The sequence below is a fragment of the Frigoribacterium salinisoli genome (assembly GCF_054781095.1).
In genome coordinates this window covers 1-43487 of record NZ_BAAGVB010000003.1, presented here as the reverse complement: position 1 = coordinate 43487, position 43487 = coordinate 1, and the positions used below count along the sequence as shown (strand labels likewise).

Annotated in this window: 38 protein-coding genes and 1 pseudogene; 24 read left to right on the top strand and 15 right to left on the bottom strand. The window is 74.7% G+C overall.

Annotated elements, in window-relative coordinates; all coding sequences use genetic code 11:
- Nucleotides 1–55: 55 nt before the first annotated feature.
- The 3 genes from ACYVHQ_RS08245 to ACYVHQ_RS08235 all read right to left on the bottom strand — a co-directional run bounded on the left by ACYVHQ_RS08245 (nucleotide 56) and on the right by ACYVHQ_RS08235 (nucleotide 3586).
- The gene (locus ACYVHQ_RS08245) at nucleotides 56–751 is read right to left on the bottom strand and encodes a hypothetical protein (protein WP_460511962.1); all 696 of its coding nucleotides are present in this window, start codon (nucleotides 749–751) and stop codon (nucleotides 56–58) included.
- Between the two features lie 228 nt (nucleotides 752–979).
- Nucleotides 980–2356: a cytochrome P450 gene (locus tag ACYVHQ_RS08240; protein ID WP_460511960.1), complete on the bottom strand. Its 1377-nt coding sequence runs from the start codon at nucleotides 2354–2356 to the stop codon at nucleotides 980–982.
- Nucleotides 2357–2989: 633 nt separating this feature from the next.
- Nucleotides 2990–3586, bottom strand: coding sequence for a TetR/AcrR family transcriptional regulator (locus ACYVHQ_RS08235; RefSeq protein WP_460511959.1), 597 nt, complete (start codon nucleotides 3584–3586; stop codon nucleotides 2990–2992).
- Between the two features lie 17 nt (nucleotides 3587–3603).
- Here ACYVHQ_RS08235 and ACYVHQ_RS08230 point away from each other — a divergent pair, with 17 nt between their 5' ends.
- On the top strand, nucleotides 3604–4797 hold the full coding sequence (locus tag ACYVHQ_RS08230; protein ID WP_460511958.1) for an MFS transporter: 1194 nt from the start codon (nucleotides 3604–3606) through the stop codon (nucleotides 4795–4797).
- Nucleotides 4798–4842: 45 nt separating this feature from the next.
- Here the strand turns inward: ACYVHQ_RS08230 and ACYVHQ_RS08225 are convergent, their stop codons facing one another.
- A complete protein-coding gene (locus tag ACYVHQ_RS08225; RefSeq protein WP_460511956.1) occupies nucleotides 4843–5643 on the bottom strand; it encodes a hypothetical protein in 801 nt (266 codons plus the stop codon).
- Nucleotides 5624–6223 (bottom strand): sigma-70 family RNA polymerase sigma factor, encoded by a 600-nt coding sequence (locus tag ACYVHQ_RS08220; protein ID WP_460511954.1) that lies wholly within the window; start codon nucleotides 6221–6223, stop codon nucleotides 5624–5626. Before ACYVHQ_RS08220 ends, ACYVHQ_RS08225 begins: the two co-directional genes overlap by 20 nt.
- Nucleotides 6224–6403: 180 nt before the next feature.
- Here ACYVHQ_RS08220 and ACYVHQ_RS08215 point away from each other — a divergent pair, with 180 nt between their 5' ends.
- The 4 genes from ACYVHQ_RS08215 (at nucleotide 6404) to ACYVHQ_RS08200 (ending at nucleotide 11890) form a co-directional block, all read left to right on the top strand.
- Nucleotides 6404–7123 carry a CHRD domain-containing protein gene (locus ACYVHQ_RS08215; RefSeq protein WP_460511952.1) on the top strand — a complete coding sequence of 240 codons (720 nt, stop codon included), beginning with the start codon at nucleotides 6404–6406 and terminating at the stop codon, nucleotides 7121–7123.
- A gap of 65 nt (nucleotides 7124–7188) precedes the next feature.
- Nucleotides 7189–7815, top strand: coding sequence for a class F sortase (locus tag ACYVHQ_RS08210; protein ID WP_460511950.1), 627 nt, complete (start codon nucleotides 7189–7191; stop codon nucleotides 7813–7815).
- A gap of 52 nt (nucleotides 7816–7867) precedes the next feature.
- Entirely contained in the window at nucleotides 7868–9346 is a 1479-nt protein-coding gene (locus ACYVHQ_RS08205; RefSeq protein WP_460511948.1) for a D-alanyl-D-alanine carboxypeptidase, read from the top strand.
- A gap of 333 nt (nucleotides 9347–9679) precedes the next feature.
- A complete protein-coding gene (locus tag ACYVHQ_RS08200; RefSeq protein WP_460511946.1) occupies nucleotides 9680–11890 on the top strand; it encodes an NADP-dependent isocitrate dehydrogenase in 2211 nt (736 codons plus the stop codon).
- Between the two features lie 72 nt (nucleotides 11891–11962).
- Here ACYVHQ_RS08200 and ACYVHQ_RS08195 read toward each other — a convergent pair whose 3' ends face one another.
- Nucleotides 11963–13213, bottom strand: a complete 1251-nt coding sequence (locus tag ACYVHQ_RS08195; RefSeq protein ID WP_460511944.1) for a DUF418 domain-containing protein — start codon at nucleotides 13211–13213, stop codon at nucleotides 11963–11965.
- 401 nt (nucleotides 13214–13614) lie between these two features.
- On the opposite strand from ACYVHQ_RS08195, the gene ACYVHQ_RS08190 reads away from it, so the two are divergent.
- Nucleotides 13615–14106 (top strand): FBP domain-containing protein, encoded by a 492-nt coding sequence (locus tag ACYVHQ_RS08190; RefSeq protein WP_460511942.1) that lies wholly within the window; start codon nucleotides 13615–13617, stop codon nucleotides 14104–14106.
- A gap of 52 nt (nucleotides 14107–14158) precedes the next feature.
- Nucleotides 14159–15178, top strand: a complete 1020-nt coding sequence (locus tag ACYVHQ_RS08185) for a Gfo/Idh/MocA family protein (protein ID WP_460511940.1) — start codon at nucleotides 14159–14161, stop codon at nucleotides 15176–15178.
- A 125-nt stretch (nucleotides 15179–15303) separates the two neighbouring features.
- Here the strand turns inward: ACYVHQ_RS08185 and ACYVHQ_RS08180 are convergent, their stop codons facing one another.
- Nucleotides 15304–16359, bottom strand: a complete 1056-nt coding sequence (locus ACYVHQ_RS08180; RefSeq protein WP_460511938.1) for a zinc-dependent alcohol dehydrogenase — start codon at nucleotides 16357–16359, stop codon at nucleotides 15304–15306.
- Nucleotides 16360–16559: 200 nt separating this feature from the next.
- On the opposite strand from ACYVHQ_RS08180, the gene ACYVHQ_RS08175 reads away from it, so the two are divergent.
- Nucleotides 16560–17432 (top strand): alpha/beta fold hydrolase, encoded by an 873-nt coding sequence (locus ACYVHQ_RS08175; RefSeq protein ID WP_460511936.1) that lies wholly within the window; start codon nucleotides 16560–16562, stop codon nucleotides 17430–17432.
- A 79-nt stretch (nucleotides 17433–17511) separates the two neighbouring features.
- Here ACYVHQ_RS08175 and ACYVHQ_RS08170 read toward each other — a convergent pair whose 3' ends face one another.
- Nucleotides 17512–18957 carry a sugar porter family MFS transporter gene (locus ACYVHQ_RS08170; protein WP_460511934.1) on the bottom strand — a complete coding sequence of 482 codons (1446 nt, stop codon included), beginning with the start codon at nucleotides 18955–18957 and terminating at the stop codon, nucleotides 17512–17514.
- A 235-nt stretch (nucleotides 18958–19192) separates the two neighbouring features.
- Here ACYVHQ_RS08170 and ACYVHQ_RS08165 point away from each other — a divergent pair, with 235 nt between their 5' ends.
- The 6 genes from ACYVHQ_RS08165 to ACYVHQ_RS08140 all read left to right on the top strand — a co-directional run bounded on the left by ACYVHQ_RS08165 (nucleotide 19193) and on the right by ACYVHQ_RS08140 (nucleotide 26379).
- The gene (locus tag ACYVHQ_RS08165) at nucleotides 19193–21247 is read left to right on the top strand and encodes a beta-galactosidase (protein ID WP_460511932.1); all 2055 of its coding nucleotides are present in this window, start codon (nucleotides 19193–19195) and stop codon (nucleotides 21245–21247) included.
- An 88-nt stretch (nucleotides 21248–21335) separates the two neighbouring features.
- Nucleotides 21336–22628 carry an ABC transporter substrate-binding protein gene (locus ACYVHQ_RS08160; RefSeq protein WP_460511930.1) on the top strand — a complete coding sequence of 431 codons (1293 nt, stop codon included), beginning with the start codon at nucleotides 21336–21338 and terminating at the stop codon, nucleotides 22626–22628.
- Nucleotides 22621–23592 (top strand): carbohydrate ABC transporter permease, encoded by a 972-nt coding sequence (locus tag ACYVHQ_RS08155; RefSeq protein WP_460511928.1) that lies wholly within the window; start codon nucleotides 22621–22623, stop codon nucleotides 23590–23592. The genes ACYVHQ_RS08160 and ACYVHQ_RS08155 overlap by 8 nt, the downstream gene beginning before the upstream one ends.
- Entirely contained in the window at nucleotides 23589–24509 is a 921-nt protein-coding gene (locus tag ACYVHQ_RS08150; RefSeq protein ID WP_460511927.1) for a carbohydrate ABC transporter permease, read from the top strand. Before ACYVHQ_RS08155 ends, ACYVHQ_RS08150 begins: the two co-directional genes overlap by 4 nt.
- Before the next feature lie 89 nt (nucleotides 24510–24598).
- On the top strand, nucleotides 24599–25246 hold the full coding sequence (locus ACYVHQ_RS08145; protein ID WP_460511925.1) for a response regulator: 648 nt from the start codon (nucleotides 24599–24601) through the stop codon (nucleotides 25244–25246).
- A complete protein-coding gene (locus tag ACYVHQ_RS08140; protein ID WP_460511923.1) occupies nucleotides 25243–26379 on the top strand; it encodes a sensor histidine kinase in 1137 nt (378 codons plus the stop codon). Before ACYVHQ_RS08145 ends, ACYVHQ_RS08140 begins: the two co-directional genes overlap by 4 nt.
- A gap of 6 nt (nucleotides 26380–26385) precedes the next feature.
- Here the strand turns inward: ACYVHQ_RS08140 and ACYVHQ_RS08135 are convergent, their stop codons facing one another.
- Entirely contained in the window at nucleotides 26386–27927 is a 1542-nt protein-coding gene (locus ACYVHQ_RS08135) for an LCP family protein (protein WP_460511921.1), read from the bottom strand.
- 117 nt (nucleotides 27928–28044) lie between these two features.
- Complete coding sequence (locus ACYVHQ_RS08130) at nucleotides 28045–28779, bottom strand: FadR/GntR family transcriptional regulator (RefSeq protein ID WP_460511920.1); 735 nt, start codon at nucleotides 28777–28779, stop codon at nucleotides 28045–28047.
- Between the two features lie 262 nt (nucleotides 28780–29041).
- On the opposite strand from ACYVHQ_RS08130, the gene ACYVHQ_RS08125 reads away from it, so the two are divergent.
- From ACYVHQ_RS08125 to ACYVHQ_RS08095, 7 genes are all read left to right on the top strand, one after another.
- Entirely contained in the window at nucleotides 29042–30340 is a 1299-nt protein-coding gene (locus tag ACYVHQ_RS08125; RefSeq protein WP_460512572.1) for an MFS transporter, read from the top strand.
- Between the two features lie 49 nt (nucleotides 30341–30389).
- The gene (locus ACYVHQ_RS08120; RefSeq protein ID WP_460511918.1) at nucleotides 30390–32120 is read left to right on the top strand and encodes a dihydroxyacetone kinase family protein; all 1731 of its coding nucleotides are present in this window, start codon (nucleotides 30390–30392) and stop codon (nucleotides 32118–32120) included.
- Nucleotides 32121–32153: 33 nt separating this feature from the next.
- On the top strand, nucleotides 32154–32639 hold the full coding sequence (locus ACYVHQ_RS08115) for a ribose-5-phosphate isomerase (protein WP_460511916.1): 486 nt from the start codon (nucleotides 32154–32156) through the stop codon (nucleotides 32637–32639).
- A gap of 1 nt (nucleotide 32640) precedes the next feature.
- Nucleotides 32641–33483, top strand: coding sequence for a triose-phosphate isomerase family protein (locus ACYVHQ_RS08110; protein ID WP_460511914.1), 843 nt, complete (start codon nucleotides 32641–32643; stop codon nucleotides 33481–33483).
- Nucleotides 33480–34301, top strand: coding sequence for a sugar phosphate isomerase/epimerase family protein (locus ACYVHQ_RS08105; protein WP_460511912.1), 822 nt, complete (start codon nucleotides 33480–33482; stop codon nucleotides 34299–34301). The genes ACYVHQ_RS08110 and ACYVHQ_RS08105 overlap by 4 nt, the downstream gene beginning before the upstream one ends.
- Nucleotides 34294–35208 (top strand): phosphogluconate dehydrogenase C-terminal domain-containing protein, encoded by a 915-nt coding sequence (locus ACYVHQ_RS08100; RefSeq protein WP_460511910.1) that lies wholly within the window; start codon nucleotides 34294–34296, stop codon nucleotides 35206–35208. The genes ACYVHQ_RS08105 and ACYVHQ_RS08100 overlap by 8 nt, the downstream gene beginning before the upstream one ends.
- A 109-nt stretch (nucleotides 35209–35317) precedes the next feature.
- Nucleotides 35318–36358 carry a glycosyl hydrolase family 18 protein gene (locus ACYVHQ_RS08095; protein WP_460511908.1) on the top strand — a complete coding sequence of 347 codons (1041 nt, stop codon included), beginning with the start codon at nucleotides 35318–35320 and terminating at the stop codon, nucleotides 36356–36358.
- Between the two features lie 58 nt (nucleotides 36359–36416).
- On the opposite strand, the gene ACYVHQ_RS08090 is transcribed toward ACYVHQ_RS08095, so the two are convergent.
- From ACYVHQ_RS08090 to ACYVHQ_RS08075, 4 genes are all read right to left on the bottom strand, one after another.
- A complete protein-coding gene (locus ACYVHQ_RS08090) occupies nucleotides 36417–36875 on the bottom strand; it encodes a hypothetical protein (protein ID WP_460511906.1) in 459 nt (152 codons plus the stop codon).
- Nucleotides 36876–36958: 83 nt separating this feature from the next.
- On the bottom strand, nucleotides 36959–37645 hold the full coding sequence (locus ACYVHQ_RS08085; protein ID WP_460511904.1) for a response regulator transcription factor: 687 nt from the start codon (nucleotides 37643–37645) through the stop codon (nucleotides 36959–36961).
- On the bottom strand, nucleotides 37642–38985 hold the full coding sequence (locus ACYVHQ_RS08080) for a sensor histidine kinase (protein WP_460511902.1): 1344 nt from the start codon (nucleotides 38983–38985) through the stop codon (nucleotides 37642–37644). The genes ACYVHQ_RS08085 and ACYVHQ_RS08080 overlap by 4 nt, the downstream gene beginning before the upstream one ends.
- A 71-nt stretch (nucleotides 38986–39056) precedes the next feature.
- Nucleotides 39057–41132 carry a serine hydrolase domain-containing protein gene (locus ACYVHQ_RS08075; RefSeq protein ID WP_460511900.1) on the bottom strand — a complete coding sequence of 692 codons (2076 nt, stop codon included), beginning with the start codon at nucleotides 41130–41132 and terminating at the stop codon, nucleotides 39057–39059.
- A 238-nt stretch (nucleotides 41133–41370) separates the two neighbouring features.
- Between ACYVHQ_RS08075 and ACYVHQ_RS08070 the strand changes: the two are divergent.
- From ACYVHQ_RS08070 to ACYVHQ_RS08060, 3 genes and pseudogenes are all read left to right on the top strand, one after another.
- Nucleotides 41371–41940 (top strand): annotated as a pseudogene (locus ACYVHQ_RS08070) (recombinase family protein).
- Nucleotides 41937–42482: a DUF4265 domain-containing protein gene (locus ACYVHQ_RS08065; protein ID WP_460511899.1), complete on the top strand. Its 546-nt coding sequence runs from the start codon at nucleotides 41937–41939 to the stop codon at nucleotides 42480–42482. Before ACYVHQ_RS08070 ends, ACYVHQ_RS08065 begins: the two are co-directional and overlap by 4 nt.
- 145 nt (nucleotides 42483–42627) lie before the next feature.
- A complete protein-coding gene (locus tag ACYVHQ_RS08060) occupies nucleotides 42628–43173 on the top strand; it encodes a uracil-DNA glycosylase family protein (protein WP_460511897.1) in 546 nt (181 codons plus the stop codon).
- On the opposite strand, the gene ACYVHQ_RS08055 is transcribed toward ACYVHQ_RS08060, so the two are convergent.
- A partial coding sequence (locus ACYVHQ_RS08055; RefSeq protein ID WP_460511895.1) for a LysR substrate-binding domain-containing protein occupies nucleotides 43174–43487 on the bottom strand: 314 nt, incomplete at its 5' end.

Sequence of the window (43487 nt, the reverse complement as noted above, 5' to 3'; positions counted from 1 at the left end):
TCTCCCCGCCAGGGGCACTCCGGCCCGAGCTGACGGGCCGACGCCGTGGCTCAGGTCAGCGTGCCGCCGGCCCGTTGACGACGTCGCCGTCCCAGGAGAGGTCGTCGTCGGGTCCGACCTCGAAGGTCTCGAAGCGGGCGTCGCCGAGGATGCTGTCGACGAGCGAGCGGCTGCCGGCGATGATCGTCGAGTCCCAGTCGATCTCCGAGGCGAGCACCCAGGCGTGGTCCTCCGGCCACAGCAGCTGCATCGACTGGTGCCTGCTGTACCGCAGCCATCCGAGGCGCATGCTGAACCCCCAGTCGGGGTCGGAGAGCTCGTCGACGCTCGTCGTCGCGAGGACGCACTCCCGACCCGGGACCTGCAACTGCGCGGCGCTGACGAGCCGCTGCCCGCTGCCCCCTTCCCAGAAGCCGGCGACGAGGTCGTCAGGGGTCGTCGTCGCCGCACCGAGCAAGGGGACGAGTGCCGCCAGGACGACAGGGTCCAGCCAACCGATCGACGACCCGGGAGCGTACGGGTCGTGGACGTCGTGGAGGCGCCCCCACTGCACCAGCGGGTGCATGACGCGGCCCTGAGCGGCGGCGACGTCGGACCAGCGCTGCTCCCACCAGTCGTGCGGCGCGTCACGCCAGAGCGGGTGGAGCAGGCGCACGTAGGCCTCTGCTCCGTGCCCCGCCACCGACCCGACGCTGGTCAGCCCGTGGAGGCGCTCGAGCAGCCAACTGCCGCGCCCTACGTCGTCCGTCACCTGCACGACAGCAGCATGACAGGGAGACGACACGGGCGGTGCCGCGTTGCAGTCGAGGGAAGTGCAGGAGCGGGAAGGCAGACGTCTCGGTCGGGCGGGGCGGGGAGCGAGCCGGGCCCGAGCATGCAGGAGCCCACCACCCTCGCGCTCACCGGCGCCGACCGCGAGGCCTTCGTCGAGTGGGTTCTCACGCTGCCCGCGAACGGGTCGCGCCCGAGCAGCTCCGCCTCAGTGGAACGGGCAGCGCGACGGGCTCGCGCCCTTCCCCGCGGCGCGCACCCGGCCTCCTGAAGCCGGCTTGGTGGGCAGGCGTCGCCTGTTCACCTCGAGGCCGGCGTCGGCGATCTCGACGCGCGGGTCGCTGAGCGCGGCGACCGCGGCGGCGAGGCCCGCGATGGCGAGCTTCTCGCCGGGGCAGCGGTGGCCGTGCGCGGGGTCGCCCCCACCGTGCGGCACGAACGTGGCGATCGCCTCGTAGTCGTCGACGCCCACGAAGCGCTCGGGGTCGAACTCGCCCGCGCGCTCCCACGACTGGTCGTCGGTGTCGGTGCCCAGGATGTCGAGCACGAGGCGGTCGCCCTCGCCGAGCCGGTGGCCGTCGATCTCGAGGTCGCTGACGACCTTGCCGGGCAGGATCGGCACGAACGGCGCGGTGCGGCGGATCTCCTGGGCGAAGGCGACCGCGAGGGGGCCGTCGACGAGCGTGCCGCGCTCGGCGGTCTCGGCGGCGATGCGTGCGCGCCACTCGGGGCGGTCGTGCAGCTCCTTCGCGGCGAAGGCGACGAAGCGGGCCACGGCGATCATGGGGCGGATGCTGTTCTGCAGCTCGATGCCGGCCATCCGCGCCGGCAGCAGCTCGCCGTCGCGGTCGCGGTGCCAGGCCCACTCGGCGAGGGCCGTGCCCTCGGCGGCGTCGAGCGTGCCGAGGCGGACCGCCGCGACGAGCTGCTCGGTGTGGCGATCGCTCCACTGGCGGTTGACGACGGCGAGGAGGTACTCGGGCGAGTAGGGCACGCCGAAGCCGTCGACGATCTGGGCGAGCCGCGCGGCCCAGCGGGTCCTCGCGGCCCTCGTGCCGGGCAGGCCGGCCCAGCTCGTGCTGGCGCGCCCGAAGGCGCCGACGGCCGCGTCGTAGGCGGTGCGGTCGCCGCCCTCGACCCAGGCGTCGAGCTCGACGGCCCACTCGCGGTCGAACAGCGGCGTGAGTCGCGCGACCTGCTCGTCCTCGTAGGCGACGTCGAGGAAGGTCTGCTTGCGGTGCCGGTGGTCCTCGCCGTCGAGGCTGTGCACCGAACCGTTGCCGAAGAGGGTGCCCTGGACGATGCCGGGCATCGCTCCGTGGCGGGCGATGCGGTCGCCGTCGTAGAAGAGCTCGACGGCCTCGGCGCCGCGCACCAGCAGGGCGTCGTGCCCGAGCAGGCGGAACGGCACCGCGCGGGCGCCCTTCCGCGCCCGCCGCCAGAGGTGGGCGCCGAAGCCGTAGCCGCGCGTGAGCACCGCGGGCGCGTCGTCGCGCAGGAGCTTCCCGGCGGCCCGGATACGCGAGTCCTTGCCGGGGGTGACGGGGGCGTCGGTCGCGGGCGTCGTGGTCGAGGGGGAGGGCATGGCGCCATGCTGCCAGCCGGGTCCCACCGCCGTACAGGTGGGGCAGGAGGCGCGGTGCGCGGTGCGCGTCGCGGGCGGGCCGGGGCGCGCCTCCTGCTGGGAGGACGCCGGGAAGGCGTGCTCCCGCACGGGTACCGTCGACGCCTGCCTCCCCGGGGTTCCCCGGCCCCCGTTGTCCCCCAGCGGAGCAGCCCCGAGGGCTCACCCGACTCGTGCTGCGGGGAGGTGCGGCACCCCTGCGGCCCGAACCGCGGGGGTGCCACCACGACGTCGCCCGAACGACGACACTTGTCGTTAACAAGGAGGGCGTACCCTGAACGGCGAACCGGGTGGCTCGAGGGTCACCCGTGGCAGGGGTACAGGATTCGGGTCCTGTCCCTGCCGGGTGGGGCCGCCACGCCAGGGACGTGATGCCGGCCCCGCCCCCCTCGTCCCCGTTCGGGGGGTGCTCCCCGCCTGGGAATGTGCCCGGCCCCGCGCAGGGGCCCACCTCGTGACGTCTACTGGAGTCGTGCCGGACCGACGCCTTTCGGGAGGCGGAAGCGGGTCCTCGACTCCTCCGGCACGGTGACGGTGCCGCGCTCCCCGGAGCGCCGCCGCGCGATGGTGGGGCTCTGTCGTTCGGGCTGAGCCCTACCTGGCCCGGTCGTCCTGGGGCTGGTCGGCCCGTCCCGGGGCCAGGACCGCCTCGGCGACCGCGCGAGCCGTCGCGGTGCCGCTGTCGGCGTCGCGGAGCCGCATCGCGAGCGCTCCCGTGACGACGAGCGTGAGCTGCCCGGCGACGGCCGTCGCTCGCTCGTCGCCGACGAGGGGCTCGGCGAGCGCGCGGAGGCGGGCCCGCAGGGACGCCGACTCCGCGGCGAGGACCTCGGCCAGCTCAGGAGGCGCGTCGGCGTGCTCCGAGGCCGTCCCGAGGAACGCGCACCAGCGCGAGCCGGCCGGCCGCGAGCGGTACTCGTCGAGGGCGTCGAACACGGCCAGGACGCGGCCGCGGTCGTCGACGGCACGGTCGACGGCGCGGTCCCAGGTGGCCAGCCAGTCGCGCTGCCGGCGCTCGAGCGCGGCCGCCACGAGGGCCTCCTTCGTGGCGTAGCCCCGGTAGAGGGTCGCGGTGGAGACGCCGGCGCGGGCGAGGACGGCGTCGACGGGCGTCGCGGCGATGCCCCGCGTGAAGAAGAGCTCCTCGGCGGCGTCGAGCAGTCGCTGCTCGGTGCCTGGGCGGAGGGTCATGCCGACAGCCTAAGGTCATGGAAATGAAACGTACGTTTTCACTTTCGCGATCGTCCGGCCTGGTCCTGTCGGGCACGGCGCTGGTCGCCGTCACCTACGGCCTGGTCCGCCTCGCCTACGGTCTCTTCCTCCCGGACGTCCAGGCGGAGCTCGGGCTCGACGACGCCACCGCTGGGCTCGTCTCGTCGGGAGCGTCGGTGCTCTACTGCGCCGGCGCGCTCACGGGGTTCCTGCTCGCCGCCACGCGCCCGCGCCTCCTGGTCGTGCTCGCCGCGGTGACGGCGGGCGGCGGTGCGCTGGGCACGGCTCTCAGCGGCGGCGTCGCGAGCTTCGGCCTCGCCGCGGTCGTGAGCTCGGCCGGTGCCGGGCTCGCGTCGCCGGCGCTCGTCACGCTCGTCCACCGCGGGGTCGCGGCGCACCGCGAGGGTCGTGCGCAGGCGACCGTCAACTCGGGCACCGGCCCGGGGCTCGCGCTGGCCGGTCTGCTCGCGCTGGTGCTCCTGCCCGACTGGCGGACGGGCTGGGCGGTGGCGGCCCTGTCCGCGGCGGTCGCGGCCACGGCCGTGCTGCTGCTCGACCGGCACCCGTCCCGGCGCGCGTCCCGGCAGGAGGCGCGACCGGCTCCGTCCCGCCCGGCGCGCCCGACGCTCCCGTCGCGCACCTGGGCCCTGGCGCACCTCGTCGTCGTCGTCGCGGCCGGACTGCTCGGTGCCGGGAGCGCTGCCGTCTGGACATACGGCCGCACCCTGCTCGTCGCCGCCGGCACCAGCCCGACCGTGTCGGTCGTGGCCTGGATCGCCCTCGGCCTGGGCGGCGCGACGGTCGCCGTGACCGCCCGCTGGACCAGCGCCCTCCGACCCCGCGTCGCCTGGGCGGCGACCGCCGGGGCCGTGGCGCTCGCGACCCTGCTGCTCACCGTGGCCCCGGCGGTGCCGTCGCTCGCGCTCGCCGCCTGCGTGCTCTTCGGCTGGGGCTACACCGCCGCCACGGGTGCGCTCATCGCGTGGACGAACGACATCGACCCCGAGCAGGCGGCCCCGGGCACGTCGATGGCCTTCGTCGTGCTCGTGCTCGGTCAGGCCCTGGGAGCGGCGGGTGCCGGCGCCCTCGTCGGCGTCGCGGGGCTGCCGGCGACGTTCGTGGTCGCCGCGGCCGTGACGGCGGCAGGGGTCGCGGTCACCGCCCGGCGGCCGGGTCGCCCGCGGGCCTGACGGCCCCGGCCCGCGCCCCGGCCACGTCCGGCAGCCCGGCTCCGCTCACGCCTCGACGCGCGGCACCTCCGCCACGGCGACCTCGCCGTCGGCCCCCCGGATCTCGATCGCGGCGACGTGCTCCCGGGTGACCGCCGCGTTGAGGCGGCAGTCGACCTCGACCGTCGAGCCGAGGAACGCGCCCGACTCGTGCTCGCGGCCCTCGTCGTCGACGACCACGACGGAGAACGCGTCGCCCGGGGGCAGCCCGTCGACCGTGAGCACGGTCTCGGTGCCCCAGGTGTGCGCCACGAGGTCGGCGTCGAGCACCACGCCCGCGGGCACGCCCTCGAAGTCGATCGGCTCGACCGCGCCGAGGGTGCCCGGGGGGCCATCGACAGTGGCGTCGCGCGGCGCCGCCACCAGGGCCCCGGCCCCCGCGCCGACGACCAGGCACGCGGCGGCCGCGAGGACGCTCAGGAGGCGGCGCGGACGAGGGCGGGCGGCGGCGGGCGCGAGGGGCGTGACGGGGGCGAGCCGGGCCTCCTGCGCGACCGCGGCCTCCTGCGCGACCACGGCCTCCTGTGGGGCCCGTGCGTCCCGAGCGGCGTGGACCCGCCCCGGGGCCGCCTCGTCCGCCCCGATCGCGGCGACACGACGGCGGAGCTCGTCGCTGGGGGCCGCGTCGAGCCACGGGCCGGCAGCGGCCAGGGTCGAGGTCAGCCCGCCCAGCTCGGCGAGCTCCGCGTCGATCGTGGGGTCGGCAGCGCGCAGCCGGTCCAGCTCGGCGCGCTCGTCGGGCGTGAGGTCGTCGGCGAGCGCGGCGGCGAGCAGTTCGGCGCGGCGGTCAGGCGTGGGATCGGACATCGGTGGGTCCCCCTTCGTCGAGGTGGGTGCGGAGGGCCCGGAGGCCGTAGAAGACGCGGGTGCGCAGGGTCGCGACGGGCACCCCGGTGGCCTCGGCGTGCTCCTGGTAGCTGAGGCCGCGCAGGTGCACGGCGACGACGGCGGCGCGGTGCTCGTCGCTCAGCCGGGCGAGGCCCTCCGCCAGGTGCAGCCGTTCGAGCGGGTCGGCCACGTCGGCCTCCACCCCCTCGAGGGCGTCGTCGTGCTCGACGAGGCGGGGACCGCGCTGACGCGACCGCAGCGCGTCGAGGACCACGTGCCTCTGGATCGCGAACAACCAGGTCCGCTCGCTGCCGCGCGCCGCGTCGAACGTGGCACGGGCCCGCCACGCGCGGAGGAACGTCTCCTGCACGCAGTCCTCGGCGAGGGCGCGGTCGCGGAGGGCGTTCACGGCGAAGCCGAGCAGCGCCGAGCCGTGGGCGTCGAACGCGGCGGGGACGTCGAGCCCCGGCGGGGGCTGGGCGGGCGGCCCGTCGGGGGCGGGTCGGGGCGTGCTCATGGGGCTCCGCTCGGGTGCGGGACGCGTCGTGACGAGCGTCATCGGGCTCCTTCCCCACTGTACGGGGGCGTCGACGACGTCCTCGCCGGGGGTACGACGGGCCGGTCCGCGCCGTTCATCCGAACTCCTTCGTGCGGTCGATGAACGCGCCCGCCCCGGCCGTCGTACCTCCCTGCACGAGCGGTGCCCGACCGGGTGCCCGATGTCGAGAGGCGAACGATCATGACGAAGACCCGAGCCATCCGCACCCTGACCCTCGGCGGCGCCGCGACCGCCGCCGCCACCCTGCTGATCGCCGCCCCGGCGGCCGCCGAGACCGAGGTGCCCGAGCCCTCGTCGTTCACGAGCGCCTTCACGGTCATGGCCACGCCCGACCAGGTCATCGGCAGCGACGGCCAGGCCGCCCCCGGCGAGCCCGGCGCGACCGGCACCTTCGACTTCCGGATCGACAGCGACACCGAGGTGATATGCTACGACATCACCCTGAGCGGCGTGACCGGCGACTACCAGAGCCCCGCGAAGACCGCGACGCACATCCACGAGGCCGCCGCGGGCGAGGCCGGCCCGCCCCGCATCGCGTTCCCGGACCCCGTGGACCAGGGTGACGGCACGCGCACCAGCAGCGGCTGCCTGCAGGGCCCCTTCACCACGGGGGTCACGAACGACGCGGGTGCCGACACGGGCGAGGGCTTCACGCTGGCCCAGATCGAGGCCGACCCCGCCGCGTTCACGGGCGACTCGCACACGGCCTCGTTCGTGCCCGGGGTCGTCCGCGGCCAGCTCGCGCAGGTCCCCGTCGGCGGCGTCGCCACGGGTGCAGGAGGCGCGGCCCAGTCCGGTCCGGACGCCGGCCTCGCCCTCGGCGCCGGTGCCCTCGGCCTGACCGCCGCCGGTGCCGCCGCCTGGATCGTCGCCCGTCGTCGGGCCGCCCAGGAGTCCTGATCACCACCGCCCGGCGCACGGCCGGGGCGTCGCAGCCGCGACGCCCCGGCCGTGCCGTGCTGCTCGTGGCGGCCGTGCTGGCCGGCCCGAGCCTGCTCGTGGGCTGCGCGCCCGGCGCCGGCGCCGACGACGCGACCGGGCCCGGCGCGGCCGCGACGTCCGCGCCGGGGCCGGGCGGGCCTCCTGCACCCACGGCTCCCGCTCCGGCGCCCTCGCCCGACGTGGCGCCGTCGCCGGTGCTCGCAGAGGGCGTCGCGCCTGCCCGGGTCGACGTGCCCGCCATCGGGCTCTCGGAACCGCTCATCGGCCTCGGCCTCGACGCCGAGGGAGCGATGGAGGTGCCCGTCGACGCCGACGACGTCGGTTGGTTCGCCGGGGGCGGGCGCCCCGGCGGGCGCGGGCCGACCGTGATCGCCGGCCACGTGGACTCGACGACGGGCCCCGCCGTGTTCTTCCGGCTGCGCGAGCTCGTCGTCGGCGACGAGGTCACCGTCACCGACGTCGAGGGCGGTGCCGTGCGGTACGCGGTCACCGAGGTGCTCGACGTGCCCAAGGCGGAGTTCCCGACGGCACGGGTGTTCGGCGCGCAGCCGACCGACCGGCTGCGGCTCGTCACCTGCGGCGGGGCCTTCGACCGCTCCTCGGGCCACTACGAGGAGAACCGGGTCGTGTTCGCCGAGCCCGTCGCGTGACCCGCGGCGCGGGACCCCCGGTCAGGTGACACGTGCTGCTTAGGGTGGGCCCGTGACCAGACGACGACCCAGCAGGGCGGTCCGACGCAGGCGCGCAGCGGTCGGCCTCGTCGCGGTCGTCGCCGTCGCCGTCGGCCTCGGCGTCGCCGCCGGACGGGACGACGCGCCATCGCCCGTCGAGGCCGTCCGGGCGATCGTGTCGCCCGAGGGCGACGGCGGGGAGCGCTGCTCGGTGCCCGTGCTGACCCAGGGCTGGACGGCAGGGCAGCTGCACCTCGACGTGCGCTCGGTGGCCTCCGGCGACCGGCTCGGCGGAGTCCGGGCCGACGAGCCCGCCCCGACCGGCAGCACCCTCAAGCTGCTCACCGCGGCCGCCGCCGTCGAGTCGCTCGGGCCCACCGCGACCCTCTCGACGCGCGTCGTCCAGGGGGGAGAGCCCGGCACGGTCGTCGTCGTCGGCGGGGGAGACCCCACGCTCAGCCGGCTGCCCACCGGCCAGGAGTCCGTGTACCCGGACGCGCCCCACCTCGACGCGCTCGCGGAGCAGGTGCTCGCCGCCCGCGCCGCCGACCCCGCGCTCGCGGGGGTGCCCGTCACGACGCTGCAGGTCGACGTCGGCCTCTTCGACGGGCCGGTCTGGCTCGACGGCTGGTCGGACTCGGCCCGCACGAGCGGCTCCGTCCCCAACATCACCGCGCTCATGGTCGACGGCGACCGCGACGACGCCACCGAGCCCTACTCGCGACGCAGCGAGGGAGCCGTCACGCGGGCGGCGACGGCCCTCGCCCCGCTGCTCGGCACCGCCGTCGCCGTCGACCCCGATCTCGTCACCGCCCCCGCCGGCGCCGACGTGCTCGGCGAGGTGCGCTCGGCACCCGTGTCGACGCTCGTCGAGCACCTGCTGACCCACTCGGACAACGCGCTCGCCGAGGCGCTCGGGCGGCACGTGGCGATCGCCGAAGGGGGTGGCGCGGGTGCTGGTGCGGGTGCGGGTGCCGACGGGGGTGCGGGTGCCGGTGCGGGTGCCAAGGCCGGGGCCGGGGCCGGTGCGGGTGCGGGTGCTGGTGCCGGGTTCGCCGATGTCGGCGACGGGTTCGGTGCGGCCCTGCGGCACCTCGAGCTGCCCGCCGACGGGGCCGTCGTCGCCGACGCCTCCGGCCTGAGCAGTGCCGACGCCCTGCCCGCCACGACCCTGAGCCAGCTGCTCGTCGAGGTGGCCCGTCGCGAGCACGACCTCGGCGTCGTCGACGACGGGCTCGCCGTCGCCGGACGCACCGGGACCCTCGCCGAGGACGGCCGCTTCGTCGACGACCACCCGGAGGCCGTCGGCGCGATCCGCGGCAAGACCGGCACCCTCGACGACATGGTCGGCCTGGCGGCCATCGCCGAGCCCGACGACGGCCGGACCATCACCTTCACGATCTGGGCCGAGGGCCTCGACCCGGCCGTCGCCACCACCGACGACGCGCGGCGCCAGGTCGACGCGCTCGCGGCCGACCTGCTCGCCTGCGGGGCCGGCGTCAACGGCTGACCCCGCGCCTCCTGCCCTGCCCGCGCGCCTCCTAGCCCGCATCCGGCGCGCGTTCCTGCCCCGCGCCTCCTGCCCGCTGCTGCACCGCAGCGCGTCGCCGGCACCGCGGCACGTCCGAACGTGCCGCGGTGTCGGCGACGTACCGCGGTGCCGTTCTCGCACGACGGTGCGGACGTTCGCACCGTCGTACGAGAAGAGCGCCGCGCTACGGCCGCGCCGCACGCAGAGCGGCGCCGTCCATCACGCCCAGAAGGTATCTTGATGTCGAGAGACCTGCGCGGGTAGCGTGGGTCCCGCACGCACGCAGGGCGACACGAGGGAGTACCAGCCGTCATGGCCAAGATCATCTACACGCTCACCGACGAGGCGCCGATGCTGGCGACCCACTCCTTCCTGCCGATCGTGCAGGCGTACGCGCGCACCGCGGGGATCGACGTCGAGACCCGCGACATCTCGCTCGCCGGTCGCCTCCTCGCGCAGTTCCCCGAGCGGCTCCGCGACGACCAGCGCGTCGGCGACGCCCTCGCCGAGCTCGGCGACCTCGCGACGACGCCCGAGGCCAACATCATCAAGCTGCCGAACATCTCGGCCTCGATCCCGCAGCTCAAGGCCGCGATCGCCGAGCTGCAGGCGCAGGGCCACGACCTGCCCGACTACCCCGACGAGCCCCGGACCGACGAGGAGCGCGACGCGCGCGCCCGCTACGACCGCGTCAAGGGCAGCGCCGTGAACCCGGTGCTGCGCGAGGGCAACTCCGACCGCCGCGCACCCCAGTCGGTGAAGGCCTTCGCCCGCAAGAACCCGCACCGCATGGGTGCCTGGTCGTCCGAGTCGAAGAGCTCGGTCGCGACGATGGGCGTCGACGACTTCCGCTCGAACGAGAAGACCGTCGTCCTGCCCGCCGACGACACGCTGCGCATCGAGCTGGTCGCCGCCGACGGCTCCACGCGGGTGCTGCGCGAGTCGATCCCGGTGCTCGCCGGCGAGGTCGTCGACGCCACCGTGCTGCGGGTCGCGGCGCTCCGCGAGTTCCTCACCGCCCAGATCGCCCGGGCCGAGGCCGAGGGCGTCCTCTTCTCGGTGCACCTCAAGGCCACGATGATGAAGGTCAGCGACCCGATCATCTTCGGGCACGTGATCCGTGCCTACTTCCCGGACGTGTTCGAGCGCTACGGCGCCGACCTGGCCGCCGCGGGGCTCAACCCGAACGACGGGCTGGGCTCGATCCTCCGGGGCCTCGACGACGTCGCCGCCGGCGCCGAGATCCGTGCCGCGTTCGAGCAGCGCCTCGCCGACGGGCCCGACATGGCCATGGTCGACAGCGACCGCGGCATCACCAACCTGCACGTGCCCAGCGACGTCATCGTCGACGCGTCCATGCCGGCGATGATCCGCTCCTCGGGCCACATGTGGGGCGCCGACGGTGCCGAGCACGACGCCCTCGCGGTGATCCCCGACTCCAGCTACGCCGGCATCTACCAGGTCGTCATCGCCGACTGCCGCGTCAACGGCGCCTTCGACCCCGCCACCATGGGCTCGGTGCCCAACGTCGGCCTCATGGCGCAGAAGGCCGAGGAGTACGGCTCGCACGACAAGACCTTCGAGGTCCCGGCCGACGGCACGGTGCGCGTGGTCGACTCGTCGGGCACCGCCCTGCTCGAGCACGAGGTCTCGGCCGGCGACATCTGGCGCGCCTGCCAGACGAAGGACGTCGCGGTCCGCGACTGGGTTAAGCTCGCCGTGACCCGGGCCCGCGCCACCGGCACCCCCGCCGTCTTCTGGCTCGACGACAGCCGCTCGCACGACGCGGCGCTGATCGGGCTCGTGCAGCGCTACCTGGCCGAGCACGACACCGACGGCCTGCAGATCGAGGTGCTCTCGCCCGAGGACGCCATGCGCTTCTCGCTCGAGCGCATCCGCCGCGGAGAGGACACCATCTCGGTCACCGGCAACGTGCTGCGCGACTACCTCACCGACCTGTTCCCGATCATGGAGCTCGGCACGAGCGCCAAGATGCTCTCGGTCGTGCCCCTGCTCGGCGGCGGTGGCCTCTTCGAGACCGGCGCCGGCGGTTCTGCGCCCAAGCACGTGCAGCAGTTCCTCGAGGACGACTACCTGCGCTGGGACAGCCTTGGCGAGTTCCTCGCGCTCGCCGTGAGCCTCGAGCACCTGTCGACCGTCACCGGCAACGCCCGTGCGAAGGTGCTCGCCGACGCGCTCGACCGGGCGACCGGCCGTTACCTCGACGAGGACAAGTCGCCCGGCCGCGGCCCCGGCACCCTCGACACGCGCGGCAGCCACTTCTACGTCGCCCAGTACTGGGCCGACGAGCTGTCGCGCCAGACGGACGACGCCGAGCTCGCCCGGGCGTTCGCGGCCCCGGCCGCGACCCTCCACGAGCAGGAGGACGCGATCGTCGCCGAGCTCCTCGCCCCCCAGGGCCAGGGCGTCGACCTGGGCGGCTACTACCGCCCCGACACGGCGGCGCTGAGCCACGTGATGCGCCCGTCGAGCACGCTCAACGAGCTGCTCGCCTCGCTCTAGGCAGGGCGACGACCACAGGAGGCGCGGTGCCGGCGGGCACCGCGCCTCCTGCCGTCCGCGGGGCCGGCTCCGTCAGCTGCGCCCGTACGTCAGCCGCCGCAGCAGCTGCTCGGCGGGGCCCGGCCGTCCGGCCCGGTCCAGCAGGACGGCGACGACGACCGTGACGAGCCAGACGCCGACCGCGACGAGGCTCACCTGGAGCGTCCCCGCGCCGACGCCGAGGCCGAGCGCCCACGGTGCGAGCAGGGGCACGAACAGGACCGACTGCAGCAGGTAGCAGGTGAGCGAGCGCTGCCCGACGGCGGCGAGGGCGCGGACGACGGGGCCGGGGGGCGTGGCGGGGGAGGGTGCGCCTCCTGCCGCGGGCGCATCGGCGCGGGCGCGCTCGCGGTGCGCGACGAACCAGCCCACGAGGCCGAACGTGGCGAGGGCGCCGGCGACGCCCGTCGTGCCGTGCAGCACGCCCAGCAGGTAGGCGGCCCAGCCGGGCGGCTGCCACGCCTGCACGGCCGCGAGCACGAGCGGCAGGGCTCCGACGACGCTCACGGGCAGGCCGACGAGCACGAGGCGGCGGAAGAGCGCCACGTGCTCCGTCGGGCGCTCGAGCACCTGGCGGCGCCCGAGCAGCGTGCCGATCGCGGCCAGCGAGAGGAACGTCGCGACGTTGAACGGCGACCCCACGACGAGCAGCACGAGGGCCAGCAGGCGGAACACGAGGGCCCCGCCGGCGGTGGTCGTGTCGATGCCGGGCAGCTCGGTGGCGGCGGTTCCCGCGGCGAGCCCGTCGGCGCCGCTCGCGAGCACGAACACGAGGGCGAGCGACCAGCCGAGCACGGCCCAGGTGCGGTCGCGCGCGGCGAAGAGCAGGGCGAGGACGACGCCGAGGCAGCCGTAGCTGAACAGCACGTCGCCCTCGAAGAGCAGCACGATGTGCACGGCCCCGAAGACCGCGATCCAGAGGCTCCGGCGCAGCAGGAGGGCCCGGGCGCGGGCGGCGGGGACGCCGCGCCCGGCCTGGCGCCGCAGGAGCACCGTGAAGCCGTAGGCGAAGATGATCGTGAACAGCGGGAACGCCCGGTTGTCGACGAAGAGGCCCACGAGGACGTCGGCGACGTGGTCGCCCGCGCTGCCGTCGACCGGGCGGCCGAGCGGCCCGGTGGCGCGGCCGCTGATGTAGTAGACGGCGTTGGCGAGGGCGATGCCGAGCAGGGCGATGCCGCGCGCCAGGTCGGGGGCGAGCATCCGCTCGCCGGAGGGCACGGGCCCGCTCCACGCAGCAGTCGCGGGCCGGGCGGGCGGGACGGGTGCGGCAGGCAGGGTCACGGCCCCAGGCTAGGCAGCGGGACGGGTGCGCCGGCACCGTCGCGCGGGGGAGGGGGACGTCTGTCGTCCTCCCGGTCAGGCGTCGTCCACGGCGTCACCCATTGCTTCGACGCCCGCCAGGGCGTACCGTGCTCGCGTGAGCACCTCCGCCCTCCTCAGCGCCGCCCGTGCGCGTCGGGAGGTCGTAGACGCCCCGCGCGTCGACTGCAGGTAGTCGCCCTCTCCCGGTGACCCGCCACGCCCGTGGCAGGTCGCGCCTCCGGTGCCCGACCACCGACGCCCGTCCGCAGCGCGACGGTTCGCGTCGCGGTCCCCGCCGGAGCCCTTCCTCGAGAACCCGCCCGGGCAGCTCGCCGCGCCGACGTGCGCGGCCGCCCGGGCACGACCGAACGGTGACGCCCGTGCTCCCCTTGTCCGAGAAGACCCTCCGCTCCTCCTTCGTGAACGCGAGCCGCAAGGAGGTCTCCGACCTCACCCTGCCCCCGGGCTTCGACGCCCTCGACTGGGACGCCCTCGAGTTCGTCGGCTGGCGCGACCCGAAGCTCGCCCGGCGCGCGTACGTCGTCGTGCCGGTCGGCGAGCGCGTCGTCGGCGTCCTGCTGCGGCAGGCCGAGGCCTCGCCGCGCACCCGGGCACAGTGGACGTGGTGCCAGGACGTCCGGCTGCCCGTCGACGTCGTGTTCTTCAGCGCCAAGCGCGCCGGGGCCGCGGGACGCAACGGCGACACGGTCGGCACCCTGGTGTGCTCCGGGTTCGAGTGCTCGGCCCACGCGCACGTGACGCCGCCGGAGGCGTACCTCGGCCACGACGTGGAGGCCACCCGCCAGGCACGGGTGGCCGCCCTGCGCGAGCGGGCGGCCGGGTTCGCGACGCGGGTCGCGGGCACGGCCTGACCGGCGGGCCCGCTCCCTGGTGGCGACCGCGCCCCGCCGCTACGGTGGCGCCATGACGACGACGGTGCCGTTCCCCTCTCCTGGACCCCTCGACCTGCGGGCGGCCCCGCCCCTGCGCTGGGGCGTGGTCGGCACGGGCGAGATCGCGGGCGACTTCACCGACGCGCTGCACGCCCACACGGCGCAGCGCGTCGTCGCGGTCGCCTCGCGCACCACCGAGCGGGCCGAGGCGTTCGGCCGCGCGCACGGTGCCGAGCTCGCCTTCACCGACCCGCACGCGATGGCCGCCGAGGTCGACGTGGTCTACGTCGCGACCCCGCACAGTCGGCACCACGACGACGCGCTCGCCGCGATCACGGCGGGCACGCCGGTGCTCGTCGAGAAGCCGATGGGGCTGTCGGCCGCCCAGACGGAGGCGGTCGCCGCGGCGGCCCGCGAGCACGGCGTGCTCGCCGCCGAGGCGATGTGGACGCGCTACCTGCCGCAGTCCCGCGTGCTCGCCGCGCTGCTCGAGGCCGGCGACCTGGGCACCGTCCGCCTCGCCGACGCGGCCGTCGGCTGGCAGGCCGACCTCGGCGCGGGCGGCAGGATGCTCGACCCGGCCCTCGGGGGAGGCGCGCTCCTCGACGCGGGCGTCTACGCCTTCTGGTTCGCGCAGTTCGCGATCGGTCGGCCGCTGTCGGTCGACGCGCGCGGCACGATGCGTCCCGACGGCGTCGACCTCGAGGCGGCGGCCGTGCTGACCGGGGCAGGAGGCGCGCTCGCGACGGCCGCCACGAGCCTCCTGACCACGACCGACGGGCTGGCCTCGATCTCGGGGGACCGCGGCGTCGTGCGCTTCACCGAGCACATGGTCTTCCCGGCGTCGTTCACGCTCACGCGCGGCGGCAGCACGGCGACCTGGCAGGACCCGACCGGGCTGCGCGGTCGCGAGGGCCTCGCCCACGAGGGGGCGGCGATCGCGGCGCTCGTGGCCGAGGGGCGCACGGACTCGCCCGTGCACGGGCTCGACGACTCGATCGCGCTGGCGCGCACGCTCGACGCGGTGCGGGACGGGTTGACGGTCGCCTGAGCGGTCGGCGGTCCTGCGGGGGACCGCCCGCACCCTGCCTCGCGGGCGGGGCCGGCCCGGGCGTCCGCGGAGGCCCGGCGGCGACGGAGACGCCCGGGCAGCGGGCCAGGGCCAGGAGGAGGGCCTCAGCCGTTCGGTGCGACGAGCACCTTCGCGTGGCGCGTGCGCCCGCCGTCGAGCTCCTCGAGCAGGGCGGGCAGCTCGTCGAGGCCGATGGTGCCCGTGACGAGGGGCGCCGCGTCGACCGAGCCGTCCGCGAGGGCGCGCATGGCGCCGACGAAGTCGGAGTGGGTGTACGCGAGGCTGCCGACGACCGTCAGCTCTCGGCTCTGCCAGTCGCCGTACGAGACCTCGGAGCGGGTCATGGGGTAGCCGAGCAGGGCGAGGGTGCCGCCGCGGCGCACGAGCTCGGCGCTCGACTGGAAGAGGCCCGCGGCCCCCGTGCACTCGTAGAGCACGTCGGCTCCGAGGCCGTCGGTGAGCTCGAGCACCCGCGCTCGGAAGGCGTCGCCGGGCTCGTGCACCTCGGTGAAGCCGAGCTCGCGCGCGGTGCCCCGTCGCGACTCCGACGGCTCGACGACCACGACGGCCCCCGCGCCGGCGTGCCGGGCGTGCTGCGCGGTCAGGAGGCCGATCGGGCCGGCACCCTGCACGACCACGACGTCGCCGAGGCGCTGACCGGCCCGGCGCACGGCGTGGAAGGTCACGGCGGTAGGCTCGACGAGGCCCGCCTGCTCGTCGGTGAGGTCGTCGAGCGCGCGCTGCACGCGGCGTTCGGCGACGGTGACGTGCTCGGCGAACGCGCCGTGCGAGGGGGCGCCGTCGGAGACGCCGTTCGCTTCGGCGAAGGCGGTGTCGCAGTGGTCGGGGTGCCCGGCGCGGCACATCGCGCAGGTGCCGCAGGGCGGTCCGACGCTCGCGACGACGCGATCGCCCACGGCGACGGTCGTCACGGACGCGCCGGCAGCGACGACGGTGCCGGTCCACTCGTGGCCGAACACGGCCGGCGGGATGAGTCCGCCCGATGCCCAGCCGTGCGTGTCGGTGGCGCAGACCCCGGTGTACCGCACGCGCACGACGACCTGGCCGTCGCCGGGCGGGTCGAGCGGTGAGTCCGAGAACGAGACCGAGCGCTCGGCGTCGACGAGGGCGGAACGGGTGCGGGCGGGGAGCGCGGTCATGCCCCCAGGATAAGCCCTGGGCAACAGGTGTCGCCCGGATGCAGGGGTCGACGGGCGCACGGGCGGGTCCGTCGCGCCCGGGCGTCCGTGCTCGCCCGGAGGTGCCGCGCACGCCCGCCCGTCGAGGCCGCCGGGGGTCTGCGGCTCCAGCAGTCGCTCGGCCACGAGCGGTCGCCCGGCCCCCTGCCTAGGCTGGCCCGATGGACGACCTCACCCCGTGCGACAGGGACCGCCTCACCCGGTACGACAGGGACGGCCTCGTGTTCGAGGTCACCGACTCCGGCCCCGCCGACGGCGAGGTGGTCGTGCTGCTGCACGGCTTCCCCGCGACGCGGGCGAGCTGGCGCGACGTGCTGCCGCGGCTGGAGGACGCCGGGCTGCGCTGCCTGGTGCCGCTGCAGCGCGGCTACTCGGTGCGGGCACGTCCCCGTGGTCGACGCCCCTACCGGTCGACCGAGCTCGTCGCTGACGTCGTCGCCCTGCTCGACGCGGCCGGCGTCGAGCGCGCGCACGTCGTCGGGCACGACTGGGGCGGCCTCGTCGCGTGGAAGCTCGCGGCCGAGCACCCCGACCGCGTGGCGACCCTGACTGTGCTGTCGACGCCGCACCCGGCGGCACTGACGGCCTCGCTGACGTCGTCGCTGCAGGCGCTGCGCTCCTGGTACATGGGCTTCTTCCAGCTGCCGCTGCTGCCCGAGGCGCTGCTGCGGCGTCGGCTGGCACCCGTGCTGCAGCGGATGGGCCTGCCCGCCGAGCGCGCGGAGGAGTACGCGGCCGCGATGCGCGCCTCGGGTGCCCTCACCGGCGCGATCGCGTGGTACCGGGCCCTGTGGCTGCCGGCAGGAGGTTCGCGCCCGTCGCTCGCGACCGGTCGCGTGACCGTGCCCACCCGCTACCTCTGGGGGCGGCACGACACGGCGCTGGGCCGCCGCGCCGCCGAGCTCACGGCACGCCAGGTGTCGGGGCCGTACCGCTTCGTCGAGCTCGACGAGGGCCACTGGCTGCCGGAGGTCGCCCCGCGCGTCGTCGCGGAGGCCGTGCTCGCCGCCGTGCGCGGAGCTGTCGGTCCCTGACGCGCGGTCGGATCCGGCGGCGACGCTCGGCCCGGGGCCGCCGAGCTGGCGGACCCGGGCCGGGCGTCGGGTCGGGTCGTCAGCGCTCGTCGGGCACCACGGAGACGTCGCCCGTGCTGAAGTCCTCCTCGAGCTGCTCGAGCGACCGGCCGTTCGTCTCGGGGACCTTCGTCGCCGCGAAGAGCAGTGAGGCGGCGTTGAGCACCGCGAAGAGGAAGAACGTGCTGGAGATGCCCACGCCCGCGACGAGGACCGGGAAGGACAGGCTCACCGCGAAGTTGGTCAGCCAGAGGATCAGCACGGTCAGGCCCATGCCGACGCCGCGGAGCCTGAGCGGGAAGATCTCGCTGAGCATGAGCCAGACGAGGGGGCCGATGGTGCCCTGCATGGTGCCGACGAAGCCGATGACGAAGACGAGCACGACCACGGCGCGCGTCGTGCCCTCGGGGACGAGCAGGGACGACAGGCCGATGAGCAGGTGGAACAGCGTGACGCCGGCGAAGCCCGCCATGAGCATCGTGCGTCGACCGATCGTGTTGATGACGCGCAGCGCGACGAGCATCGCCGCGACCGCGACGACGCCCGACCCGACGTTGGCGATGAGGGCGCCCTGCTGCGAGAAGCCGGACTCCTGGAGCACCTGGGTGCCGTAGTACATGATCGAGTTGATGCCGGTCAGCTGCTGCGCCACGGCGAGGCCGATGCCGACGCCCAGGAGCTTGCGCAGCCACGGCTCGGCGACGAGGTCGGCGAGCGTGGCGGAGCGCGTCTCGGCCTCCTGGTGCGCCAGTGCGCGGACCTCGGCCATCTCGGCCCTGGCCCGCTCGGGGTCGCGGACCTGCTCCAGCACGGCGAGGGCGTCGGCCTCGCGCCCCTGGGCGAGCAGCCAGCGCGGGCTCTCGGGCACGCGCGTCATGCCGATGAAGAGCGCGACGGCGGGCAGCGCGGCCACGGCGAGCATGGCGCGCCACACGTCGTCGTGCTCGCCCCAGACGGTGCCGATGACCGCGTTGATCGTGAACGCGGCGAGCTGCCCGGCGACGATGGCGAGCTCGTTGCGGCTGACGACGCCGCCGCGGCGCTCCGTGGGGGCGAGCTCGGCGAGGAACACCGGCACCGTGACGCTCGCGCCGCCGACGGCGAGGCCGAGGACGGACCTCGACGCCGTGAGGAACTCCCAGGACGGTGCCACGACGCACGCGAGCGTGGCGACGAGGAACAGGACCGCCAGGGCGCTGATGGTGCGCCTGCGCCCGAGGGCGTCGGAGATGCGGCCCGTCGTGAAGGCACCGAGCGCGGCCCCGACGAGGATCGCGGAGACCATGACGCCCTCGGTCACGGGCGTGAGGCCGAGGTCGTCCTGCAGGGAGTCGAGGGCGCCGTTGACCACGCCCGTGTCGTAGCCGAAGAGCAGGCCGCCGAAGGTGGCGACGACGGCGATGACGCCGAGCCGCTTCGAGTGCGGTCCGCGCGTGAGCGGCGGAAGGGCCGCCCTCGTGCCGTCGCCGGGGGTGGGTGTGACCACGGTTCCTCCCTCGGTCCCTGCCCGGACGGGGAGAGGACCGTCGACCATCACAGCAGACCGGGGACCCTTGTGCTCACCGCCGGGTGTCGCCTACTGTCGCTCCTGACCCCAGCGGTCGAAGCGCATCGACGAGGAGCCCGGCTGCTCGGGTGCGACCGTTCGCCCGGCCTCCGCAGGCCCGCGATCGAAACGCTTCGATACGCGAGCCCGCCCCGAAAGGCCCCCGATGTCGATGATGACCTCACCCTCCCGCGACCTCCCCGCCGGCACGACGTTCCCCTGGATCGCCGACGGGCTCGCCCTCGGCGGCGACTGGTCGCCCGAGCAGTGGCCGGAGGAGACCTGGGTCGAGGACGTCGCGCTCATGCGCCGGGCCGGCGTCAACAGCATCAACCTCGCCGTGTTCTCGTGGGGCCTCCTCGAGGTGGCCGACGGCGAGTTCGACTTCGGCTGGCTGGACCGCGTCATGGACCTGCTCGCCGACGCGGGCATCGGCGTGAACCTGGCGACGCCGACCGCGGCGCCGCCGATCTGGCTGTGGCGGGCGCACCCCGAGATCGGCCGCGTCGACGACCGCGGCGTACGGGCCTCACAGGGCGGCCGCCTCGGCTGGTCACCGCACTCGCCGGTGTTCCGCCGCTACGCGCTGCGCCTCGTCGAGACCATGGCCGCGCGCTACGCCGCGCACCCCGCCCTGCGCCTCTGGCACGTCAGCAACGAGCTCGGCAACGAGAACCACCACTGCTGGAGCGACGAGGCCTCCGCCGCCTTCGCGCGCTGGCTCGAGGCCCGCCACGGCACCGTCGAGGCGATGGAGCAGCACTGGGGCTCGGCCTTCTGGGGCCACCGGTACACCTCGTTCGACCAGGTGCAGGTGCCGCGCTGGACGGGCACCAGCCACAACCCCGGGCTGCTGCTCGACTTCGAGCGGTTCAGCAGCGACGCGCTGCTCGACCACCACCGGGCCGAGCGCGAGGTGCTGCGCCGGGTCACGCCCGGCGTGCCCGTCACGACGAACTTCATGGTGCAGAACCACCCCGGCGTGCACGACTACGCCGGTTGGGCCCGCGAGGTCGACCTCGTCGCCAACGACCACTACACGATCGCCGCGGACCCCGAGCGCTGGGGGGAGCTGTCGTTCAGCGCCGACCGGGTGCGCGGCATGAGCGGAGGGCAGCCCTGGCTGCTCATCGAGCACTCGACCTCGGCCGTCAACTGGCAGCCGCGCAACCGCGCGAAGTCGCCCGGCGAGATGATCCGGAACAGCCTCGCCCACGTGGCCCGCGGCGCCGACGGCACGCTGTTCTTCCAGTGGCGGCAGTCGACGGCCGGCAGCGAGCAGCACCACTCGTCGGCGGTGCCCCACGCGGGTCCCGACACGAAGGTGTTCCGCGAGGTCGAGCAGCTGGGCGCGCTGCTGCAGGGCCTCTCCGAGGTGCGGGGCTCGACGGTCGAGCGGGCGCGCGTGGCGATCCTCTTCAGCGAGGTCAGCGCCGCTGCGATGGCCTCGAGCAACCTGCCGAGCGTCGACCTCCGCGCGCTCGACCAGCCCCTGGCGTTCCACCGCGCCCTCACCCGGCTCGGCGTCGCGGTCGACGTCGTCGCCCCCACCGCCGACCTCACGGGCTACGAGCTCGTCGTCGTCGCGACCACGTACCTGCTCGAGCCGGAGGCTGCGGCCGGCCTCGACGCCGTCGTCGCGGCGGGCGGCACCGTCGTCGTCACGCCGTTCTCGGGCATCGTCGACGTGCACGGCCGGGTGCTCGAGGGCGGCTACCCCGGTGCCCTGCGCGAGCTGCTCGGGGTCCGGGTCGAGGAGGTGTTCCCCCTGCTCGAGGGCGCGACCGTCGCCCTGTCGAACGGGTGGCGCGGCGAGGTCTGGACCGAGCTCGGTGCGCCCCGTGCCTGGGGCGGCACGGGCGAGGCGCGCGTCACGGCGAGCTACGCCGACGGCCAGCTCGCCGGGGAGCCCGCCCTGTACCGTCGCGACGTCGAGGGCGGCGGCAGCGCCCTCTACCTCTCGACGCACCTCGACGCCCCCTCGCTCGCGGCGTTCGTCGACGAGCTCGTCGCCGAGCGCGGCCTCGCCCCGGTCGCCGAGGGCGACGCCGGGCTCGAGCGCGTGCGCCGGACCTCGGGCGACGCCTCCTGGCTCTTCGCGATCAACCACGCCGACGAGCCGCAGCGCGTCGTCGTGACCGGCACCGACCTCGTCACCGGGCAGGAGGCGGCGGGCGAGCTCGTCGTCCCGGCCGGCGGCGTCGCGGTCGTCCGCGAGCGGACCCCCTGACCCGTCCGCGCCTCCTGCCCCCGTCAGCACCACCGAACCAGCTGCGTCGCCCGTCCGGGCGTCGGCCACCCGCGTCGAAGGAGATGCCGTGAGACCACGTACGACGAGGACGGTCGCGCTCGCGACCGTCGTGCTGGCGGGGGCCGCGCTCAGCGGTTGCGCGCCGGCGGGGGACGACGGCGTCGTCACCCTCGAGTTCTGGGGCTGGGGGACCGGGCAGAAGGAGCAGGTCGCGGCCTTCGAGGCCGCCCACCCCGACATCCGCATCAGGCACACCGACGCGGGTGGCGGCGACGACTCGGCCGCCAAGCTGCTCACCTCGAGCCGGGCCGGCAACGCCCCCGACGTCGCCCTGGTGGAGTACACGACCCTGCCGGCGCTCATCGTCGCCGACGTGCCCCTCGAGATCACCGACCTGGTGGCCGACGCCGACGACGCCTTCACCGAGGGCACCTGGGCGCAGACCACGTTCGGCGACGTCGTCTACGGGGTGCCGCAGGACGCGGCGCCCATGGTCTACACCTACCGGACCGACGTGCTCGCCGAGACCGGTCAGCAGGTCCCCACCACCTGGCAGGAGTTCGGCGACGTCGCCCGCGCCGTGCACGAGCAACGGCCCGACACGGTCGTCGCGTCGATGCCGGGCGGCGAGCTGCCGTTCTACGCGGGGGTCGCCGCGCAGGCGGGCGCCGAGTGGTGGTCCGTCGACGACGGCGTCTGGACCATCGGCATCGCCGACGAACGGTCGCTCGAGGTGGCCGACTTCTTCGAGCAGCTCGCCGACGAGGGCGTGGTCGACACCGACCCCCTGCTCTCGCCCGAGTACAACAAGCGCGTCGCCGAGGGCACCATCGCGGGCTGGACCGCCGGCATCTGGGCGCCCAGCGTGCTCGCCGGCGTCGCGCCCGGCACGAGCGGCTCGTGGGCGATGGCCCCGCTGCCGCAGTGGACCCCGGGCGACGAGGCCGTCCCGTTCCAGGGCGGCTCGGCGATGATCGTCACGAAGGGCAGCGAGCACCCCGAGGCCGCGGCCGAGTTCGCGACCTGGATGAACGCCGGCCCGGAGGGCAGCGCGTCGCTCATCGAGGACCGCCTCACCTACCCGGCGTCGATCGTCGGACAGGAGATCGCCGAGACCGGCACGCCACCGTCGCTCATGCCGCAGCAGGCCGATTTCTGGGAGGTCGCCGCCGACGTCTCGCGCGAGGTCGTGCCCGTCACGTGGGGCCCGAACGTGTCGCTGGCGAAGACGGTCTTCACGGACGAGCTCAACGCTGCGATCTCGGCGGGCACCCCCTGGCGCGACGCGTTCGTCGCCACGCAGGAGGTCGTGGTCGCGGACATGGAGAAGGTCGGCTACGAGGTGGTGACCGTTGACTGAGACGACGCTCCGCCCCGAGGCGACGCACCCCGTGACCGCGGGCCGCGCCCCGCGTGCGGCCTCCCGCCGGCGCGTGCCGCTCGCCCCGTACCTGTTCGTGGCGCCCGCCGTGGTGCTCTTCGTGGCGTTCCTGCTCCTGCCGCTGCTCTACACGGTCTGGTCGAGCCTGCGGGCGTACCGCATCGAGCTCGGCACCTCGGTGCTGGGCGTGCGCGTCGACCGCTTCGTCGGGTTCGAGAACTACGTCGCCGTGCTGCAGGACGCCGAGCTGCTCGCCAGCTTCGGCCGGCTCGCGGTCTACGGCCTCCTCGCGGTGCCGCTCACGCTCGGCCTGGCTCTGCTCTTCGCGCTGCTGCTCGACGTGCCGGCGGTGCGCGCGAAGCGCTTCTCGCGCACCGCGATCTTCGTCCCCTACGCGGTGCCCGGCGTGACCGCCGCCCTCCTCTGGGGCTTCCTGTACCTGCCGAGCACGAGCCCGTTCTCGTACGTGACGACGGAGCTCGGCTGGGGGCCCGTGCCGTTCCTCGAGGGCGACGGCCTCTTCGGTTCGCTGGCCAACATCGCCGTCTGGGGCGGCGTCGGCTTCAACATGATCATCATCTACACGTCGCTGCGCGGGATCCCCGCCGACATCTACGAGTCGGCGCGCCTCGACGGCGCCAGCGAGCTGCAGATCGCACTGCGGATCAAGGTGCCGCTCGTCGTGCCGGCGCTCGTGCTCACGGGCGTCTTCGCCCTCATCGGCACGCTGCAGCTCTACGGCGAGCCGAACACGCTGCGTCCCCTGACCACCGACATCACCCAGAGCTGGGCCCCCCTCATGACGATCTACCGTGACGCGTTCCTCACCGACGACCTGCCCGCCGCGGCGGCCTCGTCGACCGTCCTCGCGCTCGGGACGGTGCTGCTCTCGGCGCTCGTGCTGGGCATCGCGAACCGCCGCCGCGCGGGAGCGGCCTCGTGACCGCCGTCGGCACGGCAGCCGCGCGGCGGCCCGCGATCGGCAGCCCCGGTGACCCGGGGCGCGCCGCGGCGCGCCCCGTCGGTCGTCGCTCGGCCGGGAAGGTCCTGCCCACGGTCGTGCTGCTCGTCGGCGCGCTCTACTGCCTGGTGCCCGTCGCCTGGGTGTTCCTCGCCGCGTCGAAGTCACCGGCCGAGCTGTTCACGACGTTCTCGTTCGCACCCGGCACGGGCCTCGCCGGCAACCTCGGCGACCTCGTCACCTACGAGGGCGGACGCTACGGGGCCTGGGCGGCGAACTCGCTGCTCTACGCGGGCGTCGGCGGCCTGCTGTCGACCCTCGTCTCGACGATGGCGGGCTACGCGCTCGCCAAGTTCACCTTCCCGGGGCGCGACGCGATCTTCTTCATGATCCTGGCCGGCGTGCTCGTCCCGGGCATCACGCTCGCGATCCCGCAGTACGTCCTGCTCAGCGAGGTCGGCCTCGCCGGCGGTCCGCTCTCGGTGCTGCTGCCGATCATCATCAGCCCGTTCGGCATCTACCTGTCCCGCGTCTTCGCGCAGTCGGCCGTGCCCCAGGAGCTGCTCGAGGCGTCCCGGCTCGACGGTGCGGGCGAGTGGCGCACCTTCCGCCACGTCGTGCTGCCGATCATGGTGCCGGGCATGGTGACGGTGTTCCTGTTGCAGTTCGTCGGCATCTGGAACAACTTCCTGCTGCCGTTCGTCATGCTCTCGGACGAGTCGGACTTCCCGCTCACGGTCGGTCTCTTCACCCTGCTCGCCAAGGGGTCGGGCGCTCCCGCGCTGTACTCGCTCGCCATCACGGGTGCGGCGGTGTCGATCGTGCCGCTGGTGCTGCTCGTGCTGTTCCTGCAGCGCTTCTGGCGGCTCGACCTCATCTCGGGCGGCCTCAAGGGCTGAGCGCGTGGGCAGGGCGGTGCCGGGGCCGTCCCGGCGCCGCCCGCTAGCATGGCCGACATGCGGCGACGGGCGAGGGGCGGGGGCCGCTCGTGAGCACCGTGGTGGTCGTCGACGACGAGGCGCTCATCCGCAGCAGCCTCGAGCTCATCCTGCACGCCACCGACGACCTCCGCGTCGTCGCGACGGCGTCGGGGGCCGAGGCCGTCGACGTGGTGGCCGAGCACCGGCCCGACGTCGTGCTGCTCGACGTGCGGATGCCCGACCGCGACGGGCTCGCGGTGCTGGCGGAGCTCGTGGCGCTCCCCGTGCCTCCTGCCGTCGCCATGCTCACGACCTTCGACGCCGACGAGTACCTGGGCACGGCGATCGCCGGCGGCGCCGCCGGGTTCCTGCTCAAGGACACCCACCCCGAACAGCTCGTGCAGTACGTCCGCACGCTGGCGGCGGGCGGCACCGTGCTCGCCCCCGGTCTCTCGCGCCGGCTCCTGGGCACGCCCGACCGCGCCGGCGAGCGCACCGCCGCCGAGCTCGTCGACCGGCTCTCGCCGCGCGAGGTCGACGTGCTCCGCCTGCTCGCGACCGGCGCCACCAACGTCGAGATCGCACCCGTGCTGCACGTCGCCCCGGGCACCGTCAAGGACGCCGTCAGCTCGCTGCTGCGCAAGCTCGAGGTCGCGACGCGCGTCGAGGCCGCGCTCGTCGCGGAGCGCTCCGGCCTGCTGGACGCGCGGGCGTGAGCGACCTCGTCGAGGGCCGCCCCCGGCGCACGCGCTGGTGGCTGGTGGTCGACCTGGCGCTGGTCGTCGCGGCGCTCGCCGACGCGGTGGACGACCCGGCGGCGACGGCGCTGCAGGTCGGGCTCGGCGTGCTCGCGGCCGTCGCCCTGCTGGCACGCCGTCGCGTGCCCCTCGTGGCCCTCGCCGTCACGCTGCCCGGGCTCGCCGTCGGCACGGCCCTGCTCGCGGCGATCGTCGCCCTGGCGACCGTGGGCGAGCGGGTGCCGTCCCGCCGCCTGCTCACCGCGGCCGGGCTGGTCGTGCTGACCGTGTACGCCGTCGGCAGCGCCCCGCCCTCCGCGCCGCGGGCGGTGCTGGTCACGGTCGTGTACGGCCTGCTCTACGTCGGCGGTCCGCTCGCGCTCGGCCTGCTGCTGCGCACCCGCACCGAGCTGCACGACCGCCTGCGCCAGCTCGCGGCCGTCCGCGAGCACGATCGCCGGCAGGCGGCGGAGGTGGCGCTCGCCCGCGAGCGTGCCGTGCTGGCGCGCGAGATGCACGACGTGGTGTCGCACCAGGTGAGCCTCGTCGCGGTCCGGGCCGGGGCCCTGCAGGTGTCGTCGTCGGACCCGGAGGCGCGCGTCGCGGCCGACGAGATCCGTCGCCTGGGCGTGCAGACCCTCGTCGAGCTGCGGTCGATGGTGGCCGTGCTCCGGGCGTCCGGCGGCAGCACCTCCGGCGGCAGCGCGGCGGGGCTCGCGCCGCAGCCGGGCCTCGCCGACCTGACGGGCCTGCTCGACGGCAGCGGGATCGCCGTCGAACGGGACGTGCACCTGCCCGACGACCTGCCGGCCGCCGTGCAGCGCGCCGTCCACCGCTTCGTGCAGGAGGCCCTCACGAACGCCCGCAAGCACGCCCCGGGTGCCTCGGTGCACCTCCGCGCCCGCGTCGCCGAGGGCACGGTGCGGGTCGAGGTCGTGACGGGTGCGGGCACGGGACCCGGGCCGGACCTGCCCGGGAGCGGGCTGGGGCTGCTCGGCCTGCGGGAGCGCGCCGAGCTGCTCGGCGGCTCCGTCGAGGCCGTGCTCGAGCAGGACGGCACGCACAGGCTCACGATGCTGCTGCCCGTCGGGGCGCGCCCGTCGAGCGGGTGACGCGGCTCAGTTGATGCAGCGCTGCTCGGCGTAGCTGGTGCCACCGCGCTCGGGTGCCTCGGTGGCCGGCTGCTCGGGAGCGGCCGGGGCGGGCGCCGGCGCGGCGTCGCCGCCCGCCGGCGTGCCGTCGTCGGGCGCCGTCGGGCCAGGGGCGACCGGCACGGTCACCCCGTCGGTGCCGAGCACGAGGGTGACGCCGGTCGCGTCGGCCTGCTCGACGGGGGTCGCACCGGGCACGGCCTCCGCGACGGCCTTGGCCCGGGCCTCCTGACCCGGAGCGTAGGTCACGGTCGTCCTCGAGGTGGTCAGGGCGTCGCCCGGCGCGGCCGTGGCGAACCCGAGGGCCTGCAGGGCGGCCGTGCCCGCGGTCGCGCCGCCGACGGTGCCGGCTCCGTTGAGCACCTGCACGGAGACGTCCGCGGGGGCCGCGGCGGACGCCTCCAGGTACCGGTCGGAGGGGCCGATGAGATCGGAGACGAACGCGGGCATGGCGGCGTGGTCGACCTCGACGATCGACAGCGGGCGGCCGCCGACGGTGATCGTCGGCGTGCCCGTGATGGGGATCGTCGCCGACCGGATCTCGCTGGGCCGGAGGTCGCGCACCTGTCGCGCCAGGCGGAGGAAGTCCAGGCCGGCGTCGGTCTCGAGCGACCCGCTCACCGCGTCGAGGACCGTGCCGAGCTTGGCCGGGTTGAGGAGCGTGCCCGCGGAGAGCAGGCGCTCCGCCTCGGCCGTGAGGAAGTACTGCTGGCGCACCTGGCGGTCGAGGTCGCCGCGCGGCAGGCCGTGCCGCTGCCGCACGAAGGCCAGCGACTGCCGGGCGTCGAGGGTGGACTCGCCCGCGGGCAGGTCGAGGCCGCTCCAGCGGTCCTGGACGGGGGCGGTGAGGCACACGTCGACCGGGCCGAGGGCCTGCACCACGTCGTAGAACCCGAGCAGGGAGACGCGCACGTAGTGGTCGACGGTGAGGCCGGTGAGGTCCTGGACCGTCGAGATGAGCAGCTGGGCGCCACCGCTGGGGCCCCCGTCGCGCTGACCGTAGGCGAAGGCGGCGTTGAGCTTGTCGCGCCCGTGCCCGGGGATGTCGACGTACGAGTCGCGGGGCAGCGAGATCATCGTCGCCGACCGGCCGTCGGCCGCGACGTGCAGCACGATCATGGTGTCGGTGTTCGTCGCGCCGCCGTCGTCCTCGGTGCCGAGCTGCGCGAGCACCTCGGGCGAGGCGCCGTCGGGGCGGTGGTCGTCGCCGACCAGCAGGATGTTCATGGCCTCGCCGTCGACGTCGTCGTCGGCCGTGCCGGACGCGCTCGGCAGCGGCAGCGCGTCGATGCGCGTGACCCCGGAGTCGAACCGGTGCCAGCTGTAGGCGGCGTAGCCCGCGGGCAGCACGAGCAGCATCGTGAGCACGCCCGCGAGCGCCGGCAGCACGGCGCCGCGGCGGGGACGCCTGCCCGCGTGCCGCGGGGCGTGGGGCACGCGGTCGCGGTGGCGGGCGACGGTGCGCTCGTGGCGGTCGGCAGCGGGCGGGGGCGGGGTGGCGTCGGTCACGGCAGGTGCGAGTCGTTCCTGGTCGGGGGAGGGGCGGACTCACCAGCCCACCGGCTCGGGCTCCGTGCCGCCACCCCCGACCGGCTGCCACCGGTCGCCGATCGGCGGGGGCTCGTGTCAGGAGTCGCCGGCGTGGCTGACGCGCGTGCCCGCGGTCCGCATGTGGTCGCGCATGGCCCGTTCGGCGGCCTCGGGGTCACGGGCCGCGATGGCCTCGAAGACGGCGAGGTGCTCCTCGTAGGCGGCGCGGGCCTGGTCCTCGGAGCGCAGGCCGCGCTCGACCCAGACGCGGAGCAACGAGCGCACGTTCTGCAGGAGGTCGCGGAGGACGACGTTGCCGGCGCTCACGGCGATCTGCAGGTGGAACCGCACGTCGGCGTCGACGAAGCGCGTGATGTCGGTGAGCGAGTCGCGCATGACGGCCACGTGCCCGCGGAGCACCTCGACGTCGTCGTCGCCGATGCGCAGCGCGGCCAGGGCCGCCGCCTGCACCTCGAGGCCGGAGCGCACCTCGATGAGCTCGTCGGTGCGCGTCGCCGTGAGCATGAGGCCCCAGCTCAGGGTGGTGGGCAGCAGCTCGGAGGTGGAGTCGCGCAGGTAGGTGCCCGAACCGGGACGGACCGTGACGATGCCGAGGATCTCGAGGGCCGCGAGGGCCTCGCGGACGGCGGAGCGGCCGACGCCGAGGGAGTCGGCGAGCTGGCGTTCCGGGGGAAGGCGGGAGCCGGGGGGCAGGTCGCCCGCGGTGAGCAGCGCGATGAGCTGCTTGACGACCTCGCCGACCGCGGTGCCGCGCGGGACGGCCTCGAGCTCGAGGCTGAGGGCGGGGTCGTCTGAGGCGAAGGCGGGCACGGAGGGAGCCTACCGAGGGCGGGGGACAGACCCGTCCTGACCGTACCCCGATCAATTGGTCAACCGGTTTGACAATCCGGCGCAACGCGGCCCATACTGACCGAGCCGCTCGACATCCGTCGTCGTCCAGCGCGCATCTCACAACGTCGTCAGAGCAGAAGGAGTCGATGTGGACGCCACCACGACACCGCGGGTGCAGTCACCCGTCGAGAAGTCCGCCATCCGGAAGGTCGCCGTCCGGCTCGTGCCGTTCGTCGCGTTGATGTTCTTCATCAACTACCTCGACCGCACCGCCATCGGCTTCGCCGCCCCCAACGGCATGGAGCGCGACCTCGCCCTCTCGGCCGCCCAGTTCGGGTTCGCCTCGGGCGTGTTCTTCATCGGCTACATCCTGCTCGAGGTGCCCTCGAACCTCGCGCTGCACAAGTTCGGCGCCCGCAAGTGGCTGGCCCGCATCATGGTGACCTGGGGCATCGTGGCCCTGCTCTTCACGTGGGTGCAGAACTTCGAGCAGCTCGTCGTGCTGCGGTTCCTGCTCGGCGTCATGGAGGCAGGCTTCTTCCCCGGCGCGATCCTCTTCCTCAGCCTCTGGGTGCCCGCCGCCCACCGCAGCAAGATCCTCGCGCTCTTCTACCTGGCGCAGCCGCTGACCACCGTCTTCGGTGCCCCGCTCGCCGGTTGGCTCATCAGCCACGACGGGTTCTTCTTCGGCCTCGAGGGCTGGCGCTTCATGTTCTTCGGCGTCGCCGTGCCCGCGATCATCGTGGGCGTCATCGCCTGGTTCTACCTCAAGGACAAGCCCTCCGACGCGAAGTGGCTGACCAAGGAGGAGCAGGAGTGGCTCACGGGCGCCCTGGCCCGCGAGGCCTCGACGAAGACGGGCGCCGTCTCGACCGAGGGCAAGCACCCCAGCATCCGCATCGTGTTCACGAACGGCCGCGTCTGGATGCTGAGCTTCGTCTACTTCGGCTTCATCTACGGCCTCTACGCGCTCGCGTTCTTCCTGCCGACGATCATCGGCGGCTTCGAGGAGCAGTACGGCACGTCCTTCAGCGTCACCGAGAAGGGCTTCATCACGGCCATCCCGTACGTGCCCGCCGCGATCGCCCTGTACCTCTGGTCGCGTGACGCCACGCGTCGCGGCCTGCGCACCTGGCACATCGTGGTCCCCGCCCTCGTCGGTGCCGTGAGCATCCCGCTCGCCCTCTACGCAGGTTCGCCGGCCGCCACCATCGCGGTCATCGCGGTCACCGCCATGGCGATCTTCGCCGCCCTGCCCAACTTCTGGACCCTGCCCACGCAGTTCCTCACCGGCATGGCCGCGGCAGCGGGCATCGCGCTCATCAACACGGTCGGCAACCTGGCCGGCTTCAGCGCCCCGTACATCACGGGTGCGGTCAGCGACTGGACCGGGGGCTACGAGGTCCCGATGTTCATCGTGGGCGGCTTCATGCTCCTGTCGGCCGTGCTCATGGTCGTGCTCAGCCGCATGCCGAAGCCCGAGGGGGCCCTGACGCCCCAGGAGGCAGCGGACCTGTCCGCCACCGCCGGGCTCGACTGACCCCCGCCCCCGGCCGCCCACCAGCAGCAGCACCAGCCCTGGAGCAGACATGACCCGCCTCTTCAACGCCCCGAGCGACTTCGCCGACGAGATGATCGACGGCTTCGTCGCCGCCAACCAGCGCTGGGTGCGGCGCGTGCACGGCGGCGTCGTGCGCGCCACGCGCTCGCGTCCCGGCACGGTCGCCCTCGTCGTGGGCGGTGGCTCCGGCCACTACCCGGCCTTCGGCGGCCTGGTGGGGCAGGGGCTCGCCCACGGCGCGGCCCTCGGCAACCTCTTCGCCTCGCCCTCGTGGCAGCAGGTGCGGTCGGTGGCCCGGGCCGCGTCGAGCGGCGGCGGCGTGCTGCTGAGCTACGGCAACTACGCCGGCGACGTGCTGAACTTCGACGCCGCGCAGGCGAAGCTCGTCGCCGAGGGCATCGAGACGCGGACGGTCCGCGTGACCGACGACATCTCGAGCGCCCCCGTCGCCGAGCGGTCGCGCCGCCGCGGGATCGCGGGCGACCTCACGGTCTTCAAGACGGCGGCCGCCGCCGCCGAGGAGGGCGCCCCGCTCGACGAGGTGGTCCGCCTCGCCGAGCGGGCGAACGACCGCACGCGGAGCTTCGGCGTCGCGTTCTCGGGCTGCTCGCTGCCCGGGGCGGACGAGCCGCTGTTCACGGTGCCGGAGGGGCGCATGGCCGTGGGCATGGGCATCCACGGCGAGCCCGGCATCGGCGAGGCCGACGTGCCGACCGCCGACGGCCTGGCCGAGCTGTTCGTGTCGTCGCTGCTCGCCGAGCTGCCCGACGACGTCGCCGAGGCCCGGGGCCAGCGCGTCGCCGTGCTGCTCAACGGCCTGGGCTCGGTGAAGTACGAGGAGCTCTTCGTCGTCTACGCGAAGGTCGACGCGCTGCTGCGCGAGGCCGGCGTCGAGGTCGTCGAGCCCGAGGTCGGCGAACTGGTCACGAGCTTCGACATGGCGGGCGCCTCGCTCACCCTGTTCTGGCTCGACGACGAGCTCGAGCGACTCTGGTCGGCCCCCGTCGACGCCCCCGCCTACAAGAAGGGCAGCGTCGACGCGGCCGACCGGCTCGACGACGCGGCGCTCGAGGCGCTCGTCGCCGACGACGTGCCCGAGGCGTCGCAGGAGTCGCGCGACGCGGCCCGCCTCGTCGCCACCGCCCTCGAGACGGTCCTGGCCACGATCGAGCAGCACGCCGACGAGCTCGGCCGCATCGACGCGGTCGCCGGGGACGGTGACCACGGCATCGGCATGCTCCGCGGCGCGACCGCGGCCGTCGCCGCCGCGCAGGAGGTGCTCGCGCTCGGCGCGGGTGCCGGCACCCTGCTCGACCGTGCGGGCGACGCCTGGTCCGACCGGGCCGGCGGCACCTCGGGCGCGCTCTGGGGCTCGGCCCTGGCCGCGCTCGGTGCGGCCGTCACCGACGACGCGGCACCCACCCGGTCGTCCGTGGCCCGGGGCGTCGCCGCCGCGAAGGACGCGATCCTCGAGTTCGGCGCCGCCGTGGGCGACAAGACCATGGTCGACGTGCTCGTGCCGTTCAGCGACGTGCTCGGCGCCGCCGTCGGGCGCGGAGACGACCTGCCGACCGCGTGGTCGGAGGCCGCCGCTGCCGCGAGCTCCGCCGCCGCCGCGACCGCGGACCTCCTGCCGCGGATGGGGCGCGCGCGCCCCCACGCCGAGAAGAGCCTCGGCACCCCCGACGCCGGCGCGACGTCGCTCGGCCTCATCGTCACGGCCGTGGGCGGCGTGCTCGCCGCGCCCCGCGCCTCCTGACCCACCTCCCGCACACCCACGAAGGGCACCACCATGGCTGACCAGCTGCGCATCGTCGTCGGATCGGACGACGCCGGGTTCGACTACAAGGAGATCCTCAAGGCCGACCTCGAGGCGAACGGGATCGTCGCGAGCGTCGTCGACGTCGGGGTCGACGCCGACGGGCACACCGCCTACCCGCACGTCGCGGTCGACGCCGCGCGCATGGTCGCCGCCGGCGAGGCCGACCGCGCGATCCTGATCTGCGGCACCGGCCTCGGCGTCGCGATCGCGGCGAACAAGGTCCCCGGCGTCCGTGCGGTCACCGCGCACGACTCGTTCTCGGTCGAGCGCGCCGTGCTCTCGAACGACGCTCAGGTGCTGTGCATGGGCCAGCGCGTCATCGGCGTCGAGCTCATGCGCCGCCTGGCGAAGGAGTACCTCACCTACCGCTTCGACACGAGCAGCGCCTCGGCCGAGAAGGTCGCCGCGATCTGCGAGTACGACGGGTCGAGCGCCCCGGTCGGCCTCGACTCCTGACATGACGACGCCCGCCGCCGTCCCCCGGTTCACCATCGGGGTGAGCCTCAAGACGTACTTCACGCACGCGCGCACGATCGCGTGGGCGACCGAGCTCGCGGCCCTCGCCGAGCGGCACCCCGCCGTGCGGCGCGGCGTCGTCGAGCTGTTCGCCGTGCCGACGTTCCCCTCGCTCGTGCCCGTGCGCGAGGCGCTGGCCGGGGGCCCGGTGCGACTGGGCGCGCAGGACGTCGCGACCGACGACGCGGGCGCGTTCACCGGCGAGGTGAGCGCCGTCGAGCTCGCCGAGATCGGCGTCACGCTCGCCGAGATCGGCCACGCCGAGCGCAGGAGGCTCTACGCCGAGGACGACGCGATGGTCGCCGCGAAGACGGCCGCCGCCCTCCGGAACGGCCTGACGCCGCTGCTCTGCGTCGGCGAGTCCGAGCGGGCGCCCGTCGGCGTCGCCGCCCTCGAGGTGGCCGACCAGGTCGAGTGCGCCCTCGTCGAGGCGCAGGCCGCGGGGACCGTCGGGCCGCTGCTCGTCGCCTACGAGCCCGTCTGGGCGATCGGGGCCGCCGAGCCCGCACCCGTCGAGCACATCGCGGGCGTCGTCACGGCGCTCGAGGCGCACCTCGCCGACCTGCCCGGCCTCCGGGGCAGCCGCGTGATCTACGGCGGCAGCGCCGGACCCGGCCTGCTCACCGCCCTCGGCGGCAGCGTCGGCGGGTTGTTCCTCGGGCGCTTCGCGCACGACGTCGCCGCCGTCGAGCTGATCCTCGACGAGGCGCTCGCGCTCGTCGACGGCGACGCCGGTGCCGCCACGGACGGCGACGCCGACGCGTCGACGGAGGTGGCGCCGTGATCGGCCTCAGCACCTACGCGTACTTCTGGCGCATGTCCGATCGCGTGCCCGCGCCGATGTCGCTCGACGACGTGCTCCGCGACACGGCCGCCCAGGGCCTCCGCCTCGTCCAGATCTGCGACCACGCACCGCTCGCCGGGTACTCGGACGAGCAGCTCGTGACGTTGCGCGCCCTCGCCGACGAGCTCGGCCTCACGATCGAGCTCGGCACGCGGGGCACCGCCCCGGCGGTGCTGCGTCGGTACCTCGAGCTCGCGGTCGCCCTGCGCGCCCCGCTCGTCCGCAGCATGTGGACGGCCGGCGACGACCGGCCCGACGCCGCCGAGACCGAGCGCCGCCTGCGCGAGGTCGTGCCCGAGTACGAGGCGGCGGGCGTCACGCTCGCGCTCGAGACCTACGAGCAGGTGTCGTCGGCGGACCTCGTCGACGTCGTGCGCGCCGTGGGCAGCGACCGGCTGGGCATCGTGCTCGACCCCGCCAACACGGTCGCCCGCCTCGAGCACCCGGACGACGTCACGGCGCGCTGCGCCCCCTACGTCGCCAACTGGCACGTCAAGGACTTCGCGTTCTCGCGCAAGGACGGCTGGGTCGGCTTCGCGCTCACCAGCACGCCGCTGGGGGAGGGCCTGCTCGACCTCGACGGGATCGCCGCCGCCCTCGCCGCCGCCGACAACCCCCACGTCGCCCGCGACGGCGGCGTGCACCGGGTCGTCGAGCACTGGCTGCCCTGGCAGGACGACGCCGCGACCACCACCCGGCTCGAGGCCGCGTGGACCACTTCGACCATCGACCACCTCAGGAGGAAGAACCATGACTGACACCCTCGACACCACGACCGCGGCCGTCACCCACGCCGACGGCCAGGGCTCGGCCGACGTCCGCGTCGCCGTGATCGGCGCCGGCGGCAAGATGGGCCAGCGCGTCTCGAACAACCTCGCCAAGAGCTCGTACACCGCGCTCTACAGCGAGGCGTCGCCCGCGGGCGTCGAGCTCATCGAGTCGCTCGGCCGCACCGTCACCCCCACCGACGAGGCCGTGGCCGACGCCGACGTGGTCATCCTCGCGGTGCCGGACGTGGTGCTCGGCACGGTGAGCGAGCAGGTCGTCCCCGCCATGAAGACCGGCGCGATCATCCTCACCCTCGACCCGGCGGCCGCCTACGCGGGCCTCCTGGCCGACCGCGAGGACATCCACTACGCGGTGGCGCACCCCTGCCACCCGTCGGTGTTCCTCGAGCGCACCACGAAGGAGGAGTGGGCCGACACGTTCGGCGGCGTCGCGGCGCCGCAGGAGGTCGTCGCCGCGCTCGAGGGCGTGGCCGAGGACTCGCCCGTGCGCGAGCTCGCGACCCAGGTCATCAGCACCATCTACGCGCCCGTGATCGCGGTGCACTACGTGACCGTGAAGCAGCTCGCCGTGCTCGAGCCCACGCTCGTCGAGACGATGGCCTGCATGATCGGCGCGTTCCTCAAGGAGGCCCTGGAGGAGACCGTCGACGGCGTCGGCGTGCCCTACGAGGCCGCCCGCGCCATGCTCTACGGCCACACCTGGATCGCGCTCACCAACGGCCTGCGCGGCTCGAACCCCTTCTCGGACGCCTGCCACATCGCCATGGACTACGGCCGCGAGTCCATCGTCAAGGACGACTGGAAGAAGATCTTCGACGACAGCCAGCTCGACTCGGTCATCGCGCGCATGCTCAAGATCGACGCCGTGCGTCGCTGATCCCGCCGTACCGCGCAGGAGGCGCGGGTCACGTCCTCGACGCGGCCCGCGCCTCCTGCGCGTCCGGCGGCGGCCCGGAGCGGCACCGCGCGCGGGGTACGGTGACGCCATGACCCGACCCCTCCGCGCGGCCCGGGCACCCGTCGTCGCGCTCGCCGCCGCCGTGCTCCTCGGGGCGACGGCCTGCACGCCGCTGCCCGCCTCCCGCGCCTCGGACGACCCGGACGCCCCCACGGGCGACCCGACGTTCTCGGTGGTGGGCTACGCCGAGTGGTCGACGACCGAGGCCCAGCTCGACGCGAGCGCGTCGGCGCTGACGTCGGTCGTCGTCGACGGCGTCAACGTGGCGGCCGACGGGCGCACGGTCAGCGCTCCGTCGCAGGAGGCGCTCACCCTGCTCGCCCGGGCGCACGACCGCGGGGAGCGCGCCGAGCTGCTCGTCGGCAACTTCGACGAGGAGCTCGGCGACTTCTCGCCGGCGATCACGGACGCCCTGCTCGGCTCCGGGGCGAACGTCGACCACGTGGTGGAGCAGCTCGTCGCCGAGGTGGAGCGGCACGGGTGGGACGGCGTCACCGTCGACCTCGAGAGCCTCACCGGCGCCCACCCCGACGGGCTGACGACGCTCGTGTCGCGGCTGGGCGCGGCCCTCGACGATCGCCAGGACGTCTCCGTCTGCCTGATGGCGACGACGGGGTCGTACCTCGACCTCGGGTACGACCTGGCGGGCCTCGGTGCCGCCGCGGACCACGTGGTGCTCATGGCGTACGACCAGCACGGCCCCACCTGGAACGGGGTCGGACCGATCGGCGGGACGCCCTGGGTCGAGGCGACGCTGGCCCCCCTGCGGGAGGCCGTCCCGGCGTCGACGATCCAGCTCGGCGTCGCCGGCTACGGGTACACCTGGCCCGCGGAGGGCACGGGCGAGCAGGTCTCGGTCGAGGTCGCGCGCACGATGGTCGCCGACGCGGGCGCCGACGCGACCTGGGACGACGAGCAGCAGGAGTGGCACGCGACCCTGCCCGACGGCACCGAGACGTGGTGGTCCGACCGGCGCTCGTACGAGGCGCGCCTCGGGCTGGCGCGCGAGGCCGGCCTGGGCGGCGTCGCCGTCTGGTCGCTCTCGCTGGCGGACCCGCTCACGCACTGACCGCCTAGGAGGCGTCGGTCGCGTCCTCGACGCGGCCCGCGCCTCCTGCGTCGCGCGGTCAGAGCACCGCGCTGGCCGCGAGGGCCACGATCGCCAGCAGGGCGACGAGCGCGGTGACCTTGCGCAGCCGACCGAAGGTCGTGCGGCGGGGGACCTCGTCGAGGTCGTCGTCGGCGTCGCGGAGCTCCGGCGGGAGGGCGGCCCGGGCGCGCTCGCGGCGGGCCAGGAGGTCGCGCTCGCGCTGGTCGTGCAGCTCGCGCTCGCGCCGGACCCGGACCTCGTGCTCGTGCTGACGGTCGAGCGCGACGAGGGCCTCGAGCTCGCGGTGGCGCTCGAGCGACCAGGCGTCGAGCTCGGCCTCGGTGGGGCGCTCGGACGAGGAACCCGTCGCGGACGTGCCGGTGGGCTCGGTCGTCGGGCCGCTCGCGGGGGCCGACGCGTGCCCGGCGTCGTCCCGGCGGGCGGGATCGGGCTCGGCCGCGGGGTCGCGCCCGTCGTCGGTGCCGTCCTGTCGCATGCGAGCCCCTCCGTCGTGGTCGTGCTGCCCCAGGGTACGACCCGACGCCCGTGCGCCGCCCGTCCGCCCCCGGTCGCCGGGCCTCAGGGCAGCAGGCCCGACCGGTACGCCCAGATCACGGTCTGCAGCCGGTCGCGGGCGTCGAGCTTCGTCATGACGCGCGTGAGGTGCGACTTGACGGTGCTCGTCTCGATGACGAGCCGCTCGCCGATCTCGTCGTTCGACAGGCCCTCGCCGAGCAGGCGCACGATGTCCTGTTCGCGGGGCGTGAGCACGTCGACCGGGGGACCGGACGCGGTCGCCGCACGTCGCCGCGAGAACTCGGCGATGACGCGTCGGGTCGTGGCGCCGTCGATGGCACCGCGGCCCGAGGCGAGCGCCCGGACGGCACCCACGAACTCGTCGGGCTCGCAGTCCTTGAGCACGAACCCGCTCGCACCGGCCTCGAGCGCGCCGAAGACGTACTCGTCGAGGTCGAACGTCGTGGCGACGAGCACGGCAGGAGTCGCGGCCCCGGCCCCCGCGGTCCCGTCTCCTGCGCCGCCCCCGTCGCCCCCGGCCGTGATCGCGCGGGTCGCCTCGATGCCGTCGCCGCCCGGCATGCGCACGTCCATGACGACGACGTCGGGCCGCTCGCGCCGGACCAGGGCGACCGCCTCGCGACCACCGGCGGCCTCGCCGACGACCTCGATGCCTCCTGCCGTCTCGAGCACGACCCGGAACCCGGTGCGCACGATCGACTGGTCGTCGACGAGCACGACGCGGATCACGCGTCGGCCCCCTCGTCCTCGGTGCGCTCGAGCGGCAGGTCGAGGCGCACCCGCCAGGTGCCGTGCGCAGTGGGCCCGGCCTCGAGGCGGCCGCCGACGAGCGCGGCGCGCTCGCGCATGCCCACCAGGCCGTAGCCGGGCTCGTGCGAGGCGCTCCCCGCGGGCGGGAGCACGTGCTCGACCTCGACGCGCAGCCGGTCGGGCGTGGTGCTCGTGGTCAGCGTGACGGGCAGGCCGGCGGCGTGGCGCCGGGCGTTGGCCAGGGCCTCCTGCACGGTGCGGTAGGCGGTGACGTCGGCGAGCGGGGCCAGGGTCGCGGCCGCTCCCTCGTCGCGCCGCTCGACCTCGGTGCCGGAGGCGCGGGCCGCGTCGAGCAGGCCCGGCACGTCGGCGAGGCCCGGCACCGGCACCGTTCCCGTCGCACCCTCGCCCGTCTCGCGGAGGATCCCCACGATGGAGCGGAGCGCGTCGAGCGTCTCGCGGCCCTGCGCGCGGACGCTGCGGAGCGACTCCTTCGCGCGCTCGGGGTCGACGTCGACGAGGCGCTCCGCCGCCCCGGCCTGTACGACGAGGCCGGTGAGGTGGTGCGCGGCGACGTCGTGGAGCTCGCGCGCCATGCGGGTGCGCTCGGCCGCGACGGCGGCGCGGGTGCGGGTCGCCTGGTGCTCGAGTGCCTCGGCGCTGCGGGCGCGGACGTCCCGGTCGTGCGCCCGCCGCAGGGCGACCCAGGAGCCGACCGCGGCGCTCGCGCCGAGGATCAGCACGCCGCTGGCCACGAGCGTGAGCGCCTCGACGACCACGCCGCCCGGCGCGAGCTGGTCCACGGGCACGCCGGGGAAGAACGCGCGGGCGCTGCCGGCGGTCCCGGCGAGGGCACCGACGATCGTGACGACGAGCGCCCCGAGCACGATGCCGACCGTGCGCACGGTGGGCAGCAGCAGGCCGACCGTGTAGGCGGCGACGAGGGGCGCCGCGGTCCAGAGGGCGACCCCGCGGGGGGCCACGGCCAGGATCAGCGCCTGGAGGACCGCGACCGCCAGGAGGGTCGCGACGGGTGCGCGGCGGCGCAGCGCCAGGGGCAGGCACTGCGCGACCGCGAGGGCGCAGGTGGCCACGATCTGCTCGGGGGGCACCACGCGGGTCGCCCCGTAGAACTCGCCGTAGGCGACGAGCACGCCGAGGAGGCCGAGCGTCACGACCGCCCAGGTGACGGCGAGCACCGTGTCGCGGCCGAGCTCGCTGCGGATCCCGACGCGGTCGAGGCCGTTCCGGACCCGCGGGCCGAGGCCGCCCCGAGGGGCGACGGTCGGCCGGGCGGGGACGGCGTCGGAGGTGGTCACGGGTCGAGCATGCCAGGTGGTGGCGTCGACCTCGTCGGCGCGGCCGTGGCCGCCCGTGCGCTCGTCGCGCATCAGAAGCTCACGCTCGGCGCCAGCAGGCGGTAGGCGATCGCGACCCAGGCGAGGGCGACGAGCGCCAGCACCACGAGCACGCGACCCGTGACGGCGGCGGCTCCGCGGCGCTCTCGGACGGCGCGCCAGGCGGCGATCGCGGCGGGGACGATCGCGACCACGCCGAGCAGCTGGAGCACCTGCAGCACGCGGAGCAGGGCCCCGGGCACGGCCTGGTACGACAGCGCCTGCACCGCGACGACGGCCCAGCCGAGCAGCGCGACGAGCGTCGCCACCTGGCCCAGGCGCGACAGCAGGAGGCTGCGGCTGCGGCGTCCGGACGTGCGGGCGGGCACCGCGGCCTCGTCGCCCCGCGGCGAGCGGCGACCGATGCGGGCGAGGGCGGGCGCCGGCCAGGCGACGACCGAGATCAGCAGGACCACGATCGCCGCGATCGTCGCGGGCAGGACCAACGAGGCGGAGTGCAGGGCGTCCACGCGGAGCAGCGTGAACGCGCCGCCCCACGAGATCGCGGAGACCTGGTCGCCCTCGACGCGGGTCGCGAGCACGGCGTCGCCGCCGACCTCGCGCCAGGCGTGCGGCCCGACCTGCTCGTAGACGCCCGTCGTCACCCCGATCGGCTTCGGCGTCACCGCGACCGTGCCGTCCGCGCGCGGGACGACCGTGGTCTGGCCGCTGAGCTGGAGCAGGGCTCCGGGGTTCGTGGCCGGGGTGCGCGACGACGCGTAGGTGCCGGCGAGGGCGGCGGCGTCGGTGCCGGAGGTGCCGGAGCCGGCCGCCTCGTCGGCGGGGCCGGTGGCGGGGGAGGGCGAGCCTCCTGCCGTCGTGGCGTCGGTGCCCGCGTCGCGCAGGTAGCGGTCGGCGAAGCCGTCGAGGACGGCGGTGCGCAGCTCGTGCGAGTCGAGGGCGGAGCGGCCGTTGCCGTTCAGGCTGAGGAAGATGCCCGAGTCGTGCTCGGGGAAGATCCGCATCGCCGTGTGGAACACCGTGGTGTCGCCGTCGTGGCCGAAGGCGGGCACCCCGGGCGTGCTGTCGTCGAAGAAGCCGAGGTCCATGCGCTGGCCCTCCGCGAAGCTGCCGAGGTCGTCGTCGCCCAGCGCGGGACGGTGCATCTCGTCGAGCGTGGAGGTCTCGAGGAGCGCCCGGTCGTCGGGCAGCTCGCCGAGCTGCGCGAGCATGAACGTGGCCATGTCGGCCGCGGTCGACGACATGGACCCGGCGGGGGCCGCGTTGACGACCTCGGTCGGCACGGAGGGCTGCGAGTCGTCGGGGTAGCCCTTCGCCAGGCGCTCGCCGAGGTCGTCGGGCAGCGGCTGCGCGAACGTCGACGAGGTCATGCCGGCGCGGTCGAACACCCCGTGCTGCAGCGCGTCGGCGAACGGCTCGCCCGTGACGCGCTCGACGACGTAGCCGGCGAGCGAGGCACCGTAGTTCGAGTACGACGGCGTCGTGCCCGGGGTGAAGACCTGCGCGGGCGGGTCGGTGGTCACGACGTCGCGCAGGGGCAGCTCGTCGCCGGGGGTGCCGATGAGGCCGGCGATGACCTCCTCGAAGCCTGCCGTGTGCGTGAGCAGGTGGCGCAGGGTGACGGTGCCCTTCGGGGTGTCGAGGTCGAAGTCGAGGTACTGCTGCACGTCGGCGTCGAGGTCGAGGCGCCCTTGCTCGACGAGCTGCAGGACGGCCGTCGCCGAGACGACCTTCGAGACGGAGCCGATGCGGAAGAGCGTGTCCTCCGGGTCGACCGGGCGGGCCGGGGAGCCCTCGGTGCCGGTGTCGGCGACGCCGTAGCCGCGCTCGGTGAGCACCTCGCCGTCGGCGACGACCGAGACCGTCGCGCCGGGGATGCCGCTGTTCCTCAGGCCGGTGGCGACGACGCCGTCCAGCCAGGTGTCGACGTCGTCGCGGGTCAGCTCGTGCCCGCCCGGCTGCGACAGCGGCGGGGCAGGAGGCGGCGGGTCGGTGGACTCGGCCGGTGCGGTGGTCGCGCACGCCGCGAGCGGCAGGGCGACGAACAGCCCGACGAGGGCTGCCGTGAAGCGGGTGCGGCGCGTGGTGCGCAAGGTGCGTTCTCTCATGCCTCGAGCCTCGCGGGGACGCCGCCCCCGCACCGGGTGCAGGAGTCGGGACCTCGCTTGCGACCTGAGTCGCAGGTGGGGGTGCGACCAGGGGTGTGCGGTGGTGGGTCGTTCATCGGGACACCTTCTCGAGCTGCGCTCGGTCGGCTGAGGTCAAGTGGGGCCTGGCCTGCGCATTCGCGTATGCCTGTCCCGCAAAAATGCCCGGTGGCGGGGGTTCAAACGCTACAGTCATCGGATGCTCATCGGATAGGCCCGCGTCTCGACGTCCGGACAAGATCTAGCAGCACAACGCGACGGTCTTGCAGCACTGGGTGTTGACGATCAACACGTGCACGTTGACCACGGGCTATCGGGGACGACGCGAGCACGCCCGGGACTCCGCGAAGCGCTAGCTGCATGCCGTGCCGGGGACGTCCTCGTGGTCACGAAGCTCGACCGCCTCGCCCGCTCGCTGCGCGACGCGACGGACATCGCGGACGAGTTGACGAAGAAGGGTGTCGCCTTGAACCTTGGGGGAGCGGTCTATGACCCCACCGACCCGGTAGGCCGGCTCCTGTTCAACGTGCTCGGCATGGTGGCCGAGTTCGAGGCCGACTTGATCCGGGCCCGCACCCGGGAGGGCATGGCGATCGCGAAGGCCGCTGGCAAGCTCCGCGGCCGTAAGCCCAAGCTGACTCCTTCGCAGGAGAAGCACCTCGTGCAGCTGCACCGCACCGGCGCCCACACCACCAGCGAGATCGCCGAGCTATTTGGTGTCGCCCGCTCGACGGTCTACCGTGCGATCCAACGAGGGGAGCAGGCATGAGGAACTTTTTCCGGCGAGGTAAGACCGCCCCGGCGCAGTCTGAGGCGCCAAGGCAGCCATTCGCTGGCGAGCCAGAAGCTTCCGCCACAGAGCCCTACGTCCGTGTCCGTGTGCGGCTCGAACAGCACGACGGCTGGCCGCCTGCCGAGTCGGAAGGCCTGTGGGCGCAGGAGCGCCCGGGAGGGACCTACCTACTCGCGAACACCCCGTTCTTCGCCTTTGGCCTCTCTAGCGGCGATTTAGTCCGTGCGGCGCCCGATGACGACGGCGTGATCTGGTTCACCCAACGAGTCCAGAGAGGCGGCAACCTCACGGTGCGGATCATCACCACCGACCCGGCGGACCCCAACCAGGACGTCGTGGCAGAGTTCGAGCCCCTAGGGGTAAGCGGCGAGAGTATGGAGCGTCCTCGTCTGCTGGCTCTCGATCTGCCACCAGGCTCGGACCTCACCAGCGCCAAGACGTTGCTCGCCGCCGGTGTCACCTCCGGCCGCTGGCACATCGAGGAATCCGACATCAGCGAGGAGTGGGCCGCTCTCTGACGGGCCGCCGTTAGCGTCCGATGAAGGATCGCCCACTGAGTCACTTGCTGTGGTGCGAGCGCACTCGGAGTGGAGGCCGTCGTGGTCGTTCCGCATCGTCGGTGAACGTGGGCGGAAACGGTGCTCACGGTCGTACCGTCGAGGGATGCAGCAGCCCAGCGGCCTCGATCGGCTCGTATCGGAATGGCGGAGCTCCGGACCAGGAGGTGGGCGCTTCGTGCCGGGCTTCGACCCATCAGGTGGAGGAGCAGCGGCGAAAGTTCTCGTGCTGATGGAATCACCCGGTCCTGCCACGATCAGGCAGGGCGAGGACGCGATCAGCAGTGAGGACAACCCGGGGCCGACGGCGTCAGCGTTCAGGCGAGCACGGATCGAGTCGGGTCTGGGCAGGAGCGTCTACCTGCGATGGAACATCGTCCCGTGGGCCCTTGGTCGGGCGCCGACCGTCACCGATCTCGAAGACGCACGCCCTGCCCTCGCTCAGCTGCTCGGTTCTCTGCCGCAGCTGCGAGCGATCGTGACCTTCGGCACTCCGGCCCTGACGGGCGTGATGAGGTACTTCACCCTGGAACCGCGTGCGAGGGTCCTTCCCGTGCTCGCGGCACCCCATCTGTCGCCGGCGAACGCCACCCGTGCCGGCGAGAAGCACCTGCGGGCCGTCACGGCCCTACGGCACGCTTCGCTTCTCTGATCATCTCGCCGAGGAGTGGGGGCTGTGCTGCAACGTGGCGATCACGGCGAGGAGATCCCGTGCCCCGGCGCTCGGACTTGCCGACCACACGGCGCGAAACGGTCGCCTCAGGTCGACGGCTGTCGGGACGGTGACGAGGCGCCCGGCGCGGAGGTCGTCCTCGACCAGCAACGAGCTGATGACTCCCGGGCCCACACCGCCGGCGATGGCCGCCCGGATGGCGCCCGTCGACGACAGCTGCGCAGCGGGTTCTGCCATCAGGGCAGGGTCGATCCCCAGGGCGAGCTCGAGGGTCCGGCGGGTGCCCGAGCCCG

Coding starts and splice junctions, on each gene's coding strand:
- ACYVHQ_RS08065 (WP_460511899.1), top strand. CDS start 41,937: ATGAGGAACTTTTTCCGGCGAGGTAAGACCGCCCCGGCGCAGTCTGAG.
- ACYVHQ_RS08215 (WP_460511952.1), top strand. CDS start 6,404: ATGACGAAGACCCGAGCCATCCGCACCCTGACCCTCGGCGGCGCCGCG.
- ACYVHQ_RS08220 (WP_460511954.1), bottom strand. CDS start 6,223: ATGACGCTCGTCACGACGCGTCCCGCACCCGAGCGGAGCCCCATGAGC.
- ACYVHQ_RS08120 (WP_460511918.1), top strand. CDS start 30,390: ATGACCCGCCTCTTCAACGCCCCGAGCGACTTCGCCGACGAGATGATC.
- ACYVHQ_RS08200 (WP_460511946.1), top strand. CDS start 9,680: ATGGCCAAGATCATCTACACGCTCACCGACGAGGCGCCGATGCTGGCG.
- ACYVHQ_RS08115 (WP_460511916.1), top strand. CDS start 32,154: ATGGCTGACCAGCTGCGCATCGTCGTCGGATCGGACGACGCCGGGTTC.
- ACYVHQ_RS08185 (WP_460511940.1), top strand. CDS start 14,159: ATGACGACGACGGTGCCGTTCCCCTCTCCTGGACCCCTCGACCTGCGG.
- ACYVHQ_RS08230 (WP_460511958.1), top strand. CDS start 3,604: ATGGAAATGAAACGTACGTTTTCACTTTCGCGATCGTCCGGCCTGGTC.
- ACYVHQ_RS08060 (WP_460511897.1), top strand. CDS start 42,628: ATGCAGCAGCCCAGCGGCCTCGATCGGCTCGTATCGGAATGGCGGAGC.
- ACYVHQ_RS08125 (WP_460512572.1), top strand. CDS start 29,042: ATGTTCTTCATCAACTACCTCGACCGCACCGCCATCGGCTTCGCCGCC.
- ACYVHQ_RS08180 (WP_460511938.1), bottom strand. CDS start 16,359: ATGACCGCGCTCCCCGCCCGCACCCGTTCCGCCCTCGTCGACGCCGAG.
- ACYVHQ_RS08175 (WP_460511936.1), top strand. CDS start 16,560: ATGGACGACCTCACCCCGTGCGACAGGGACCGCCTCACCCGGTACGAC.
- ACYVHQ_RS08225 (WP_460511956.1), bottom strand. CDS start 5,643: ATGTCCGATCCCACGCCTGACCGCCGCGCCGAACTGCTCGCCGCCGCG.
- ACYVHQ_RS08075 (WP_460511900.1), bottom strand. CDS start 41,132: ATGAGAGAACGCACCTTGCGCACCACGCGCCGCACCCGCTTCACGGCA.
- ACYVHQ_RS08240 (WP_460511960.1), bottom strand. CDS start 2,356: ATGCCCTCCCCCTCGACCACGACGCCCGCGACCGACGCCCCCGTCACC.
- ACYVHQ_RS08110 (WP_460511914.1), top strand. CDS start 32,641: ATGACGACGCCCGCCGCCGTCCCCCGGTTCACCATCGGGGTGAGCCTC.
- ACYVHQ_RS08235 (WP_460511959.1), bottom strand. CDS start 3,586: ATGACCCTCCGCCCAGGCACCGAGCAGCGACTGCTCGACGCCGCCGAG.
- ACYVHQ_RS08165 (WP_460511932.1), top strand. CDS start 19,193: ATGACCTCACCCTCCCGCGACCTCCCCGCCGGCACGACGTTCCCCTGG.
- ACYVHQ_RS08095 (WP_460511908.1), top strand. CDS start 35,318: ATGACCCGACCCCTCCGCGCGGCCCGGGCACCCGTCGTCGCGCTCGCC.
- ACYVHQ_RS08100 (WP_460511910.1), top strand. CDS start 34,294: ATGACTGACACCCTCGACACCACGACCGCGGCCGTCACCCACGCCGAC.
- ACYVHQ_RS08090 (WP_460511906.1), bottom strand. CDS start 36,875: ATGCGACAGGACGGCACCGACGACGGGCGCGACCCCGCGGCCGAGCCC.